Below are 57671 nucleotides of genomic sequence, written 5' to 3'. Positions count from 1 at the left end.
AACATTTCTTCTGTTCATATTTGAACAGTAGCAGTTCAAATATGAACAGCGCAAGCCCGCACGGTCCATATTTGAACCTTTTTTGCTAAAAACCGCGCTAAGATCGTCAACTATGGACAACTCCAAGGACTCAGTAATAAACCAGGCCACCGCCGCCGAGCTCCGAGGAGAGCGCGCAGCGGCCAACCTCACCCTGGAAGAACTCGTAGAAGCCACCGGGCTCAGCCTGTCCACGCTGCGCCGCATCTTCCGAGGCGACACCGACATCGACGTAACCCACCTCGTGACTCTCGCCGGCGCATTCGGCACCACTGCTGAGATCCTTTTTGCCCGCGCATCGTCGCGCGCCGCCGCCGTAATGTCACAGGCAGCCGATAGCAATGTCGTATCTTTCCCGGCCCGGCCAGACACGGCAGCCGAGATTGACAACTACGCAGGCCGCAAGGCCGCCTATCGAGACAACGAAGCAGACCACGACGAACACTACGACTAAGCCAAGGAGGGCAAGTGACCCGGTACAACCCACACAAGCACGCTGCCGAACTCGGGCTGGACATAATCCACCGCCCGATTCGCACAGCCAATGCCTTCTGGATGCCGGATCACAACCTCATCGTCGTGCGCTCCGGCCTCCGCGCCGTCATCGAAAGATCAGCACTGGCCCACGAGATCGGGCATGCTGAACTAGGGCATTTTGACGACAGCCCCAAACACGAAAAAGCGGCCGACCGCTATGCGGCCGACCGTCTTATTTCACCTGCAGAACTGCGAGCAGCTAGCCGGTGGGCTCCAAACCACGCGGTGCTTGCAAGCGAGCTCGGTGTGACGCAACGACTTCTGGACGCATACCTAGACCTGCAGGCGAGTCGCTGAACAAAGCCGACACGCTCTCCATCGCGCCGCGCAGCCGGGCGTCGTTGCCGCGGGATTTGTACGCTCGGGTCTGCACACGGTTCGCATGCCCAACAATCTCAACGATCAAGTCCTCGGGAACCTGCGCGAGGTACAGAAGATCAATCGCGGTGTGGCGCAAGTCATGCAGGCGCACGTCTTTCGCTATCTGGGATTTCGCCAGCACCTCACGCCACGCCTTGGAATCCTGGTCTGGGTCTATGGGCCGACCTCGACGCGTGAAAACCAGCCCCCAGGGGTTTGGTTCGGCGAAGTCCATGTGGGCGTGCAGGATCGAGTGCAGCGGCTCCACCAGGGGGATCACTCGCCACCCGGCCAGCGACTTGGGCCGAGTCAGGTAGAGGCCGTCGATAAGGTGGCGGTACTCAAAGTCGCGTGGAACCACAGGCTTACCCGTATCGGTGAGCTTGAGCCGCTGCAGCTGCCACGACAAATCAAGGCTATCGGTAACCCGATCACGCTCGAGCCCGATCAACTCACCGCGCCGAGCGGCAGTGAGCAGCGCGGCGATCCATCGGGCACCCATCTCCGAGTCGTTCTTCACGAAGTTGAAAATCTGTTTGGCCTCATCGCGGTCGAGGACTTCCAGCTCTACGACAGCCTTGCGCGGTGCACGCATCATCTTGGCTGGGTTGCGACTGATGTGCCCCTCGGTCAGTGCTTCCTCTAGCGCTACCGATAGCACTCGGTGTGCGTTGAGCGCGTAGGTGGATGAGAGCTTCTCGCCGTCCGGCTTATCCGCTTTCTTTGGGGTGCTGAGAATGCGGTCATGCATGCCGCGAATGTCCTCTGGCGTGATCTTGTCTAAGCGCTTGTGCCCAATCGCGGGGATCACATGGTTCTTGATTACCGACCGGTACCCGGCGAGCGTTTTCGGGCGTACGTGCTCGACGGCGATTACCGACATCCAGTGCTCGAGCCAGGCGGCGAGCTTCATGGTTGCCGTGGGGATGTTCCCACCGGAGTCTTCGACGCGGCGGCGGAGTGCGCGCAGCTTGGCCATAGCCTCGTCTCGGGTGGCGGCTCGAACTTTCCGACGCCGGCGCTTGCCGTCTGTGTTCGGAAGTTCGAGCGCGCCTTCCCAGTGTCCGTCTGCGGTCCTATATACCGTCCCGGCCCCATTGCGTCGTGCCACGTCTTCTCCTTGCCATAGTGACAGCCCATGCCTTTCCGTAAATGCTTGCGCTCTGCGCGGCGTCCGTGATTAGGGGTGCGCAGTTCGGTCTTCTTACGGCGAACGGGGTATTGTTCATGATGTCCTCTCCTGGTTGCTCAGGTGTTGGGCTTGGGCCTCAGTGTTACAGCACTGGGGCCCTTCTTATTTGGCTCCTTTGCGGAGCCGAACCACGGCCTCTGGCGAGCCCGTGCGGTTCATATTTGAACAATATCAGTCACTACGGGGCCGTGCAAGCTCGTATATGAGCAATCCGTTCGACTGAAAATCGAAAGGTCACCGGATCGATGCCGGTCGGAGCCACCAAAACCCCCACATCTCGCCGATCGTGGGGGTTTTTTGTTGCCCCGCATCTCTCCGATCGTGGGGCTTTTGTTGCCCCACAACCCACAACGCCTCCTGTTAACACGCCCATGATCCAGCCACCCGCCATCACCCGCCTCCGCGGCGTTCCCCGCACCGAGGCGTGGGTGGTGTGCCCACGCTGCGGCAACGCGGCACTGATTCGGGACTCGATAGCGCGCTGCATCCACTGCACCTGGTCCGCCTCCGGTGCACGCGCCGGCCACTGGTGTCAGTGCTGCACCCAGTGGGAGGGTGACGTATCGGCCCCCGTGGGTGATCACTATCTCGCCCAGGTCATCCTGGAGTGCCCTCGGTGCGGACGCTCGGTCACGGGCGAGCAGCGCACCATCCGCACCGGGCGGGCATTACCGGCCGAGCACTGCGCCTGCGGCGGCACCTACACGATCACCGAGCAGCGACCACTCATCCACCAGATAGACGGTGTCGATCCGCTCTACGGACTGCCCTACTTCCTCAGCGATCCCTGCGCGGGACACCAACTCTGGATCGCCAACCGTGAGCATGCCGACTATCTCCGAGCGGTCCTCACCGGCGCCCATAAACCCACCGATAACGAGCTGGGAAACAGGCTTCCCGGCTGGATGCTGCGCCGCCATAATCGCCCCGCCGTCCTTCGCTCACTGGACCGACTCCTCACCCGCGATCCCGGAACGCCCCCTCCGAACTAGGGGCACAACACGGCAGCAGCCCTCGTGTTGTGACGCGAGCCTCACCCATACACTGTGGGCATGACAGACGAGCCGACCACTCCCCGACTCTCCCGCGACGAAATCGAAGCGAAGTACGGAAGCGCTCCCAAAGCATCCAGGACAAACCCCTATTTGGTGGTGCTCCTGATGGCCTGGCTGCTCGCCGGAATCGTCGGTGTCACCCTGGCGGTGCAGGGCAGCGGCGGCGGCCTCGAGCGCGTGGGAAGCCTCACCGCGGCAGCCGGCTGGCTCGCCTTCGCCGCCCTCAGTTTCGTCGGCTGGCTCGTCACCAGCGCCCTGCGCTGGAAGGGCTAGCCCCCATCGCCGCCTTCGGCGTCAACGACACAGAACCCCGGTCAGAGACCGGCCATGTCCCCCGCACAGCGCACCATGACGCGAGTGGGGTCGGCGAAGTGAGTGAAGCCAAACTGTTCGTAAAGCCCCTGGGCGGTGACCGTGGTGAGAATCACCCGGCGCAGCCCCAGTGGTTCAAGGTCACGGATGACTCCGGCCATGAGCATCTTGCCCAGCCCGGCACCGCGCAGGGTGGAATCCACAAAGACGTCGCAGACCCAGCCAAACGTCGCCCCGTCGGTCAACACCCGCGCATATGCAACCTGGCGATCGGTCTCCTCCTCGTAGATCCCATAGTTTCGAGACGCGTCCATCGCGGTTTCCTGCGCCTCACGCGATCGGTCCTGCGCCCAATATGATTCATCCCGCAGCCACGCGTACACGCGGTCACGATCGATGCGGGCGGGGTCCGAGGAGAAGACAAAGTTGCTCATGCGGCCAGTCTAAGTATCGCCCGTTTAGCAAAGGGTAAAGAGGTTTCCTGCCGATCGCTTCTCGCGGATGCCCCCGATATGAAACGGACCGGCCGCCCCGCGCTATGCTCTTCTAGTGCCTCCGCGTTCCCCCCTTCCCCAGCGTCTGGGCCTTGATGCCGCATGGCTGCGCACCAATGACGGGGACCGCTCGGTGCCTCCGGCCTGGGCCACCATGCGCGAGTGGCTGCACTATCGGCTGCCCGAGAACGTCGAGGTGGACACGTTCCTCGATACCGGACGCTTTGTCTATGCCAACGGCGAGGCCGTGCGCGGGGAAGACGGCTACCGGTCCAACACGTTTATCTGGTTCCACCGCGACCTTCCGGTCGAGACCCCGGTGCCGGGCAGGATCCGGGTGATCCACCGAGACGAGCGGATCGTGGTGATCGACAAGCCGCCGTTCCTCTCCTCGATCCCGCGCGGCCGCCACGTCCGCGAGAGCGTCGTGGTGCGGATGCGTGAGGAGCTGGGGCTTCCCGAGCTCTCCCCCATGCACCGCCTCGATCGCGTCACCTCGGGGGTTTTGATGCTCGCCACCGAGCAGCGCTGGCGCGCGCCCTACCAAACCATGTTCATGCGCGGTGAGGTGCAGAAGGTGTACCGGGCACTCGCCGGGATCCGTGAGGATCTGGTGCTGCCCACCGTGGTGCGCAACCACCTCATCAAAGAGCGCGGCATCATGAACGCCGAGATTGTGCCCGGGGCCGAACCCAACTCCGAGTCGCTGGTCGAGCTGAAAGCCGAGATCGCCCCCGGACCCGACGGTGCCCGTCGCGGCATCTACAAGCTGAGTCCCCGCACCGGCAAGACACACCAGTTGCGCATGCACCTGTGGAGCCTGGGAATCCCGATCGCCGGCGACCCCCTCTATCCGGTCGCCCAGGATGTTGCCGTGGATGATTTCAGCACCCCGCTCCAGCTCCTCGCCCACACGCTGAGCTTCAGCGATCCGATCGACGGAACCGAACGTCGCTTCGAAAGCACCCGGCCATTCCCCCTCACGGCCGAGACCGACGCGCGCTAATCCAGGATGCGCTGGAACAGGACGTGGTCCTGCCACTCGCCGGCGATACGGAGGTAGCCCGGTGCCAGCCCGATTCGGGTAAAGCCGTTGCGCTCAAGGACCCGCTGCGAGGCGACATTGTGCACCAGCGTGCCCGCCTCAACGCGGTGCAGACCCAGATTCTCGCGCGCCAGTGTGAGCATGTGCGCAACCAGCGCGGTCGCGACACCGCGGCCGGTGAGGCGCTCGTCCACCCAGTATCCGAGCGCCGCATTCTGAAACACTCCACGGGTGATCCCGGTCAGCGCCGAACGACCCACAATCTCACTCCCCCGGGTCAGGACCACCGGATAGGTGGTTCCCGCCTCGCGGGTGGCAAGCTGACGGCGAATGTCCGCGCGGTGCAGGGCGGCGGCGTAGAAGTCTTCGCTGCGAGCCGGATCCCAGGGTTCCAGGTACGCACGATTGCGGACATAGGCGGCGGCGAGCGCCTCCTCATCCCCCGCGCGCAGATCGCGCAGCAGGATTCCGGCGGGCAACGGGAGGGGAGCGATCACCGCTTCACCGTACACGATTCCCCAAGCAACCCGGGCGTAGGATGTGCATCGGTGCCCTCGCACCCGCCAATCGTTAGCAATCCTAAATATCTCGCGCGAATCGACTATGCCTCACGAAATCACCCCGCTGCGCCGCCTCCTGGCGATGATCGCGCTCCTGCTCTGCCAGCTCACCGCAACCATCGACGCCTCGATCGTCAACGTCGCCCTCCCCGCCCTCTCGCGCTCACTGCATGCGGGCCCCTCGGAGACCGTGTGGGTGACCACCGCGTTCCTCCTGGCCGTGGCCTGCATGGTGCCGATGACCAGTGCCCTCGGCGACCAGATCGGCCAGCGCACGCTGTTCCTCGCCGGTGCGCCGCTGTTCACCCTCGCCTCGCTGGCATGCGCGCTCTCCCCCACGCTGGGATGGCTGATTGCCTTCCGGGTGGTTCAGGGCATCGGATCGGCGATGATTATCGCCGCGGTCATCCCGATGTTCCGCTACCTCTACCCTCCGCAGCGCATCGGCAGCGTGATGGGCATCAATGCGATGGTGGTCGCGATCGGCACCGCCGCCGGCCCCACCCTCGGCGGCCTGATCCTCGCCGGTCTCGACTGGCCCTGGCTGTTCCTGATCAACGTGCCCATCGGCATCATCTCGATTGTGCTCGGCGCGCTCTTCCTGCCGAAGACTCGGGCGCAGCGCGGGAACTTTGATTCCCGCGGATCCGTGCTGATCGCGCTGGCCATCGCCGCGTTCCTGCTGGGTGTGAATCAGCTGGTGGACCTCAGCACGATCTGGGTGCCGGGAATCCTGCTGGCCATCGGTGCCGCCTTCGCCCTGTGGTTTATTCGGCATGAGCGGGTTGCCACCCGCCCAATCATCCCGCCGCGGATCTGGAACGGGGTCTTCTCAATCGCGGTGCTCACCGCCTGGACCTCCTTCTTTGCCCAGGGCATCGCCTTTGTGGCGCTCCCCTTCCTCTTCCAGAGCGAGTTCGGTGCGACACCGCTGCAGTCGGCCCTGCTGTTCACGCCGTGGCCCGCGGTCATCATCCTGGTCGCCCCGATCTCCGGGCGCCTGGCCGACCGGATCCGGCCCGCCGTGCTTGCCCTGGTGGGCCTCGGGATCTACACCGTCGGCCTGCTGATGCTCGCGATTGCCGGACCCCACCCCTCGATCCTGCCGATCCTCATCGCCACCGCAATCTGCGGGCTCGGCTTTGGTACCTTCCAGAGTCCCAATAATCGCGACATGCTCTCATCCGCACCGCTTGAGCTCTCCTCCTCGGCCTCGGCGGTGCTCAACACCAACCGAACCATTGGGCAGTCGGCCGGTTCCGGCGCGGTCAGCATGGCCTTCGCCCTGTTTGGGGCCGAGGCCGCCTCGCTGGCGAAGCAGGCGGATGCCGCCGCGGGAGTGCTGTGGATCGCCGTGTTTGCCGCCCTCGCCTCGGTCATTCTCAGCGCCCTCAAGGTTCGTCGCCGCACACCGAGCGACTTAATTAGGTAGTTAGGTATATTTAAGCAACACTGGACAGATGGAATCACAGGGCCGAAATACCGGTGCGCGCCGCGGGGCCGCACGCGAACGTCTCCTCGACGCCGCCGCCCACCACTTTTATGTGGACGGAATCGCCGCCACCGGAATCGACGCGATCACCGCCTCCGCCGGGGTCGCAAAGATGAGCCTGTACAACAACTTCGCGTCCAAATCCGCCCTCGTCGAAGCCTATATCGCGCGACGGCACCAAGAGTGGCTTAACCTTTACAACATTCGACTTCTCGGAACCCACACCCCGCAGGAGCGTATTCTCGCGGTCTTTGACGCCTATGTTGACCATGCTGAAGACGCCTACGAACACGCATTCCGCGGCTGCGGCCTCCTCAATGCGGCGGCCGAGCTTCCAGCCGGTGATGCGGGCCGGGAGGCCGTGCGCCTGCATAAGGAGGAGGTCGAACGCATCCTTCATCGTGAACTCGTCCAACTCACCACGGCCGAACAGGCGGAGACGTTGGCGACCCACCTGTCATTCCTCCTGGAGGGATCGATGGCCCGGGCGGGCCTGGATGGCACCTCCACCCGGCTGCACACCGCGCGCACCCTCGCCGCACAGCTCCTGACCCGCACGTGACTCGGCACACCGCAGGGATCCTTGCGGTACTCGCGGCCGCGCTGCTCTGGGGCACCACCGGCACCGCGGCCAGCCTGGTTCCCGAGGTGGGCGCGCTGGCGATCGGATCCGCGGCGATGGGGATCGGCGGTCTCCTGCAGGCACTCATCGCACTGCCCAGCCTGCGCCGCTCGCGCCGCGCCCTGACCGCCCAGCGCGGCATGCTTATCCTCGGTGCCGTCTCGGTCGCCATCTATCCGCTGGCGTTCTACGGGTCGATGCGCCTGGGCGGTGTGGCCCTGGGAACGGTCATCTCGCTGGCCTCGGCCCCGCTGCTCGCGGCGGTGATGGAGGCGGCCCTGGATCACACCCGACTGCGTGCGCGCTGGTATGTGGCCGCGGCCCTGGGGATCATCGGCAGCATCCTGCTGTGTCTGCCGCAGGGTCCCGCTGCCCCGCCCGCGGGGCCCAACATTCCCCTCGGGGTGATCCTCGGCCTGATTGCCGGGGCCACCTACGCGGCCTACTCGTATGCCGTGCGCCGAATGATGCGGGATGGTATCGGGCGCTCGGCCTCGATGGGCGCGGTGTTTGGCGGCGGGGCACTGCTGTTGATTCCGGTGCTGCTGGCCACCGGCGCCCCGATCCTCACGGGCCCAGCCCCGCTCGCGGTCACCGCCTATATGGCCCTGATCCCGATGTTTCTGGGGTATGTGCTCTTCGGGTTTGGCCTGGCCCGAATCCCCGCGAGCACGGCCACGATGCTGACGCTCTCCGAACCGGCGATTGCCACGGTCCTCGCGGTCCTGATCGTCGGGGAACACATCGGCCCGGCGGGATGGCTCGGTCTGGCGATCATCGGCCTCAGCCTGCTGGCCGAGTTCGTTCCACGTCGATAGGCTACCGGCATGAGCACCACCGATCCGCTGCACGCCGCCCACACGCGTCTCGAAGGGTATCGTGGCAGCACTCGCGCCGCACTCCTCACCGTCCTGTGGGGAATCCTCGTGCTGGCGGCCGGTGCCACGCTCGCCTATGCCTTCAGCGGGTTGTTCAACATGGTCCGGGCATCCGCGCTGAACAGCATCTTCTCGGATACCCCGGACGGGCCCCTCGGCGAGAACTATTTTTGGTTCTTCCCGATCGGATTCATCGGGTCCTTTCTCGCCTTTGCCCTGCACCGGATGTGGGGCACTCGGTTTACCGGCACCCCGTTCACCCCGGTGCTGGGCACGCTGACCATCGCGCTGATCGGCTGGAGCCTCGCCGCCTGGTATGCGGCCTCGCGTTTTGTGCAGCCCGACCAGATCGGCATGGCAGTGGATCCGACCTTCGGCCGGGACGAAACCTGGGGAGTGTGGGCGTGGATCATGTTTGCCGGACGCTGGTGGTGGCCCGGAATCATCACCGCGCTGTGTGCAACCAGCCTGATCATCGGGGTGGTCTCCCGAGCCCACCGCCGACGCCGGGACGATATTCTCGGTGACCTACTCACCGGTGGACGCCGCACCTCGGGTGTGATCACTTCGGCCCCGACCCCCTCCCCCGACGCGGCCCGGGTCCTCGGGCGTCTCACCATTCAGTTCACCGACGCGGCGGGAACTCAGCGCTGGATTCAACCCACCGTGCGCCTGGAACGCGCGCTGATCCCGACGATCGGCTCGCCGGTGACCGTGCTCCTTGATCCGCTGAAGCCCGGGGACACCAGGCGTATTTTCTGGTCGTTTGGACCGGGAACCACACGCGAGGAATTTACCCAGCACACGGTCTAAGCCCTTCCTCATCACCGCGAGGCCTCCCGGGCTTCGCGCTAGGCTCAGGGGAACACTCCGGCAAAAAGAGGACCCGCATGAGCACCCCGAACGACCAGCCCACCGTCGAACCACCGCGTCCCACCTGGTGGGGCACCCTGCTGTGGGTCCTGCTGCCGGTCCTGGTGATCGTCTATGTCATCCTGCTCGCGCCCCTCGCCCTGCCCGCCGCCCTCGTCCTGGGGGCCCTGGGAATGTTCATCGGCCTGCGTCGTATTGCCAAGCAGGGCCCAACCGCCGGGCCGATCATCCTGGTTGTGGTGAATGCCCTGGTGGTGTCGATGAGTGTGCTCGCACTGATCAACCCGGCCTAGGCGACGACGCACTACCCGACGTCGTGGGTTTTCCCCGCCACTGCCGGGTATGCGCGCCCGGGCGCGTCACCCGGGCGAGGGACTTTCCCCAGGGTTCTCCACAGCTTCTCCCCGTTAACCACGGCGTTTTCCACCTCGGGTTGTGAGTTTCCCCCACATTACTCACAGAGTTATCCACAACCTGTGTGTAATTACATGTGTGTAACTCCTGGGCCGCCGGGCGCGGCGATCCGATGTCACCACACGGTGCGGTTACCGGCCGCCACCCCAAGCGGTTACGCGGTGAAAAGCCTCACCCTCGAGCCGACCTCACTCCCGAGGGTGATCCGCATCCCTCTCAGGGATTGATCTCCCTTTTCACAGCGATTACCGAACAGCGGGCGTACTAGTCTGGAGGCTGCATCACAATCATGCTCCCGGGATCCACCCGGAGTACCGGAAAGGCACCACGTGAAACAGTCGAGACTCGGGATCTTCTTTGGCATCATCTCGATCCTCACCGGAATGGTGCTGCCCGTCTTCACGCTGGCGATGTTCTACTCCGACGGCCTGGAGGGCACCTTCTGGGTTCCGGTGCTCTTCATCCTGCCGCCGGTGAACTTCATCCTGCTCGGCTGCCTGGTGATCAGCCTGGTCATGAGCATCCTGGCCATCGCTCGGCACCGAGTCGCGCGAGTCCTCGGCCTGATCGGGCTCTACCTCTGCGTCCTGCAGGTCTTCTGGTACGGGTCCCTGATCATCACCCAGCAGCTCGTGCGCTAACTCCGCCCACGCGACATCCCCCGGCTTGCGCACCAGAGGATCGCAATCGAAGTCGCCACCAGCTCACACCAGGCACCCAGTGCGGTTGCCACGTGAGCGAGCGCCAGCAGGCCACCCACGCCGGCGATAACCGCGACGCCGATAGCGGCACCCCAGGCGATCAGCCGACTGCGGCGATCCGCCCCGGCGACGGCCTGCGCGAGCATCGCGATCGCGACCAGGGCAAAACCGGCAATCGCCGCGGTGATGTGGATGGTATCGCGCATCGTGTGCAGCGGGTCGCCGGGAACCGGGCAGCGTGCCGTGCACGGATACACGGTGGAAACCAGGAAACCGATGCCCGCCAGGATCAGGCAGACTCCGCCCAGCAGCGCGGCACGTACGGCCCCGCGGCCCCCGCCCACCGGCACGCCAGGCAGACCCCCGCGCGCCTCATCCACCAGTGCGGCACGCACGGCCCCGTGCGCCTCACCCACCATCGGGGTGCGCAGCAGTTCCGCGACCCCCAGCAGCATGCCCGCGGCCGCGACCGTGCCCAGCGCCAGCGCAAACCACCCGGCGTCGGGGGCACCGTCCGCCCCCAGCTCGCTCACATAGGCGGGGGCCGCATAGCGAATCCGAATCACCCAGATTGCCAGCAGCGCCAGGACCGCAAGCAGCGCACCGACCCGGCCCAGGGTGACACCCAGCCGCGCGGACACCGCCCGAACCGGCACGGCACTCAGGCCGCGCGTCATCGCACCGCTCACGAACGCGGACCGGTCTGGGCGTGGACAAACGCCACGATCCGCGCAAGGGCTTCCTCGCCGTCGGCGTTACTCAGATCAAACTGATACTCGTGCTGAAGCGCGGGCTCATGATCCTTCGGATAGAACAGTGTCTCCACCTCGACCCCCAGACCCGTCAACCGGTCGGCCATCGCCTCGGACTGCGGGGCCAGGGAATCCGCGTTGCCCGCGGTGAAAAAGCTCGGCGGGAAGTTCTTATCCGCGTAGTTGAGGACCGAGGCCGTGCGGGTGCGCGGATCCGAGGCGTAGTCGCGGGTACCCGTGTAGGACCACAGAACGGTTTTCAGGAAGTCGCCGAACGGGCCCTCGACGTTGGCCAGCGAGAGATCATAGGCACCGCAGGCCAGCACCGTGCCGCGCAGTGCGGAGGCGGGGATCGACGCGTCGATCGCGACCTCTCGTGCGTACTCGGGATTGGTGATGATGGTCGCGACCTGAGCGGCGATCTGCGAACCGGCCGAGTCCCCCGCCAACACGATATTGGTGGGATCAATGCCAAGCTCCCGCGCATCATGCAGCAGGAATCCCAGCGCCGACATCGTCTGTACCACCGGGGTCGGATAGGTGGCCCCGGGCGCGATCGAGTAGTTGACCCCCACCACGGTGAAACCCTCAGCAGCGAGGATCTTGAGGTAGTTGGCAATCTGGCTCTTGTCGCCGGAGATCCAGCCGCCCCCGTGCACCCAGACGATGGTGGGCAGCGGCGTAGAGCCGGCGTTTTTGGGCCGGTAAACATCGAGCAGGGTGTCGCGCTCATCCCCGTAGTTCACATCCGAGGTCACCTGCACGGGCAGCGCATCCGCCCGCCCGTTCAGGGCCGCATTCATCTCCTCGCCGCCCCGGTCAAACATCGAACGCACCACGAGTGCCGAGGGCCAGGGACTCACCCTAAAGGCCGTCCAGGTGAGCGTGGCCAACCCCACAATAATCGCCAGGATGATGGCAATCACGCGGAGAAACGGATGGCGGCGTCCCCAGGACAGTTCGGTCATTCCCCCAGCATATTAGGCGGAATGTTAAATTCCGCCGAAGGGTCGGATTAGAGACGCTTGGTATCAAACGTGTTGCAGGCGGTGGCCCCGCCGCGGTAGCCCTCAAGGAACCAGCGCTGCCGCTGATCGCTCGACCCGTGCGTCCACGCCTCGGGGTGAACCGATCCGCCACCCAGCTCCTGAATCCGGTCGTCTCCCACCGCGGCGGCCGCATCGAGGGCGTCGCGAATCTGCGCGTCGGTCGGGGGTTCGATCAGGCGATTGCCGCCGCGGTCGCGGACGTTGGCGGCCGAGCCCACCCAGGATCCGGCGTAGCAGTCGGCCTGCAGCTCGATCCGCACGGTGCCCGAGGTCGGGCCGGTCTGGGTCCGATCCACGGTGTCGAAGGTTCCCTCAAGGTTCTGGATGTGGTGACCCCACTCGTGCGCCACGATGTACAGCTCGGCCAGCGGGCCGCCGTGCGCCCCGAACTGTGAACTCAGCTGATCGAAGAACGCGGTATCGATGTAGATGGTCTCGTCCCCGGGGCAGTAGAAGGGCCCGGTCGCGCTGGTGGCCGCGCCGCATCCGGTCGAGGTTGATCCGGAGAACAGCGTAAATTCGGGGGTGTGATAGCTCGCCCGGGCGCCCAGCGTGGTGAATGCCCCGGTCCAATACGGATCCAGCGAGGCCGCGGCCCCGGCCATCCGGCAGTCGACGCTGTTATTAGCATCCTGCCCGGTCTTGCACTCCTCGAGGCTCTGACCCACGATCGCGCCGGGCTGCTGCACCTCGGTGCCACCCAGGAATCCCGACAGGTCCACGCCGGTGAACTGCGCGATCAGAAAGATCGCGATCACCCCCAAACCACCACCGCCCAGGGCCAGGCCCGTGGTGCGGCCACGACCGGCGCGCTTGACGTTGGTGCCGCCGATATCCGAGTTGGGGTTGAATGTCACGCGAGAGCTCCTTGTCCTTGCACGCCACGATAGCGCACCCGGGCACCCCGGTTCATCCTCGCCGGACGCACACCACCCCGGGACGATTACTCGTCCCGGGGTGGTGTGGCGTGTGGAGCCTATCGGTTAGGCGTCACGCTTGAGCAGGGCGAATGCACCCAGAATCAGCGACACCAGGGTCCAACCGGCCATCAGCAGCGCGCTGGTCGCGAAGGTCCAGTCGTCTCCCATCATGCCGCTGGCCAGACGAGACCCGGCCGCATCCAGCAGGAACGGACGCAGGTTGTTGATCCACTCCACCGGCACCAGCGAGAGCACCACCGGCAGCACCAGGATCGTTCCCAGGGCACCGGCAATCGCTCCCGCACCACTGCGAATCAGGGTGCCCAGGCCAAGCGCAAACAGTGCCACGCTAGCCACGTAGAGTGCACCACCAAGAACATGCGGCAGGACGTCACCATCAAAGAGCGGAGCGCTCTGGCCGCGGCCCATCAGGATCAGTGCGACGGCCAGGTAGGAGGCGGCCGCGGCAACCAGTGCGACGACACCGGTGCTGATAAACAGCACCACGGCCTTAGCGATGAACGCGCCCAGACGCTTGGGGGCCGCGGTCAGCGTGGTGCGAATCATGCCGGTGGAGTACTCACCGGTGATGATCAGTGCACCGAGCACCGCGGCGATCAGCTGCCCGATCATGACGCTTCCGGAGGTAGCCGCCTGCACGACGCCAATCGGGGTCATCGCAAAATCGCCGGTGCCGGCGGTATCGACGGAGGAGGCCATGAGCAGGCCGAGGCCACCACTGAGCAGAATCATGATCGCGAACGACCACAGGGTCGAACGCAGGGTACGCAGCTTGATCCACTCGGAGTTCAGCAGTCCGCCGAAGCTCAGCCGGTAGCTCGCGCGGGGCGGAGCCTGAATGGTAGCGGTTGCGGTCATCGTTTCGTCTCCTCGAGGGTACCGCCGGTGCGGTATTCCACATCGTTTTCGGTGAGTTCCATATAGGCCTCTTCGAGCGAGGCACGGATGGGGGTCAGCTCGTGCAGCGGGATACCCAGCTCGGCGGCGGCATCGCCCACCCCGGCGGCGGTATATCCCGAAATCTGCAGCTGGTTGACCCCAACCGGGTCGATTCGCGCACTGGAACCGGGACCCGCGGCGTTCAACAGGGCCTGTGCCAGCTCGTTTGCGCGCGGGCTGGAGACCCGGACGGTTTCCCGGGAGGAACCGGAGATGAAGTCCTGCACCGGAGCATCGGCGATCAGGCGGCCCTTACCCAGCACGATGATGTGATCGGCGGTCTGCGCCATCTCGCTCATCAGGTGGCTGGAGAGCAGAACCGTGCGGCCCTGAGCGGCGAGCGAGCGGGTCAGCTGGCGCACCCAGCGCACACCCTCGGGGTCGAGGCCGTTTACCGGCTCGTCCAGGATCAGGGTCTGCGGGTCGCCCAGCAGGGCGGCGGCAATGCCGAGGCGCTGGCCCATGCCGAGGGAGAACCCACCCACCCGCTTGTGGGCGACGGCACCGAGACCGGTGAGTTCGATGACCTCGTGCACGCGGCGGACCGGAATTCCGTGGGTCGCGGCCAGGGCACGCAGGTGGTTAAAGGCGCTGCGGCCGGTGTGCACGGCCTTGGCATCCAGCAGCACACCCACCTCCTGCAGCGGAGCGGACAGATCGCGGTAGCGCTTGCCGTTGACGGTGACGGTGCCCGCGGTGGGCTTGTCGAGGCCCACGATCATGCGCATCGTGGTGGACTTACCGGCGCCGTTGGGACCGAGGAAGCCGGTCACCATTCCCGGCTTTACCGAAAAGGTCACCCCGTTGACGGCGGTCTTGGCCCCGTACTGTTTGGTGAGATTGCTTGCGTTGATCATGTTCTCACCCTATTTTCAGCACACCCGTGCTGGCATCCACCCCACGGGCCAAAACAGGCGTGTGGGGATCATCCGATCGGATGACCCCCACACGCGGGTTCCTCGGGGTAAGCCCCGAGCGCTAGGCCGAGGCTCGGGCCGCCTTCTTCTTCAGCTTCTTCTCCTCGATCGGTGCCTCACCGCTCGCCCGCTGGGTGCGGTAATACTGCCGGGCCTCTTCCTGACGCTCCTCCTCGGCACCGCTGGCGATCTTCGCGCGCAGGTGCTCGGGACCGTAACCGAATGCCTCAACCAGCCCCTGAGCCTGCGGACGCAGCCGCTCGACCAGGCGATCGATATAGGCGCTCACGGCCTGGGCCCGTGCCGGCGAGAGACGACCGTTGATCAGGTACCAGGCCGCATGCTTCTCGATCAGGCTCAGACCAAACAGGTCGCGCAGCCAGGTCAGCACGGTCTGGGTATCCCGATCCTCGATTTTCTCGATGGCCCGGGTGAAGGCCTCCCACTGGAGCAGCTCGGCGTGGGCGCGGGCGGCCTCGATCAGCTCATTCTGCTGCGAGTTGAATAGCGCCGCGGCTTCGGTTGCGCCGAGTTTACCGGCCGGGCGCAGACGGCCGGCGATCTCCCCGATCATGGTTTCCACGCGACCGGTCAGCAGGTCGCGCTGCTCGTCGGCGTCCCGCACATGCCCCACCGAACGCGCCACCTGACCGAGGTCGGCAACATTCTGGGTGAGCCGGCGCAACCCCGATCCGTGGAAGGCACGATCGGTGGCCTGCCCCACGGCAAAGCGGGCGAGGTCCCCGCCGCTGGCACCCTTGAATCGACGCGCGTAGTCGCCCAGCAGGCGCTTGCCCACGAGCTGCAGCAGCACGGTGTTATCGCCCTCGAAGGTCACATACACATCGAGGTCGGCGCGCAGCCCCACCAGGCGGTTCTCGGCCAGGAAGCCGGCGCCGCCACAGGCCTCGCGTGCCTCCTGAAGCACATCGAGCGCGTTCCAGGTGGACAGAGATTTGAGGGCGGCGGCCAGGGTCTCCAGATCCTGACGGTCCTCATCGGTGTCCTCGGCTCCGCTGAACACCGCATCAAACTTGGTGAGCAGCTCATCGTGAGCGAAGTTTTGGGCGAAGGTCTGGGCGAGCTTGGGGATCAGCCGACGCTGGTGGCGCTGATAGTCGAGCAGCACCTGCTCGTCATACTCGGAGGCCGCGTTGAACTGGCGGCGCTGGTTGGCGTAGGTGAGCGCGATCTGCAGGCCGATGGCGCTGGCCACGGTCGCCGCACCATCCAGCGAGACCCGCCCCTGCACCAGGGTCCCCAGCATCGTGAAGAAGCGACGCCCGGGGCTCTCGATCGGCGAGGTGTAGCTGCCATCGGCGGCCACATCGCCGTAGCGGTTGAGCAGGTTGGTGCGCGGGATACGCACGTCGGTGAAGTGCAGGCGACCGTTGTCGATACCGTTGAGTCCGCCCTTCAGTCCGTCATCCTCGCCGCCGATGCCGGGCAGGAAGTTGCCGTCCTTATCGCGCAGTTCGATGAAGAAGGCGTGCACGCCGTGGTTCACTCCGCCGGTGATCAGCTGGGCAAACAGCACCCCGGCGCGGCCGTGGATGGCCGCATTGCCGAGGTAGTCCTTCCAGGCACCGCGGAACGGGGTGTTGATCACAAACTCGTCGGTATCGGCGTCGAAGGTCGCGGTGGTCCCGATCGAGGCCACATCCGAGCCGTGTCCGGTCTCGGTCATCGCAAAGACCCCGGGGATCTCCAGGCTCATGATGCCCGGCAGCCAGCGCTTGTGATGCTCGGCGGTGCCCAGGTGCATCACCGCGGAACCGAACAGGCCCCACTGCACGCCGGCCTTGATCTGCAGCGAGGGATCCGCCGTAACCAGCTCCTCAAACCCCGCGATGTTCCCGCCGTGGTCCTCGCGTCCTCCCACCGTCTTGGGGAATGCAGCGTGCACCTGTCCGTCCGCAACCAGCAGTCCCAGCTGGCCGAGCACCCGCTCACGGTGCTCATCCATGCCGAGCAGTGGATCGCGCTGCATCTCGGGTTTGGCCGCGAGTTCGCGCGAGTGCAGCCGGGCCTCGGGCCAGCGGCCCAGGAGTGCCCGATGCAGGATCTCGTGGTTGAAGGTGGCGCCATTGCCGGAGGCGTTGGGTGAGGTGTTGGACATCGCTGGCCGTGCCTTTCCAAAATCGTGGATCGTCCTCCCACGCTAGGAGCACAACCCACACAACGGAAGCATCACGTGTGCGGAGCACAAATGCCAAGCCCGGCCACCGTCAAAACCTGTAGGACTTCCACTAACGCGGACGCCTTTCCTGGTGGAATAGGTACGGCTAGCGCCCGAGATAGGTGCGCACCACGTCGACCAGGTCCTCGCCATAGCGCTCAAGCTTCTTCTGACCGATCCCGGTGATGCCCGCGAGCCTGGACTCATCCAGCGGGCGGGCCTGAGCCACCTCACGCAGCGTGGCATCCCCGAAGATGATGTACGCGGGCACACCCTGCTCCTGCGCCTCGGAGGCACGCCAGGCGCGCAGCTCCTCGAACAACTCGAGCTCGCGCGGGGCCAGATCCGCCAGCGCGCTGCGCTTGGCCGAGGAGCTCCCGCGCGGAATCCGCGCCATCTCGGTGCGCAGCGGCACGGTTTGCGCCCCCTGCAACACCGCGGCGCTGGTCTGCGAGAGCGCGAGCGTGCCGTACTCGCCCTGGGTGATCAGCAGGCCGCGGGCCAGCAGCTGGCGGATCACCCCGCGCCACTGCGGCTCGGACAGGTCGTTGCCGATGCCCCAGGTCGCCAGGGTTTCATGGCTCCACTGCTGGGTGCGCGGGGTGGTCTTGCCCCGCAGAATGTCGATCAGTTGGCCGGCACCGAATGACTGGTTGCGCTCGCGCTGCAACCGCACGATCGTGCTCAGCAGCTTCTGGGCGGGGACCGTACCGTCCCACACCTGCGGCGGATTCAGGCACACATCACAGTTGCCACAGGCGGTGCCGCGCTCGCCGAAGTAGGCCAGCAGGTTGACCCGGCGGCACTCGACCGTCTCACACAGCGCGAGCATCGCGTCGAGGTGCTGGCCCAGGCGGCGACGGTGCGCCGCGTCTCCCGGGGACTCATCGATCATCCGGCGCTGCTGCACCACGTCCTGCAGACCGTAGGTGAGCCAGGCCACGCTGGGTTCGCCGTCGCGGCCCGCACGTCCGGTCTCCTGGTAATAGCCCTCGATGCTCTTGGGAAGGTCGATGTGGGCGACAAAACGGACATCGGGCTTATCGATCCCCATCCCGAACGCGATGGTCGCCACGATCACCATGCCGTCCTCGCGCAGGAAGCGTGCCTGCGTGTGTGCCCGCACCTCGGCGGGCAACCCCGCGTGATACGGCAGCGCGTTGATCCCGTTGGCCCGCAGGAACTCGGCGGTGGCCTCGACCGTCTTACGACTGAGCGCGTAGACGATGCCCACCTGGCCCTCGCCTTCGGAGCGGATGAACTCCAACAGCTGCTTGCGCGGCTCGGCCTTGTTCACGATCCGGTACTGGATGTTGGGACGGTCAAAGCTGGAGACGAAGTCGGCGGCATCCTCGAGGTGCAGGCGCTGACGGATCTCGCGGTGGGTGGCCTCGGTCGCGGTGGCCGTCAGCGCGATTCGGGGGACGTCCGGCCACAGCTCGGCCAGCTCACCCAGCGCCAGGTAGTCGGGGCGGAAGTCGTGACCCCACTGCGACACACAGTGCGCCTCATCGATCGCAAACAGCGAGACGTGGCCGTTGGCCAAGAAGCGCTTGGTCTGCGGGGAACTCAGCCGCTCGGGGGCGACGTACAGCAGATCGAGCTGGCCGGTGAGATACGCATTCTCGACCCGCTCGCGCTCCTCGAAGTCCTGGGTGGAATTAAGGAAGGCGGCGCGCACGCCCACCGAGAGCAGCGCATCCACCTGGTCCTGCATCAGCGCGATCAGCGGGGAGACCACGATCGCGGTACCCTCGCGCAGCAGTGCCGGCACCTGATAGCAGAGGCTCTTTCCGCCACCGGTGGGCATCAGCACCACCGCGTTGCCACCCGAGCGCACGGTCTCGACAATCGCCGCCTGGTCGCCCCGGAAGGACTCATACCCGAAGACCCGCTGCAGGATTTCCAGTGCGGTGGGGGCCTCGGGTGCTGTCTGCGTGCTCATCCTTCCCAGGCTACCCGCTGCGCGGCGCACCCTGACCCCCGGGTACGGCACGGCACCGAAAATCCGGACGACCCCGAAAGCTCCGGCGAACCACAAGAGCCCGGCCACGTGCACACGCTCGACACACGCAGACCCTCACAAAACCACAAGAGCCCGGCCACGCGGATGCGTGACCGGGCCCCTGATCGGAGAACCTACGGGTTCTGGCGCTTGGCCTTCTCGGCCTCCTCGCGGGCCACATCGCTGCGGCGACGCTGCACAAGCAGCAGCACCAGCAGGACCAGACCGCCGAAGAGGACCACGCCGATTGCCACCACGATCCAGCCGATGTCATCCATCGCCGCGGTGTGCGGGCGCACGTTCGGGCCCACCTCCTCGCCGGGGGCGGCGGAGGCGGCGTCCGAGCCGGTCTGCGGGGTGGCATCGGTCCCCTGCGTGGTGACCGTGCCCTCCCCCGGTTCGGCACTCGAGCACACCGGACGCTCGGTCTGACCGGTGCCCAGCTTCTGCCCGGCAGCGGGCTGCCAGTCGAAGGTGAAGTCCCCCGAGATCGGGTGACCATCGGTCGAGACAACCTGCCAGGTGACCGTGTAGGTTCCCGCCGGACCGAGTTCGGCCGGCATGGTCAGAGCGGGCCCGTTGACCACGCCACATCCGGAGGCATAGTGCTTACCATCCGGGCCCACCACGATCGCCGTGTTGACACCGATCGGGGTCAGATTATCGTTGGTGGTCACCACGATCTGTCCGGGCTGCTCGGTCACCGTGGACTTGGCGGCCGGGTACTCGGACACCACCGTGTTGTGTGCCTGCGCGGCGGGCGTGCTCAGCATCAGTCCGGCCAGCGCTAGGACGAGTCCCAGGATGACGATCAGTGCCGTGCGCACGGGAGCCTGCGGCAGCGCGATCAGACGGGCCCGGCTCACTTGCGGGCCGCCTTGGCGCGCAGGCCCAGGGTGCCGACGATGATGCCGACCACTCCGAGCGCCAGACCGGCGATACCCAGACCGCGCGCGAGCACGTCGGGCTCGGCCGCGGTGGTGTGGGTCTCGGCGGCGGTTTCGGTGGCCGCGGCGTCATGTCCGCCGTGGCCGCTGTCCTTGGCTGCGGCGGTCACCACGAGGCTCGGGGCCGGAGCCTTGAGGTCCTCCTCGTCCTGCCCCTTGGCGGGGATCTCGGACCAGTTGGTCGATCCGGTCTCGCAGGTCTGCAGTGTCGGGAAGGTGAGGGTCTTCCCGGCCTCAGCGGGCAGCTGCAGCTGGAGGACCAGGGCGTCGCGGTAGCCATCGGCCAGCGGCGTCTTGGCGGTGTAGGTCACCGAACCCACCCGCTGAGCGAGCGAGTTTCCGTGGGCATCCTTGATCGGGGTGGCCAGATCAACCATGTCCTTGGTCACGTCCCAGTTGGGGTTGACCGTGGGGGTGACCCCGTTGATTTCCTCGGGGATGGTGATCTTGATCGAGGTGGTCGGGCTTCCCTCGCAGCCGTGCGGCACCGAGAAGGTGAGCAGGCTGTAGGAACCGGCGGAGGTGTCCGAGGGCTTGACGCTCACGTGAGCGCTGGCGGCCAGCGGCACCGCAATCGCGAGAGCCGCTCCGGCCAGGACGGCACCGGAGATCGACAGGGTTTTTGTGTACTTCATGAAATTTGGGGGCTTTCTGGATCCGTGGGGATGCGCGAGGGACCTCGCGCACCGGCGTCTGGGCATCACGGCCAGCGCCCCCACATGGAGGGAGCTAGATGGATGCCCCGGCCAGAACCGGCGGCCCGCGGGTGCACCGGATCTCCAGATGGCGCTCGCGCAACGGCGTAATCGCCTCGGCGATGAGCACCCGGGCGCGGCTAAGCGGACGCTCGGTGAGGATCCCCAACAGAATGCGCACGCGGGCAAGCAGGCGCAGTTCCCGCAGCAGCGAGTAGAGCGCGGCTTCTCCGTGCAGGAGGAACAGCCAGGTGACCAGCGCCGCCACCGCGTGGGCAACCCACATGATCGGTCCCGCATGACCGGCATGGGTCAGCGGCTCAAGCGCGCTGATCACCACCGGCCCGCCGTGCACGTGAGCGGCACCCGCGGCCTGAGCCACGTGGGCCCCGCCCGCGGGCAGGAAGGCAAACAGCGCGTGGAAGAGCGACTGGGCGATCACCACCGAGAGGCCGATCCGCACCGGCGACAGCTTCTTCCCGGCAAGCGCGATACAGATGAAGACCGAGAGAATCAGCGCCCAGACGATCGCCGGGGCCGAGGGCCCGGACATTCCGGCCATTCCGTGGGAGAGGGCCGCGAAAAACGTGGCGACCACGGCGGCGGATACACCACGCAGCGCTAGCACGCGCCTGTTGGTTTCCACCACCGGAATCCTCCCTGAGTTCTCCCCCAGAATACTCGATACACAGGGCATTCGATGCTCGGGGAGGGGACCGGGGGTGACGCTCGATTGTGGACTTCCCACGGGGTCGACTAAATTGGAAGGTAATCCTCACTTTTTTCGGCGGGAGCACACCCACATGCATCGGACAAACACGCGTCTTCTGCTTACGTGCGCCGCCATCGGAGTGGGCAGCGGCATCCCGCTGGGCATCACCGGCTATCTGCATGTGGTGGTCCTGGCCACGATCCCGATTCTCTACGGCCTGCTGATCTCCGTCTACTTCCTGCCCGGCATTATCGCGCAGTGGTTGCTGCGCCGTCCGGGCGTCGCGGTGATCACCGGTTTTGTCGCCGGGCTCACCAGCTCGGCAATCGACCCCACCCAGTGGACCCGCCACATCGGCACCGGCCTGCTGATCGGCCTGATCCAGGAACTGCCGTTCCTCTTCACCCGATTCCGCTACTGGCCCGGCTGGCTCTACTATGTGGGCGCTCTCTTTGGCGGCGGGGCCCTGGCCGCGATCCTGGCGCTCGCCTTCAATATCTCCAAGTTTGATGTGGTCTCCCAGGTCATCTTTGTCGTCCTGTTTGTGCTGGGCCCGGTACTCTTCACCTGGCTGGCCCAGCTGCTCGCGGCCCGCATCTCCCGCACCGGGGTGATGCGCGGCCTGGAATATCCACGCGATCGCCGCGGAAGCAAAGCGACGGCCTAGTATCTCCGCACACCCACCCCTGACCCTGTCCGAGGTGAGCATCACCCACGAGGGCGGCGCTCGCCCCGGACCCGATGGTGTGAGCCTGGACCTGATTCCCGGCGAGGTGCTGCTGGTGCTTGGCCCCAGCGGCTCGGGGAAGTCCACGCTGGCCCTCACCCTCAACGGCCTGGTCCCGCACGCGATCCCGGCGACACTGACCGGGTCGGTCCGGGTCGCCGGAACCGAAACCGTCGGTGCCTCGGTCGCGACCCTCAGCGAAAGCGTCGCGATGGTCTTCCAGGATCCGGATTCCCAGATGATCACCGGTTCGGTGCTGGATGAGGTGTGCTTCGGACCGGAAAATCTGGGGCTACCGGTGGCCGAGGTCCTGGAGCGCGCCGAAACCGCGCTGCGCGAGGTTGATCTGTGGGAGCGCCGCACCGAAAATCCCGACCGGCTCTCCGGCGGCGGACGACAGCGTCTGGCGATCGCCTGTGCGCTGGCGATGCGCTCACCCGTGCTGGTGCTGGATGAGCCCACCGCAAACCTTGATCCCGCGGGTATCGAGGAGGTCTATCGGGTCCTGACCCGGGTGGTTGCCCGGAAGGATCGCTCGATTGTACTGATCGAGCACAACCTGGATCCGGCGATGGACCTGGTCAACCGGGTTCTGGTGCTGGATGCGCTGGGGCGCACCGCGTTCCTCGGGGACGCCCACTCGATTCTGCGTACCCACGCCACCGAGCTGCTCGAGCTGGGGGTCTGGCTGCCGGTGTCGCTGATGGCGGCACTGCGGCTGAGTGAGGCCGGCATTATCCTCGACCCGCTGCCGCTGACCCCGGACGAGTTGACCGCCGCGCTGGATCGACGCGAGCTCCCGGCCCTGGCAGATCCGCCGCCACCCGTCCCGGGCATCTGGGATACCCCGCAGCTGGAGGTAACCGGGCTGAGTCTCAGGCGCGGACGTCGCGAGGTGCTGCGCAATATCAACCTCACCCTGGACGCCGGTTCCTTCCTCGCGGTGATCGGGACCAACGGTGCCGGGAAAACCACGCTGGTGCAGGCCATCGCCGGGGTTATCCAACCACCACGCGGCACGGTGAGCCTGGGCGGTCTGGACCCGGCCCGCCTCGACGTGCGCACCCTGACCACCCGCATCGGGTTTGTGTTCCAGAACCCCGAGAACCAGTTTGTGACCTACACCGTGGCCGATGAGCTGGCCCACGGTCTGCGCCTGCGCGGGATCGATCAGGCTATTATCGATGCCCGGGTGGACGATCTACTCGAACGCTTCGCGCTGACCGAGGCCCGCGATCAGCACCCGTTCCTGCTCTCCGGCGGGCAGAAACGACGCCTCTCGGTGGGAACCGCCCTGGTGGCCGGGGCCTCGATGCTGGCCCTGGATGAACCGACCTTCGGCCAGGACCGCGCCCGCGCCGGCGAGCTGCTGGCGCTGCTGCATGAACTCAATGCCACCGGCACCACGATCATCGTGGTGAGCCACGATCTGCAGCTGGTGTCCGATTTCGCCACCCACGTGGCGGTCATGAAGGACGGTGAGCTCATGCGCATCGGCACCCGCGATGAGATTCTCGCCGATGAGGACCTGCTCCTCGAGGCGGGGCTGCGCATGCCGCCGCTGATCCGCGCGATGCGGGGACTGACCGCGCACCCCGGCTGGCGAACGGTCACCCGGCTCGCCGAACTCCCCGGCGGCGGAGGCATCCGATGAGCGCGAGACCTAGGAGCGCACCGGTGGCGTATCGCGCCGAGCTCCCCGGCGGCGGAGGGACCCGATGAGCGGCGGACGCGGCAGCGCGCTGGATGCGTATCGCGCCGATATTCAGGGACCCCTGGCCTCACCACGCGAGTATCTGTACGGGCTCAACCCGCTCGCCAAGATTTTTGGTCCGATTCCGGCGATGGTGCTGGTGCTGCTGTCGGGCACGATGTTCACTCCGCTGTGTTTTGTGATTCTCTGTGCCGTCCTGATGCTCACCGGTCTGCGCTGGCAGCGCTCCTCGCTGATCACGATGGTCATCGCGCTGCCGGCATTCATCGCGGTGTTCGGATTCAGCTTCACGCTGTGGGCCGACCAGCGTCGCGTCGCCCACACCCCGGTGGTGTTTGAACTGGGGTCCTTCCCGATCACCGCGGGGGCCCTGGAGATCGGGTTCACCACGGCCCTACGCCTGGCCGCCCTGTTTGGTTTGGCGCTGACCGGTGGCCTGAGCAGCACCGGGCCGGACCTGGTGCGCGCGAGCATTCAGCACCTGCGCCTGCCCTACCGGATCGGCTACACCGCCCTGGCCGCCACCCGCTTTGTGCCGCGTTTTGGCCATGAGCTGGAGACGATCAGGCAGGCCCATCGGGTGCGCGGAATGTCGCCCGGTCGCGGTCCGATCGCCAGCACCCGGCGCAGCTTCGGCTACGTGGTTCCGCTGCTCACCGGCGCGATCCGGCATGCCGGCCGGGTGTCGTTGGCGATGGATGCCCGCGCCTTCGGCGCTCACGATACGCGCACCGAACGCCATCAGATTCCCGTGCGCGCCCGCGACTGGGTGTTCATGGTGGGGTTCTGGATCGTGACCGCCGCGGTGTTCGTCACGGCTCTCTGGATCCGGTAACCCCGGCGGCTAGAACAGCCGGTACTCGATCTGTTCGCGGGGAATCTCGCTGTCTACATCCACCGGGTCGGGATGCTCGGCACGCACCGACCCCACCAGTTTCTCGACCGAGATGGCCGAGGGATCCGGGGCCGCGGTGCCGCCGGCAAAGGCGAAACGCTCGGCCGCCAGGAAGGCCAGCCGCACCGACTGCACCACGAGCACGCGGCGCAGCCCGTCGGACACCTCACCACGCTCATGCGCCACCGCCGCCAGCCGAGACACCGTCTCGGCGCGACGGGCGATGCGGATGTCCGGGTGCCCACGCTCGGCCCGCACCGCATCGGTCACCACCTGCCAGCGCAGCGAGGCCGGCAGGGTGACCCGCGGGGACACCGGCGGGATCTTCTCGTTCAGGATGGCCTTGAAACGCGACTTCTCGATCGCGTCGAGGTAGGCGGTGTACTCGTAGGCATCCAGGATGCGCCGGGACGCACGGTCCCGGCCGGAGACACCCTCGAGGTCCCAGAGCGGCCAGATCTCCACCTCGGCCACCTCGAAGACGTCGAGGATGCGCATCGCCACCGCGTCGGTGCGCTGCCCGGTCAGGTGACGGCGAATGCGGGTGCGCAGCTGCTCATTGGTTTGGCCCACATAGATGGGCTCGCCCTCGTAGTCATAAAACGCGTAGACGCCCCACTGTGCATCAGCCCAGGCACGACCCTGGTGGTCGCGTTCGGTCAGGAAGCGGGAGAGCTCGTCACGGAAGCGGCGCACCTCGGGGGCTGCCAGCTCACGCTTGGCGGGCTTGGCACCGTGAAGAAGCTCATCCTCACCATCAAAGCCCGGTAGCAGGGTCTCAAGGTCAGACACCGGCGGCTCGCACACTGGGGCGGGCGGTGCGCACCTTACGCACCACCGGCAGCAGGTAGTTCTCGGACAGCCAGCCCACCACCGGGGCAGCCACCGCGTCACCGAAGGCAAAGAAGGCCTGATTATCGCGGGCACCGCTCAGGTCGAAATCGCCGACCCCCATCAGCCGGGCGTACTCGCGCGGGGTCATCCAGCGCACCCGCAGCCGGCCGTTGCCCAACTGCACCACCGCCTGCTTGGAGGAACCCCCGCGGGCCGTGCGCAGGCAGCCGGAGATATCATCCGGACGGACCTCCCAGACCGCCTGCCCGTGCCGGGTTCGGCGATACGCGGTGCGGTGCTTCACACCCGCGGACCCACGCATCTCGGTGATTCGGCTCAGCTGCACCGGCGAGAGCGAGTCGATAAATTTCTGTGTGCGCGTCTCATCCCACCAGCGGGCGTCATCGGCCGGCATCGCCTCGGCCAGCTTGCCAAACCCCTCCACCAGAATGGCCGGAGCCTCGGGGAGTAGGGCCTGATGGGTGGTCAGGGTGGAGTCGCGGAAGAAGCCCTGCAGGTTTTCCGGACGCAGCTCTGGATTGGCACCGGGCACCGACTCGGGCGGGTTCTTGGCCCCCACCACAAACAGCCGCGGACGCGACTGCGGCACAAAGCGGCGCGCATCAATCATCAGGATGTCGATCGAATAGCCCAGCTGGTTGAAGGCACGAATGGCCGCGGTGAGGTCGTCCCCGCCGTTGGAGGTGGCCAGGCCGACCACGTTTTCCAGGACCACGGTGTCCGGAGCCTCGTCTGCGAGCTCCTCCAACAGCCGAATAAAGTGCCAAAACGCGCTCGACTGGGTACCGGCCAGACCGCGGCGGTTTCCGGCCAGCGAAAGATCGGTGCAGGGCGACGACGCCCAGGCCAACGCCGCACCTCGGGGGAGGTCCTCACCGGAGACGTTGCCCACGTCGCCGACCACGTAGGTGTGTGCACCGGTCTCGGCATCCTGCGGGAAGTTCTTGTTATACAGCGCCCACTTATCGGGCTCATAGTCATTGGACCAGGCCACCCGAAAACCGGCATGCTCGAGTCCCACTCGGGCCAGTCCGATGCCGGCAAAAAACTCCAGCACGGAGGGCGAGTGTGACGTGATGGGATGCACATTGGACACCCTCTCAGGGTATCCCGGCCCACCGTCATTTGCCTCGGGGCGCCCCGAGGATCGCGGCGATCGAGTAAACAATGGGTTTCTTTCGCCGCGTCCGGTTCCCCCACACGGGGGTGTTTGGGTAGGTTTGACCCACGGTTATTTCGGGGGGACAACAGCCGGTCATTCCCTTCCCCGGGGTGTGATGTTGGTCACCGCCACAGGCTGGTCCCGCACACGCACCCGTGTGTGCGGCCCCTCGTCCTTCGCACCAGGAGAACAATGTCGCTACTCCCGCGCCACCGGCGCACCCTCACCCTCGCCGCGCTCGCCGGCGTCCTGATGGCACCGCTTGCAGCGCTGCCCGCTCAGGCCGCCCCGGACACGGCCACCATCAACCTGATGAACATCAATGATTTCCACGGACGCATCAACGCGTCCCTGGCGTCGGGTGTTCCCACCGGCACCGTCAACTTTGCCGGCACCGTCGAATCGCTGCGCGCCGGGTTCGCCCCGGACCAGAGCATCCTGCTCTCCGCCGGTGACAACATCGGTGCCAGCGAGTTCGCGTCGGCCACCCAGAAGGATCAGCCCACCATCGATGTGCTGAACACGCTGGGCCTGTCGGCCTCGGCGCTGGGCAACCACGAGTTTGACCTGGGACTTGACGACCTCAAGAACCGCGTGATCAACGGTGGAAACAACGCCGCCTGGGACTACCTGGGCGCCAACGTCTACAAGAAGGGCACCACCGAGCCCGCCTTCGATGAGTACAAGATCATCGAGGCCGACGGTATGCGCGTCGCCGTGATCGGTGCCGTGACCGAGGAAACCCCGACCCTGGTCACCCCCGCGGGTATCAGCAGCCTGGAGTTCGGCGACCCGGTGGACGCCGTCAACCGCGTGGTCACCAAGCTCAAGGCCGACAACGCCGCCGACGTGTTTGTGGCCGAGTACCACGAGGGTGCCTCCGCCGGCACCCCGGATGGTGCCACCCTCGAGCAGGAGATCGCCGCCGGCGGCGTCTTCGCCAAGATTGTGACCCAGACCGATCCGGCCGTGGCCGCGATCTTCACCGGTCACACCCACAAGGAATACGCGTGGATGGCCCCGGTGCCCGGCACGGCCGGCAGCACCCGTCCGATCGTGCAGACCGGCAGCTACGGCGAGCGCATCGGCCAGGTTGTGCTGACCGTGAACCGCGAAACCGGTGCCGTCGAAAGCGCCGACGCCAAGAACGTCGCCCGGGTGAAGACCCCGACCGACGAGCTGATCGCCACCTATCCCCGCGTCGCGACCGTCAATCAGATCGTGACCGCGGCCGTGGCCAAGGCCAACGAGATCGGCAGCCAGGTGGTGGCCACCGCCGCAGCACCGATCACCCGGGCCTTCAACGGTCCGGTGGGCGATGACCGCTCGGCCGAGTCCTCGCTGGGCTCACTGGTCGCCAACTCCCTGCTGGCCTCGCTCTCGACCCCCGAGCGCGGTGCCGCCGAAATCGGCATCGTCAACCCCGGTGGCATGCGCACCGATATCGCCGCCGGCAACGTGACCTACGCGCAGGCCAACGGCGTGCTCCCCTTCGTCAACAACCTCTACACCACGACCCTCACCGGGGCGCAGGTAAAGAAGGTTCTGGAGGAGCAGTGGCAGCGCGATGCCGCGGGTAACGTTCCCTCGCGTCCCTACCTGCAGCTGAGCCTGAGCGACAACGTGCACTACACGTTTGATGCCAACCGCCCCGAGGGTGACCGGATCACCACCATCAGCGTGGCCGGTGCCCCGATCGACCCCGCCCGCGGCTACCGCGTGGGAACCTTCGGCTTCCTGATCACCGGTGGTGACAACTTCCGGGAGTTCAACAACGGCGTCGGTACCCGTGACTCGGGCCTGGTCGACCGCGATGCCTGGATCGACTACCTCCGCGCCCAGGGCACCCTGACCCCGAGCTTCGCCCGCACCGGCGTGCAGGCCCAGGGTCTGCCCACCGAGGCGGTAGAGGCCGGTAAGTCCTTCACCGTGAAGCTGGGCACCCTGGATCGCACCTCGACCGGGTCCCCTGTTTCCACCACCGTGGTGGCCTCGCTGGGCACCACCGCGCTGGGCACCTCGCCCGTCACCGGAACCGGTGGCGACGTGACCGTGGCCCTGCCCGCGGATACCGCCGAGGGCGTTCACACCGTGACCCTGACCTCGCTGGAGTCCAAGACCATGGTGCAGTTCCCGGTCACCGTGACCGCCGCCGCAGTTGTGGTCCCGAGCCCCGAGCCCACCGACCCGGGCACCACGCTTCCCTCGGTCACCCCGGTCGACCCGTCCGCGGTTCCGGTAGTCGCCGCTCCGGGATCGGGCCTGGCAAACACCGGTGCGCAGGTTTCGGCCGTGCTGCCGATCGCCGCGCTTGTGCTGCTGCTGGCCGGTGCCGGTGTGTTTGTGGCCTCGCGTCGTAAGCGCGCACTCGCCGCGGCCACCGCCGAGTCCACCGAATCCTCGGTGAACGACTAGTCGGTACCCCTCACGCCGCCCGTCACCGCTCGGTGGCGGGCGGCGTTTCGTATTCGCTCGGGGTGGGGGCGGGGAGCCAGTCGACCAGCTTGGGCGCGGGTTCGGGCTGCGCGCGTTCGGCCAATGCGGTGGCGGACTTCCGCGCGGCCCGGGGCGTGCGTGCGCTCGCCGTAGCCGAGGCCGCGTCTGCGTGCGCCGCCCCCGGGACGGGCATGCGCGGGGCAGGATCGACGCGGGCCTCCCCCGGGGCGAGCGAATGACGCTCCACCGAGAGCACCGCACCGATCGCCGCCCCCGCGGAGATCAGCGCCGATCCTCCCGTGGACATCAGCGGCAGCGGCACTCCCAACACCGGGAGCAGCCCGACCACCACCGAGATGTTGATGAAGGCCTGGGTGATCAGCCAGGTGAACACACCCCCGGCCACAACCCGACCGAAGGTCCCGCGGGCGCGCGCCAGGATCGCCAGCAGGGCGACCGCGAGCACACAGAACAGGAGCAGGACCAGCACGGTGCCCACCAGGCCGAGTTCCTCCCCCACCACCGCGAACAGGTAGTCGTTATCGGCGGCGGGGAGCCAGCCCCACTTCTCGATCGAGTTGCCCAGGCCGATCCCAAACACCCCGCCATCGGCCAGTGCCCACGTGCCGTGCAACGGCTGCCAGCACAGGCCCAAATACTCCGACTTATCGGTGCGGCAATCCACCTGGAAAAAGTGCACCAGTCGCATCACGCGGTTGGCCTTGATCGCGGTCATCAGCAGGGCCGCGACGATGCCGGACAGCGCCACGATTCCGATCGTGCGTAGGTTGACGTTGGCGAAGACCAGCACCCCGATCATCACGGTCGCCATGACCAGTACGGTGCCCAGGTCACCGCCGATCAGGTTGATGCCCATCGAGAGCGCCGCCACCGGCACCACGGGAATGACCGCGTGCTTCCATCCCTTGAGCAGCCGCTCTTTGGAACCGAGTACCGTGGCCGCCCAGATGATGAAGGCGAACTTCATCACCTCCGAGGGCTGCATCGAGATAAACCCCAGGTGGATCCAGTTGCGGTTACCGCCGGACTCGTAGCCGAGCGGTGTGTAGACGGCGAGCTGAAGCAGCAGCGCCCCGGCCAGACCGATCCAGGCGAACCGGTTCCAGAACCTCGGGGTTGCCCGGCTGGCCAGGAACATCGCGATCAGCGCGAGCGCCGCGACCCCGCCCTGACGCAGTGCCCCGGCAAAGGGATCCCCGGCATTTTCGGCGTCCCCCGGCTGGGAGGCCGACTGCACCATCACCACGCCAAACCCGATGAGGAACAGCACCACCGAGGTCAGCAGCAGTGCCCGGTTTGATACGCCGGCGATCCGGTTCCGCAGCGCCGTGTCGATGCTCAGCATCCGCGCCTGCAGGCGGGACGACGTCTTCACCGCGACGTCGCTTCGCTATACCCGAAGCTTTCGCCTCCGAATGCTCGTCTGTTGCGCTCGCGAACCCGCATGCGATGCCTCCCCTGTGGACCTGTATGTCACATTCCAGCGTAGGTTGGCCGCCCCGGCGACATGCCCGCCCTCAAGAGACTCCCAGTGAGGGATAACCCCTGTGAGGTACGCAAAACCGCCCGTCACCGTGAGGTGACGGGCGGTTGAGGATCGCGGACTACTCGGCGGTCTTGGCCTCGAGCTGGGCGGCTCGGCGGCGTCGACTACTCGGCGGTCTTGGCTTCGAGCTGGGCGCGGGTGGGGACCCGGCCGGCGATTTCATCGATGATGTCGTCGCCGGGGAAGGCGTCCACAAACTCGGCCGAGATCTCGGCGCGGGAGAGCAGTTCCTCCATGCGGCGGCGGCGCGAGCGCGGGATCAGGGTGACCACGGTGCCCTCACGACCGGCACGACCGGTACGGCCGGCACGGTGGGTGTAGGTCTTGTACTCGTCCGGGGCGTCGGCCTGGATCACCAGGTCGATGTCGTCCACGTGGATACCACGGGCGGCGACGTCGGTCGCCACCAGGACATCCACCCGGCCGCTGGTGAGCTGGTGCAGGTTGCGCGTGCGCTTGGCCTGGTTCAGGTCACCGTGCAGGGCGACGGCGAAGACACCGGCATCCTCCAGCTGCTCGGTCAGACGCTCGGCGTAGGCACGGGTCCGCGAGAAGATCACGGTCTTACCGTTGCGGCCGGCGAGCTGCTCCAGGATGCGGTCCTTGTCGCGGTGCTCAACCACCAGGACGCGGTGGTCGATGGTCGAGGATGCCTGGTCCTCACCGGCGACCTCGTGCACGGCCGGGTTCTCCAGGAACTCGTTGACCAGCGCGGCCACACCCTTGTCCAGGGTGGCCGAGAAGAGCAGCTTCTGGCTGTCATCGGCGGTGTTGCGGATGATGCGCTGCACGGGCTCCAGGAAGCCCAGGTCGCACATGTGGTCGGCCTCATCCAGCACCACCACGTTGACCTCGGACAGGTCCAGACGGCCCTGCTCGATCAGGTCCTCGATGCGGCCCGGGGTACCCACTACGATGTCGACGCCGCGCTGCAGCGCACCCACCTGACGGTGCTGGGGAACACCACCGTAAATCTGGGTGGTGAACAGTCCCACGGAGCGGGCGATCGGCTGCACGGTGCGGTCGATCTGGAGGGCCAGCTCACGGGTCGGGGCGAGGATCAGCGCGCGGGGCAGACGACCCGGACGACGGTTCTTTCCGCCACCGTTTTCCATCAGGCGCTCCACCAGGGGGGCACCGAAGGCGATGGTCTTACCGGATCCGGTGCGGCCACGGCCGAGGACGTCGCGGCCCTCGAGGACCACGGGGATGGTTGCGGCCTGGATCGGGAACGGTGCGGCGGCACCGAGCTCGGCCAGGGCGTTGACGATGTTGCCACCAAGACCCAGGTCACCGAAGGTCTTGCCCTCGACGTCCTCGGCCTGGATGGCCTCGGCCTCGAGACGCTCTAGTACGACGTCATCCTGCGGCTGGTAGCCGCCACGACGGGCACCACGGTCGCCGTGCGAGGGGCGCTCGGGACGGTCACCGCGGTCGAAGCGTGCGGGACGCTCGGAACGGTCACCGAACGCAGGACGGGCGGGACGCTCGTCACGGGTGAAACGGGGGCGCTCGTCGCGCTCGCCGCCTCGGGCGGGACGCTCGTCGCGGTTGAAACGCGGGGCACGATCGTCACGCTCGAAACGTGCCGGGCGGCCATCGCGGTCGCCACGACCGGCAGCCGGACGCTCGTCACGATCAAAGCGACGCGGGGCGCGCTCGTCACGGTCAAAACGTGCGGGACGCTCGTCACGGTTGAAACGCGGAGCGCGGTCATCACGCTCGAAACGTGCGGGACGGCCATCGCGGTCGCCACCGCGAGCGGGACGCTCATCGCGGTTGAAACGCGGGGCACGATCGTCACGGTCAAAACGGGCGGGGCGACCATCGCGGTCGCCACGACCGGCGGCCGGACGCTCGTCACGATCAAAGCGACGCGGGGCGCGCTCGTCACGGTCAAAACGTGCGGGACGCTCGTCACGGTTGAAACGGGGGCGCTCGTCACGGTCAAAGCGTGCCGGGCGGCCATCGCGGTCGCCACCGCGAGCGGGACGCTCGTCACGGTTGAAGCGCGGGGCACGATCGTCACGGTCAAAACGGGCGGGACGGCCATCGCGGTCGCCACGACCGGCAGCCGGACGCTCGTCACGGTTGAAACGCGGAGCGCGGTCATCGCGGTCAAAGCGGCGCGGGGCGCGCTCGTCACGGGCACCCGAGCGGGCGGCGCGATCGTCGGCATCCCAACGGTTCTTCTGGCGCGGGGCGTCCTCTACTTCGGGACGGAATCCGCGGTGTCCGGGGCTCCGGCTACCGGCCTTGGGGCCGCCCTTGGCGGGACGCTTGCCGTAGCTGGGATCGTAGTTCTTTGCGGGGCGCTTTCCGCCCACGTGGTTCTTTTTAGGCATAACAAAATTTCCGGGTATTTCAGGCATGAAACAGCGAAGGGCCGCGCGCAGCGGCGCTCTCTCCCCCGGACATCAGTGGGCCGGGGCCGTTCACAACGTGTGAATATGCACACGAGATCCGTGTGCAAAACCGGCCCACCAGACTGACAATTGCTTCGCGGTACCCACCGCGACGTCTAGAGCCGACTTCCTTACAATACGCTAGTTTTTCGGCTCTGTCACCCGTGGCTCGCCACCACGGCGGTTTCCACGGGGGATTCCCGGCCGGGGCTGGACCATTTAGATCACGAGCGTTAGCCTGTGTTCACGGTGTCGGGCCGCAAGGCTCCGACACATCGGAAAAACAGGAGGTACACCATGGGTTTCTTCGCTTTTCTACTTCTGGGGCTGATCGCGGGAGCAATCGCCAAGGCCATCCTGCCCGGTAAGCAAGGGGGCGGCTGGATCGCCACCCTCATCCTGGGTGTCATCGGCGCGATGGTGGGTGGATGGATCGGTTCGCTGCTCTTCAACGCCAAGATCGACGCATTCTGGGATCTGGGCAGCTGGGCACTCGCGATTGTTGGATCGATCGTTGTCCTCCTCATTTATGGCGCCATCACCGGCCGAAAAAAGGCCTAGTCCTCACGGCCCCGGGGTTTTCACCCCGGGGCTGTGATGTTTTGGAAACAATCATGCTTCACACTGGAAAGCATGGGACACAATGCCATTACGGTCTCCATCGAGCGCACGGTCGATCCCGCGCGACTCTCCGAGGCCACCGTCTGGATTCAGGCGGGAATTAATCTTGCAAACAAATATCCGGGTTTCCTCGGCTCCGGCTGGGTACGATCGGGCAGCAGCGAAACCAGCTGGCACATGCTCTATCGCTTCGCCGACGCCCAAACCCTCGACGCCTGGGAGAACTCCCCCGAGCGCCGCTGGTGGCTAGGCACCGGGAGCGAATTCGCTCAGGAGACCCGTACCGAGCGGCGCACCGGAATCGAGGGGTGGTTCGACACCCCGATCGATGCTACCGAGGCCATCCAGCCGGTCATCGTGCCACCGCGCTGGAAGCAGGCGACCAGTATCTGGCTCGGGTTCTTCCCGCTCAACCTGGCCTTCACCCTGATCGCCACGTACCTCATTCCCGGCTGGAATGAGTGGGATGTGTGGCTGCGCGTGCTGGTCAGCACCCTCGTACTCACCCCGATCATGGCCTACTGGGGCCTGCCCACGGTGACCCGCTGGCTGCGCCCCTGGCTTCAAAAGCCTCCGCGCCGCCGCTGATTCCGTTGCGGGACGCGCCCGCATGAGTGCACTCACGGTCTCAGGGTCATCTCATCCTGTGGGGTGACCCTGGATCATCCCGTCAGGGATGTTCTGATGTGGCATCAAAACGTATCGTGGAAGAGTCGAGTGCCCCCGCACTCGTCTCCCCGAACGAATGAGATGTCATGGAGTTTCTGACCGACGCGATCCTCACCATGGCGACGTCTCCGTGGATCTATCTGATCGTCCTGGCGATGGTCCTGATCGACGGATTCTTCCCGCCGGTGCCCGGTGAAGCCGTGCTCGTGGGTGCCACCGCGATTGCGATCAGTGCGGGTTCCCCCAACGTGTGGGTGCTCCTGGTGGCCGGCGCGATCGGCGCGGCCATCGGTGACAACATCGCCTTCCGGATCGGCCGCGCGGTCGGGGTGGAACGCTACGCCTGGATGCGCAAGCCCCGGGTGGTGGCGGCGCTGGACTTCGCCCGCCGCGGACTGGAAAAGCGCGGCACCCTGCTGGTGCTGGGGGGACGCTATATTCCCGTGGGGCGCATCGCGATCAACATGACCGCCGGGGCCACCGGGTTCCCGCCCCGACGCTTTGCCGTGCTCAGCGTGGTGGCCGGTTTTCTCTGGTCGATCCACGCGATCCTGATCGGTGCCCTCGCCGGACACCTGACCCAGGGCAACCCGCTGATCGGGGCGGTGCTGGGCATCGGATTCGCGATCCTGCTGGGCATCATCATCGACACCGTGGGCCGGATCCGCCGGGCGATCATCAAGCGTTCCGCCGCTCGGCGCGGCACCGCGGTGCCCGCACGCCCGATCACCGCGAGTGCCATCCGCGACCGTGAGATTGACGCGCTGACCTACCGCGACCAGGCGGCCGAGCCCACCGAGCCGCCCACCGCAGAGGCAACCCAGACCGAAACCACGGCACGCCCCGCGCGGCCGGGACGACGCGACACCGGAGACTTCACCCCGCTGCGCGGGACGGTATAGACCGCCCACGCACCGATAACCAAAACGCAGAAACGGCGACCCCGCTCGGGGTCGCCGTTTCTGCGTGGGTGGCCGGTGGGGCTAGCCTCGGGTGTCCCGACGACGCAGGATTGATCCGGCCAGGAGCAGCAGGCCCAGCATCAGGGTGCCGCCAATCAGCGGCAGGGCGGGTCCCGTGCCGGCGCCGGTGCGAGGCAGCGGAGCGGGGGCGGTCGGGGCGGTTACCGGGGTTGCCGGGGTGGCCGCACCGGTACCCGGAGTCGTGCCCGGCTGCGCGGCGATCTCGGTGGGCGAGGAGGACGGCGTCGCCGGGGACGAGGTGGCGTCGGTGGGTTCCGGCGAAGACGTGCTGCCCTCCGTCGGCTCCGGAGAGGAGGTGTTGCCCTCCGTGGGCTCGGGGGACGAAGTGTTACCGTCCGTCGGCTCCGGCGAAGAGGTTCCCCCCTCGGTGGGTTCCGGCGAAGACGTGCTGCCCTCCGTCGGCTCCGGCGACGAGGTCGGCCCCTCGGACTCCCCCGGGGTCGGCGTCGGGCTCGGAACTACCTCGTCACACGGGCCCAGCTCAAAGTCGTGCACAAAAACAGCGCGGGTGCCGGAGGGATCGGCAACCCATCCCGGGGTCAGCGTTCCCGTGAAACCGAAGCCGGGGTTGGCGGTGGCGATCAGGGTGTGGCGCTGAACACCGTCCGTCTCGGTGATCGGTCCGGTGGTAATCCGGGCCTCCATATCCTCGAACACCCAGTAATCCAGCCATCCGGTACTGAAGGTTCCATCCTCTTGACACACCGGGGCGGACGGTCTCGGGGTCGGCAGGATCCCGGCGGAGATCAGGCAGCTGGGAGCCTCGAAGGGCACCGTGAGGGTTGCGGTCCCCGCCTCGGCATCCACAACCCAGCCCGCGGTGATCTCACTCGGGAAGACAAAACCGGGCAGCAGGGTCGCGGTGACCGTCACGGTCCCACCGTTCAAGGGCGAACCGGTCTGCTCAAACGTCACGCCGCGCAAACCCTCGGTCGCCAGCTCGAAGCGCGGGACCGTGGGAATGCCCAGCGCCGAACATACGGCCTGGGTGATCGTGGGTGCGGGCAGCGCATCCGCCTCCGCGGTACAGGACACCGCCCCCTGGAAGGTGTGGGTGAACGACGCCTCGGTCGGGCTCAGGCGAACCCAACCCGCGGGGAGCTCCTCGGGGAAGGTGTATCCCTGCTGCAGGGTCGCGCGCACCGCGGCGGTCGCACCGGGCACGATTCGCGTGGGCACCGTATAGCGGACCCCGCTGCCGTTGGTCAGCGGCTCAAACTGCGGACCGGTGGACTCACCGGGGGCCGAACAGGCGAACTCGGTCGCCACCGGGGTCTTCAGCGTGGCCTCGCCCCCGGCCCCACCTCCGAAGTTCTGGGTGTAGGTCTGGCTCGCCTCGAAGCGACGCTCCCCGTTGGGGAAGGGCTGCACGGCGCTGGTGTACACGGCGGTGTTTTCGAAGGTCAGGTCGCCCTGCTCACTGAGCGGCTGGGTCGAGGTCGCAAAGAACACCAGGATCGGCACGCGCCCGGCCGGCACGTTGGTAAAGGTGGCCGAGATGGTGCCGTCGGCGCAGGTCACCGGGGCCACCACATCCGCCGCATTCTGGGCATTTTGGTCACGCAGCTGGGTGGCGATCGGCAGCTCACAGTTGATGACCCAGGGGGCACCGGCTCCGGCTTCGGGCGAGTGATCAGAGTCGCTCAGCGTGATCGAAGCAAACGGTCCCGGTCCACCCACCAGCAGGTACTGCACCCGCGGGACGCCCCCGAGATCCGAGGACCAGGCCTGCTTAGACGGACCGTCGATCCAGGTGGCATCGGGGTTGTGCACCTGCTTGACCGTGACCGAGTGGGTCGCGCGGATGGATCCGTTGACCTTCGTCACGATATCCGCATAGGTTCCCGCGGGCGTCATGATGTTGGCAAACTTCACACCCCAGGATGCCGACCCCGAGATATTGGACATCCCGTCCACCTCGTCGGTGAAGGTGAAGCGGGCGATCGGCCCGGTGCTACCCGAAGCCGGGGTTACGCTGACATCCAGCATCACCCGGTTGGTTTCCCGATTCGGGACCACATAGGTGCTGCGCAGCGACATCAGCCTCGGGTCGAGTTCCACATCGAAGTAGTCGCCCGCCTGGGCGGTGGGGGCGCTGAAACCCACCTGAAGTCGAAACTCAGAGTTGCCGTCGGTGACCGAGGAATCCATGGTCAGCGACTTCACCGCGCCGGGCAGCAGGACCGGTGCCGCCTGCGCACTCTGCGGGGCACCCGCGAAAACGCTCAGGGCACCGGCGACCAGCGCGGTGGCGGCGACGGCCGCAAGACGACGCGTCAGGCCGCCCCGGAGGGCACGAGACATACGGGTGGCCGGCGGGCGGCCAGAAATAAACATCGAGGGGAACTCCCGGGCGTTGATCGCACGGGTCACGGTTTGCCCACGCTGCTGACGGTTCTGGCGCCCCGTGTGGGCGCGCACCATCCAACAGTGTGGCGCACCCGATACCCGGGTGTATGTCCCCCGAACGCGGGTTTTTACGCACCCCGTTCGGGTGTCGCAGGCGCGCACACATCAGCCAATCGGACACGAGCGGCGCACACACTCGGGGCCCCGCACGGTGTGTGCGAGGCCCCGAGTGTGACGAGCGTGGTTAGCCGTTCTGGCCGGCCTTCGCCGCGTCCGCAATGGTCAAACCGGCTTCCGACTTGGCCACGGCCTTCGCCGCGCGCTTCTCGGCACGACGGTCCTTGGCACCCTCGACGAGGTTGTAGAGGCTCGGCAGCACGATCAGGGTCAGCACGGTCGAGGAGAGCAGACCACCAATCACCACGATCGCCAGCGGCTGCGAGATGAACCCGCCGTGCCCGGTGATGCCCAGTGCCATCGGGATCAGCGCGAAGATCGTCGCCAGTGCGGTCATCAGGATCGGACGCAGACGTCTGGCGGCACCGTGCTTGACCGCCTCGGGGACGCTGAGTCCCCGCTCGCGATACTGGTTGACCAGGTCGATCATCACGATCGCGTTGGTCACCACGATACCCACCAGCATCAGCACACCGATCAGCGAGGGCACACCCAGCGGGACGCCGGTTGCCACCTGCAGGCCGATGGCACCGGTGGCCGCGAACGGCACCGAAACCAGCAGCAACAGCGGCTGACGCAGCGAGCGGAAGGTGGCCACCATGACGATGTACACGATCAGGATCGCCGCGAGCATCGCCAGACCCAGCTGGCTAAATGCGGTGCTCTGATCCGAGGCGACACCACCGATCGAGGCGGTTACCCCGTCGGCCAGCTTGGTGTCGGCGAGGAGCTTGGTCACCTGAGAGCTGACGCCACCGATGTCCTCCCCCGCGGGGGTGATGTTGACCGAGGCCGAACGGTCGCCACGGATCGTGGTGATCGTGGCCGGACCATCCACCACCGAGACGGTGGCCAGAGCGTCCAGACGCTGGGGGCCGCCCAGGGTCGGGATGGTCAGGCCCTGCACCTCGGCGAGGGTCTGCGGCGGGTTCTCGCTGGCGAGGTAGATCTTCACGGTGGTTTCATCCAGCGCGATCTGACCGATCTGGCCCGGACGCACTGCCTGAGCCACGATGCTACCCAGCGCAACCTCGGAGAGGCCGACCTTGGCGGCGGCGTCGCGATCCACCTTTACCTGGATGAAGGGGCGCGCCTCGGAGATGGTGTCATCCACCTCGGCGACGCCATCGAGCTTGGCCGCCTTATCGTGCAGCACCTTGGTCGCCTCGGCCAAAGCCTTGGCGCTGGAAGCCTGCACGTCGATCTTGATCACGTTCGAGGCTCCGAAGCCGGAGCTGGCTGCCAGCTTGAGCGTGCCCACATCCTTGAGCTTGTCGAGTTCCTTGCGCACGGTGGCCTGCAGGGCGTCCTGGTCGGCGTTGGCATCGGTGGTGATCGAGTAGCTGATGCTGCCCGATCCGCCGCCGGAGAAGGCGTCGGACAGGGCGCTGCCGCTGGAACCGATCGAGACCTGCACGGTCTCGATGCCCTTGATCTCGCGCAGCTTCTTCTCCACCGTGGAGGCCGCGGTGTCCTGCGCCGAAAGGCTGGCACCCTGCTCCAGGGTCTGCGAGATGTTCAGGGTGTTCTGACCCGAGGATCCCAGGAAGCTGAGCTTCATCAGGGGGGCCAGCGCACCGGTACCGACGAGTACCAGGAGGGCGAGCAGCAGGGTCGTGACCGAGTGCTTGACCGTCCAGGAGATGATCGGCAGATAGCCACGCTGCAGCCAACTGGGGTTGTCCAGCTCGTCGGGCTCGATGCCCTCCCCGGAGGCCGCGCGGCGAGCCCGGCGAGTACGCGGAGCTCCCGGAACCACGGGAATCGACCCGGTTTCCGGCTCGGCATCCTGCTCGAGCGTCGCGGTGGTGGTGAGCGAGGGTTCCAGCACAACCCCGTCGGCCCCGGCATGGGCCGCGTGGGCGGCGTGCGGGACATGCGGCGTGTGTGCGGCCTGGGCCGCGACCGGGACCTCGGTCTCGGTCGCGGTCTCGGTCTCGGGGGGCGCGTTTTCGATAGAAACGGTCTCAACCGAAACATCCTCGGATACATCCGCCGCGACCGCCGAGGTTTCCCCCTCGGCGGCGGTGTGAACGATCGCGATCTCGGTGGTCGCGGGCTCATCACCCGGGTCAGCCTGCACCGCGGGCTCCACACTCGGGTCTGCCTGAACCACGGGCTCCACACCCGAGTCAGCCTGAACCACGGGCTCGGGCTCTTCGACAACGTCGGCGGCCGGAACCACACTCACGGGCGGGGCCGCGGGACCGGCCTCGATCGCCAGCGGGGGCGCGGCCGGGGCGGGAACGGGCTTGGCCTTCTTATCGGCCTTGGCCGGCTTCTCCTTCTTGACCCGGAGGAACCAGAACGCGAGCACCGGCACGATGGTCAGCGCAACCAGCAGCGAGGCCGCCAGTGCGATGGTCACCGTGAGCGCAAACGGTCGGAACAGCTCACCGGTCATGTCACCCACGAAGGCCAGCGGCAAGAACACCGCCACGGTGGTGATGGTCGAGGCGGTGATCGCCCCGGCCACCTCACGCACGGCCACGCCAATCGCACCCAGGCGCGCGGCCGGGGTTTGATCGGGGCTCAGCTGGAGGTGACGCTTAATGTTTTCGATGACCACAATCGAGTCATCCACCACGCGCCCAATCGCGATGGTGAGTGCACCCAGGGTCAGGATGTTCAGGGTGTAGCCGGTGGCCTGCAGCCCGATGAAGGTGATCAGCACCGAGGTGGGGATCGAGATCGCGGTCACCAGGGTCGCGCGCACGTCCATCAGGAACAGCAGGATCACCAGGACGGCAAACACCAGTCCCAGCAGGCCCTCGGTCGCCAGGGACTCGATCGACTGCTCAATGTAGGGGGCCTGGTCGAAGACCACCGAGAGCTTGACGTCGGTGCCCAGCTTCTTTTCCACATCGGGGATCAGGTCGCGTACGGCCTGGGAAACCGCAACCGTGTTGGCGTCCGGGGTCTTAGTGATCGCGATGGTGACGGCGGGTTCACCGTCCACCCGGGAAATCGAGGTCTGCGGGTCCTGGCCGAGCTCGACCTTGGCGACCGAACCGATCGTGTGCACCACACCCTCGGGACTCGGGGTCGCGCCCACCAGCGGGAGCGCGGCGATGTCATCGACACTGCCCAGCTGGGTTCCCGCCTGCACCGAATAGGTCTTATTTGCCTCGGTGATTTCACCGGCCGGGAGCAGCACACCGTTCTGCTTCAGGGTGTCCGAGATGGCGCTGGTGGATACTCCGGCGGCGGCCAGCTGGGCCACATCCGGGGTGATGGTGATGCGCTGGGTCGGGGCACCCACGAGGGAGGCGTCGCGCACACCCTCGACGTTGGTGAAGTCCGGCACGGCCTCGCGGCGCAGCGCGTCGGCGAGCTCGTTGATGTTGGACTTGCCGGTGGCCGCAATCTGGATGACCGGGAGGTCGTCGATGCTCGCCGAGATGACCTGCGGGTCGGTGTTATCCGGCAGGGTCGACTTGATCCGGTTGATCGCCTGGCCGATTTTCTGCTCGGCGGTGGCGAGATCGGTGCCGTACTTGAAGGTTGCCGTAACCAGGGAGGAGTTGGTACTCGATGTGGTGGCCGTGGATTCGAGTCCCGGCACCCCCTGAATCGCCGTTTCGATCGGCGTGGAGAGGTCATTATTGACCACCTCCGGTGCCGCACCGGGGTACGCGGTGAACACCACAAGCTGCGGGAACTGCACGCTGGGTGCGAGCTCCTGCTTGAGGCTGGTCATCGCGAGGCCGCCGAAAAGCGCAACCACCACGGTGATCAGCGCGATCAGCGCCCGGTTTTTCAGACTGAGGACGGCGAGCTTATGCACGTTACTCCCTGGGTGTCGGTGTGGGGCGCCCGATACCGGCCTGGTGTCGGTACGCCTCGCCGCCTATTCTCGCATGATCGCGGGCGTTTTCCGTGAACCCCGTCGTTGTCTGCAACACCATCCGCGCCCGAGATCTGGCATCGGGGAGAAAAATTGGTGGTGCCTAGTAGCGTCCGGGCGGCGGCAGTTCCAGATCCGGCGCGGCACGCAGTTCCTCCCAGCTGTCCACCAGGGCGGCCAGCGCGGTCTCGGTGGCCTCGCTGGGGCCCGTGATCGGGATGCGCAGGAAGCGTTCAAAAGCCCCATCCGCGCCGAACCGCGGACCCGCCGAGAGCAGCAGTCCGTGCTGGCGTGCGGTGAGGGTCAGCTTTGAGCTCACCGGGGTGCCCAGGTTGACCCAGAGCGCCAGCCCCCCGTGCACGTGCGGGATCTGCCATTCGGGCACCCGTGCCGCAAGGTAGGCGACGGTGACATCACGCGTGGCCCGAAGCTGGCGTTGGCGCAGCTCAAGGATCTGCGGCATCGCCTTGAAGGCCTCGAGTACGGTGAGCTGTTCGAGGATCGAGGTTCCCAGGTCGCTGCGGGTGCGCGAGGCCACCAGGCGGGTGATCGTGGAGGCTTCGGCGCGAATCCAGCCGAGCCGGATGCCCGCCCAGAGGGTTTTACCCACGGTGCCGACGGTGATGATTTCGGCCCCCGAACGGTTATCCACGGCGAAAGGATGTACCGGTCCGGGACGGTCGATGTCGAGGTCCGCGGTGGTCTCATCGATCAGCAGCACGGTGCCCTGCTTGGCTGCCACTCGGCACAGCCGCTCGCGTAGGTCGCGGGGCATGCTGGCACCGGTGGGATTGTGGAAGTCGGGCATCAGGTAGGCCAGCGCGGGGCTCGTGCGCTCGACCGTGTCGATCAACTCGTCGGCGTCCCAGCCGGTTTCCGCGGTCACCGGAACGGCGACCACCCGGGCACCCAGTGCGCGCATCGTGTCGTGGGCATAGGGATAGCTGGGATGCTCGATCAGGGCGCGATCCCCGCGGGCGAGGAACAGTCGGGTGACCAGGCCGATCGCGTGCTGAGCGCCCAGGGTCACCATGATCTGATCGGGCCGGGTGGGCAGCCCCTGGGCACTGTAGCGGGCGGCGATGGCCGCGCGCAGCTCGGGCAGACCCACCGGATCGGAGTCGGCATCCAGGTAGCGCGGCAGGGCCTCGGCGGCGGCCAGCGCGGCCTCGGGGAGCTGCGGGGCCGCGGGCAGCGAGGCGCGGGCGAGGTCGAGCAGGACCGGACGTCCCCCGGGTTCGCGGGCCAGGGATGCGGGATTGATCCGCGCCACACTCCCCGATCCACGCACCGAGTGCAGCACCGCGCGCTCGCGCAGATCCCGGTAAGCCGAGCTGATCGTCGCCCGGCTGAGCCCAAGCCGCTCGGCCAGGTCGCGTTCGGCGGGCAGCCGGGTGCCCGAGGGGATCCGGCCGTCCAGGATCAGCAGCCGGATGCGGTCGGCCAGGTTGCGATAGGTGGTGCCGGACCCGCGCCAATCCCCCAGCAGGACCACGAGGGTGCGGGCGGCGAGCGCGGGTTCGTTCATGCCCCCATCTTAGGCAGCCGGGGCCGGGTTCAGTCCCTATCCGCGCGGGCATAGGCGTGCGCGCGCTCGGAGACCGCCACCGCATAGTCGTGGGTGTTGTTATAGGCGGCGACCGCGCGACGCCACCCATCGGGATCGCGCAGGTTGGTGCCGGCCGCACACAGGTAGCGGCCCGCGGCGAGCGCCGCATCGTCGATCGAGTGGATGTTGCCCGTGCCATAGCGCCGCCAGGTGTCGGGGATGAACTGCATAGGCCCGACCGCGCGATCCCACACGGTATCCCCGTCCAGGGTGCCGCCGTCGGTATCCGGGATCGCCGCGAATCCGTTGCCATTGAGGGCCGGGCCGATGATCGCCGGGCTCGCGATGCCCGCGGCGGTCAGGCTCGCTCCGTGGATACGCCCGTGATCGCTCTCCACCGCGCCGATCCCCGCGAGGGTGTTCCAGCCCAGACCGCAGCGCGGAGACTCCTCGGCCACCCGTCTAGCCGCCTCGGTGTAGGCGACAAGCGCGCGTTCGGGGATGCCCGTGCGCTCGGAAATCGTGACGATCCAACGAGTGTCCGGCCCGCCGGTGCCCTCGACGGTCACGATCAGCGGTGCTTCTGTGGGTACCGCGGTCCCCACCGGAAGGCTGGTGGACGCGGGTACAGAGGTGGGCGCGGGGGCGTCTTCCTCGGCGCTCGCCGCCGGCCGGTCCCCCAGCGCAAGCGCGGCCATGATCAGGCATCCCACCCCCACGGCACCGATCAGGCTTGCCAGCACCGTGCGGGGTACTGCGGCGCGATGCATGTTCAGGCCCGATAGGTGTCGAGCCGGGCGTCGAGGTCGCGGACCGCGTTGTTGTTGAGGGTGTAGCCCAGGCGTACCTCGTCCTCGATCAGCAGGATCTCCGCCTCGGTGAGGTCCAGGCCGTCCAGCAGCACCCGGTAGCCGTCTTTAAAGGCGCGGGCATCGGGGATCTCGGGGAACAGGTAGAAGCGTCGACCGTCCTCGGTGTCCAGCCCGTAGGAGCGGGCGAAGCGGCGGCCGATCATCTGCCCGCCGGAGAGGTCCCCCAGATACCGGGTGTAGTGGTGGGCGATCAGGTGCGGCAGCGAGTCGGGGCACACGGCGTTGATCCGCGCAACGTATTCGGCGATGTACGGGGTTGCCTCCAGGTGATCGCGCCACCCGGGTCCGAACCAGTACGCCATATCCGCCCGCAGCGCCTCCATCCGACGCAGCTCGGGGAAATCGAAGGGGAAACCGGGGCCGTGCCGCCGCGCATGGGCATCGGTCGCGGCCTCGAGCGCCTCGTACATGAGGTAGTGCTGGGCGACCTGCGCGCCCACGCCGTGCGGGCTCAGCTCGCCATCAAGAAACGCGTCGTAGTAACTCGGTGCGGGATCGGCTATCGGTGCGGGCTGCTCGTGTCCGCCGAAGGACACCGCACGCAGCCGGGCGGACAGGGTGGGGGCGGGGGTGGGGATGGGATCGGTCATGATGCTCCTGAAAGGTGAGGGAAAACGCTGCACGGATCGGGACCCGGAAAACCCGAGCCCCGATCCGTTGGGAGGTGCGGCGCATCAGCAATAACGATGCGTCACACCGGTGTTACTGAGTGGCGTGACGACGACGCAGGAACAGTCCCGCACCGGCGGCCAGCAGCAGGGCCGAGGCGATGCCCGCACCCCAGATGCCGTGAGCACCGGTGTTGCTCAGTTCCTTGGCTCCGGCCGAGGAGCCCGGGGTAGCACCCGGGGTGCTCGGGTGTGCGGCACCGGCGGTCGGGTTGGCCGAGTTCCCCGGGGTGGCGGGGGTGCTCGGGGTGGAGGTGGGGTTCGACGGGTTCGGGCTGGCGGTCGGCTCGGGGCTGGTGGTGGGCTCCGGGCTCGTGGTCGGCTCGGGGCTGGTGGTCGGCTCCGGGTCCACGGCGGCGGCCACCGCGAAGCTCACCACGGTGCCGTGCACCACCGCATCGCCCTGGGTCGCGACCGAGCGGAACTGTGCGCCCTCGGCCACGTCATCGGCGGTCACGGTGATGGTTGCCGAGGCGTCCGCAGCGGCGGCGGCAAACGCGGCGACCCGGGCGGCGGGCTTCACCGGGAAGGCGTGCCAGGTCTTCCCGGCATCGGTGCTGCGCTCCCAGCTCACGACGGGGATCGGGAAGCCCTGGGCGGTCGCGGTCAGGGTGGCCGAGCCGTCCTTGGCGATCGAGTAGACGCCGGTCTTGGCATCGGCGGTGGCACCGGTGATCACCGGGGTCTTGTCCACGGTGACCGGCACCGCGGCACGCTCAAAGCTGACGCTCAGTGCGCGGGCGGCCTTGAACGGGTCGGCGCTGGATCCCGACTGATAGAAGAAGGACGAGATTCCCGGGTTGAGCTTGGACACAAACTCGTTCGGGAACGAACCGGTGTAGGCGCCGCTCCAGGTGCCGGCAACCGTCTGGCCCTCCCAGATCGGGGTGACCGAGAAGGAGGTGACACCATCGGTGTCGGTGGCCGGGGTCGCACCACGGAAGGTGGCGATGGTCAGCCGCTCGGCGGTGTAGTCGATCTGCTCGTCGATCTTGAAGTAGCCGGAGAACTCGGCGTCGATGTAGCCCTCGCCGGCCGCGTTGACGTGCACGCGCGGGTTGGCGAAGTTCCACTGGTTGGCCTCACCGGAGGTGATCCGTGCGGTACCGGTGTACTCGATCACCGTGTTGCCGGCGGGGTCGGTCTTGCCGGTGCCCTTGCTGAAGGTGAACTCACGGTTGGTGTTGTACTGGCGGTCCTCGGCGGTGGCCGGGGACTTGGTGGCCGGGACACTCACGTTGCCGTCTACCGCGATCTTGTCGAACCAGTAGCCAAACGAGTTGTACACGTTGGCGATCGGCCAGTTCAGGACCGCACCATCCAGCGCGATGGATCCGGCATCGGCGGCGGTGATGTCGCCGATCACGCGGGCGGTGTCGACCACCTTATAGGTCGTCGTGCGCTCGGTGGTCGAGGCGGTAAACGCCGCCGCGTCACTCGGGGTGAAGGTTGCGGTGATCGCCCGCGAACCCGCGGCCGCCCACTTCTTGGTGGTCAGGGTCGCGGTTCCGTCGGAAACCGGGGCGCTGCCGAGGCTCACGGTCCCGTCAAAGAACTCCACGGTTCCGGCGGCAGTTGCCGGGGTCACCGCGGCGGAAACCTGACCGTTGGTCCCCAGGAAGTAGCTGGCCGAGGCGTTGGGGTTGGTGACCGGCGGGTTCACGATGGTGGTGGTCGGCGCGGCGGGCACTACCTTCTGGGCGGCGAAGCTCACCGGGGTGAAGGACTCCACCCCCTTGTTGATCTGGCCGTGGGCTCCGATGGTGATGAAGCCGCACTGCACCTCATAGCAGTCGATGGTTTCCTTGCCCACCTGAGAGGTGAACACCGCGCCGGGGATCTGCTGGGTGCCCGACCAGGCACCGGTGGAATCCATCAGGCCCAGGGTTGCGCCGCTCGCGTCGGTGCCGGGGAAGCCCACCAGGCCCTGAAAGGTTCCCGCGCCCTCGGCGTAGTTGAGGGTCTTCCCGGTCGAGCCGCCGTTGCTCGGCGACCAGGAGGCGGGCTTGGTCGCATCCACGGGCTTGATGTAGCCAAACAGGACGTAGGCCCCACCAAACGGCGCGGTTCCGGTGTTGAAGCCGGCCCCACTCAGGGTCACGGTGGTGGGCTTATTGGGATCCAGGCCCTTCGCCGGGCTCACGGTGACCGTGTTGCCACTCTCACCGGTTCCGGTGGCGGTGCCGGTGGGGTTGACATCGGGGTTGCTGGGGATCGCGGCAAAGGCCGGGGTCGCCAGGCTCATACTGAGCAGGGTCGCGGCGGCCACCGAGGCGGTCGCGGTGAGCACACGACGGGGTGTGCGAGTTCTTTCTCGGGTCATCATCGTTCCTTAGTTGTGGGAGGTTGCTGTTTCGGGGGTGGTGCGTCGGAATCGGCGTGCCAGCACGATGCTGAACAGGGCGCCGGAGAGAATCAGGGCGGAGAGGAGCCAGAGCGGACGCTGGTTCTGGTCGAATCCGGTGCCGGCGAGGCCCTGGCCGTCGATGGCCTGGCCCTGCCCGCTCACGGTGTCGGGACGAGCGCCCGCGACCACCGCATTGTCGGCCTCACCGGTGAAGTACACGGGGGTGAACACCTCGACCCCGGCATTGCGCACGCCGTGGGCCCCGATCGTGATCACGCCGCACTGCACGCGGTAGCAGTCGATGGTCTTGCCAAACGCGGTGAACTGGGAGTCGGGGATGGTGAAGGTGCCCGACCAGTTCCCGGCGGCATCCATCCGGCCCTGACGCGCCGAATCGGTGCTGCCCGCGTTGGTGTTCCCGGGGTAGAGCACGAGCCCCTGGAACTCCTCCTCCTGGTGGTAGACGTACTCGAAGCCGGTGCGTCCGCCTCCGGCGGGGCCCCACTGGGTGCCCTTGGCTGGGTCGATCCAGCCGAAGAGAACGTAGGCACCGCCGAAGTCCTTGCTGGTGTCGTATCCCTTCCCGGTGAGGGTGACCTGCTGCTGCTTATCGCCGAGGCTCCAGGCCGGGGAGACGGCCAGGCTGGCACCGGTCGGATTCGTGCCGGTGCTGGTTCCGTAGGGGGCCGCCTTGCCCACCGGCGGGGTCACCAGATCGGGTACGGCGGGGGTGCTGGGCTGCGGGCTCGGGGTGGTCGGCGGGGTCGAGGGGGTCGTGATCGGCGGAACCACCACGGTGCCGCGCTCGGGCCAGCCGGTCTCGTCCTGCCCCTGGAAGTACAGCGGGGTGTAGGCCTCGTTGGCGGCGTTGATCATGCCGTGCGCGCCGAAGGAGAGCACACCACACTGGGCCTCGACGCAGTCCATGGTGGCGTTCGGGTCGAAGAAGGAGGCGAGGGTTTTACCGGGCAGCACGGTGCTGAAGGTCCAGTTGCCCTGCGCATCCATGACCGCGTCGGCCACCGCACCGTTGGCGGTGTTGTGGGCGGCCACGAAGCGCGGGGCACCGTAGTTGAAGTCGCGGCCCACGCCACTCACACCGCCCTTGCTACGCCGCCAGGACTCGGTGTCGGTGGGAGTGGCGAGCTGACCGAAGCCCACGTAGATTCCACCGGTTCCCTCACCGGGGGCGGCGGTGCCCGGATCAAATCCGGTGCCCTGCACGGTGATCGGGGTGTCCCCGTTGGCGTTCAGGGCATATCCCGGGGTGACCGTGATGCGAGCGGCCGATCCGGCGAGCGCCTTGCCCTGGCTCGCCCCGTACGGCCCGGTTTCCGGGGTCGTGGGCGGGGTCGAGGGGGTGGTCGGCGGGGTCGAGGGATCGGGGGTCGGCGGCGTGGACGGGTTCGTGGCGGGCTCGCCCACCTGCACCCGCACGCTTAGCGGATCCACAAAATCGTTGGGGGCCGCATAGGGCGACTCGGCGCCGAAGACCGGCAGGTTGGCCACGGCCTCGGTGGTGAACTTTCCGGGCAGCGCGCGGAGCTCCAGCACGCCGTTGGCGTCGGGCTTCGGGGGCTGAGCCAGCGGGAAGCGAGCGATCGCGAAGCCGGGCTGCGCGGTCTTGTTCTGGTAGGTCTCGCGCATGTTCACGCGCACCGTGGCGGTCTGATTCTCGATCACCAGGCGCACCTGGTCAAAGTGGAACCAGGCCTCGCCGAAGCCCTTCATGTTGAAGGCCCCGCCGAATTCGATATCGGCGGTTCCGGCGACCGCATCCACGGTGCCACTGGTCACGGGGAAGACCGCGGCCTCATCACCGGGCGCGTAGGTCGCCGGCGGACGGGCCTCGACCGAGCCGTTGGTGTGGCCGAAGTTTTCCAGATAGTTGCGGATCGAGGTGCGCACACCCCAGCTCAGGTTGCCCGAGGTCACCCGGTCGCTGGCGGCCGCGGGGGCCGCGGATGGGTTGTCGGGGGCGGGCAGCGCCTGCGCGGTGCCGGTGGCAAACGCGCCGGCGAGCAGGACCGTGCCCAGGGTCAGGGCGATCCCACGCGAGCCGAAGCTCGCTCGGGGGCGCCGGGTAGGACGTAGCATTAGCGTTCCTCCAGGTTGGGTTCTTCGGGTGCTGTGACGTGAGCCGTGCGGACGGCTCGGCGACGGAACCAGACGGTGAAACCGGCCCCGGCGAGGGCGAGCACGGAGGCCGCGAGCACCCCGATCACCAGGACGGATGCGCCATCGGCTCCGGAGTTCTGGGCCGCCGACTCGGGTCGGGGCGAGGCCGACGGGCTGGCGGCGGGGGCGGCAGCCGCGCTGGGCTCGGCCGAGGGTTCCTCGGCGGCAGGTACGGGGGCCTCGCTGGCACCCTCGATCGTGGAGACCGCGGGCACCTCGACCGGAGCGTCCGAGTACGAGACGGTGCCCTCGGCGAAGTTCACCGGGGTAAAGGTCTCGTTATTGGCGTTCCACTGGCCGTGCGCGCCGATCGTGATGATCCCGCACTGCACGGTCCCGCAGTCCACCTGGCGCACCACGTCGTTGCGGTCCTTGGCGGCGAACTTCAGCCCCGGGACGGTGATCGTGGCATTCCAGTTTCCGGCGGCGTCCATCTGGCCGTTGGCCTGGCTCGCCGAGGATCCGCCGGGGAAAGACACCAGCAGCTGTGCTCCCCCGGTCCCCGCGTAGTTATAGGTCACGCCGGTGCTGCCGCCCTGGCTGGGGGCCCACGCGTTGGATCCGGGGGTGGAGACCGCGCCGAAGAACACGTAGATGCCCCCGGGGGCATTGGGCAGCGACTGGAATCCGCGCCCACTCAGGCTCAGCTGGGTGGGCGATTCCAGGGCCGGGCGACCGGACACGCTCACCGAGGAGGCGGCGTGCGCGGGATCTGCGGATACCAGCCCGGCCAGCGCGATAAGTGCGCCGAGCAGCAGCACCGCGGTGCGGCGCAGGACGCGAGGGAACGGGGACACTGTGGTCACGGGGACACTTCCTGATTCGAGTGGGGAACGGATGGAGAAAGAGGGGTGGCACCGGCGGGCGAGCCGGCGCTGTGCCGCGGGCTCTCATCGGTGGGAGACTCGGCACCGTGCCGCGGGCCCTCGTCGGCAAAGCGCACGGGCAGCACGATCAGCTCCCCATCGGGTTCGCGGCTCACCCGGATCGGGTGCTCATAAACCTCACTCAGCAGCTCGGCAGTGAGCACCTCCTCCGGGGTCCCAAAGGCCCGGGAGCGCCCGTCCTGCAGCAGCAGGATGCGGTCGGTGTAGGCGGCGGCCGCGGCCAGATCGTGCAGCACGATCACCACCGCGTTCCCGCGTCGGGCGTACCAGCGCGCGAGCGCAAGCACCTGCTCCTGATAGTTGATGTCCAGGGCGGCGCTGGGCTCATCCAGCAGCAGGATTCCGGCCCGCTGCGCCATCGCCCGGGCCAGGGCCACGCGGGCGCGCTCGCCACCGGAGAGCGAGGTGAACACACGCTCGATAAAACGCATCGTGTCGGTGCGCACCAGCTCCTCGGCCACGATCCGGTTGTTGGTATCGGGATCCAGCATGCCGCGCCAGGGTGCGCGCCCCATCTTGACCACGTCGAGGACAGGGAAGGGGAAGCTCAGCGGATTGGACTGCCGCAGCACCGCGCGGCGCAGAGCCAGCGCCCGCCCACCCCAGGCACCCACCTCGCGTCCGGACACCGTGATCGCACCGCGATAGGTCAGGTCACCCGAGAGCGCCCCGAGCAGGGTGGATTTGCCCGCCCCGTTGGGACCGAGAATGCCCACCACCTCGCCCGCGCGCACGTCGATATCCACCCCGTGCAGGATGTCGTCCCCGCCGCGGCGCACGCTCACGTCCGCCCCGGCGAGCACCACGCTGCCGTATTCGGCGGGCTCGGGCAGACGCAGCTGTCGACCAAACATCATCACACCCACCCCCCGGTGCGACTGCGCGCGCTGCGCAGCAGGTAGAAGAAGAACGGCCCACCCACGAGGGCGGTGAGCATGCCCAGCGGCAGCTCGGCATAGGGGATCGCGGTGCGTGCAAAGGTATCGGCAACCACCAGCAGGAGCGCGCCACCGAGCGCGCTGGCCGGGACCAAGACCCGGTTTCCCGGGCCCATGATCATCCGGATCACGTGCGGCACCACGAGCCCCACAAAACCGACGATCCCGGCGAAGGCCACCGCGACGGCGGTCAAGATCGAGACCACGGCGATCGTGCCGATGCGCAGGCGTTCGATGTTGACCCCCAGGTGTCGGGCCGCATCGTCGCCGAGGGCCAGCAGGTCCAGTTGCGGGGCCAGCATGAACGCGCACAGCAGCCCCAGTACCGAGAGCGGCACGATGACCGCGACCTGCGGCCAGAGGGCCCCGGAGAGGGTACCCATCTGCCAAAACACGATCTGCTCGCGCTGATTGGTGGTCGCCGCGAAGGTCAAAAATGCCAGCACGGCTCCGGCAAACGCGTTGACGGCGATACCGGTCAGGATCAGTGTGATGACCTCCGAGCGTCCGCCCGAGCGCGAAATCGAGTAGACCAGCAGCGCGGTCAGCATCCCGGTGACAAAGGCACCCGCGGGGATCGCCCAGGCGTTGCCCGCCCCGAATCCCAGCACGATCACGGTGCTGGCACCGAGGGCCGCCCCCGCGGACACCCCGACCACCCCGGGATCGGCGAGCGGATTGCCAAACACCCCCTGCATTAGCGCACCGGCGGCGCTGAGCGCGGCCCCCACCAGCACGGCCAGCGCGACCCGAGGGAAGCGTACCTCCCAGAGCGCCGCGTCACCGTTGGGGTGTGCGGGCGGAACCCCGCAGCCGAGACCCATGCGGGCGCAGATTGAGCCGATGACCTCCACCAGCGGTACCTGGAGCTGCCCCAGCGCCGCGGCCACCAGAACCGCGATCAGCAGGCCCGCGCCCAGCGAGACAAACAGCGCCACCACCCGTCCGGCGCGCGGACGCGGCAGCTCGGCGGGTACCTGCGCGCTGGGCAGTAGGGTGCTCAGCACAAGCCCGGCGGCGGGATCGGTGAAGGCGACCGGCTTGTCCTGGATACTCATGCGTGATCCCCGGTGCGATAGATCGCGTGGGCCAGCGCCAGCAGTACCTCCGGGGTACGCGGACCCCAGGTGAACATCTCATAGTCGCTCATGTCGACCACGCGTTCGCGTGCCCCGGCGGGGGTCTGGGCCACACCGGGCACCTTCATCAGTCCCTCGATGCCACCCACGGATTCCAGGCCAAGGGTCAGCATCAGGATCAGGTCGGGCTCAAGTTTCATCAGCCCCTCGGCGGTGAGGGATCCGCTGGTCCAGTTGGCTTCGCGCGCCACATCGATCCCGCCCAGAGCCTCGATCAGGACCCCGGCGATGCCCATCGAGCCATCGGGATTATTGCCGTACATGTAGTACACGCCGGCCTTGCCACGCATGTACAAAAAGACCATCCGTACCCGATCGGCGGCGGCCTGCGGGGCCATCGCCTTGACCTCGGCCAGGGTGTCGGCGAGGCGGCGTTCAAAATCGGCGGTGTAGGTTGTGCCCAGCTCGGGCACACCCAGGGTTGTGGCCACGGCCTGGATCACCGAGCCGATATCGTCCATGTTTTCGGCGGCCTTGAAGAAGACCACGGGGATGCCCGCATTGCGGATCTGCATCTGCACGTCATACGGGCCCACGCTGTAATCGGTGAGGATCAGGGTGGGGTTGAGGTCGAGAATCGACTCGGCATTGAGCGTGTGCTTGTCCATCACCAGCGGCAGGTGCTTGGCCGAGTCAAACCCGGTGGTGATGTCTCGTCCCACCACGTTTTTGCCAAAGCCGAGCCCAAAGACAACCGAGGCCAGGCTGCCGGTGCCGTCGATGGCGATAATCCGGCTGACATCGGTGATCCGCACCTCGACATCGTCCAAACCGGTCACGGTAACCGGCAGCTGCGGTTTCGGATCGGTGGTGATCGGGGTGATGTCACTCGAGGCGAGCAGCGCGGTGTCGGGCCCCTCGAAGAGGCGCGGGCTCTGCGCGGATGCGGCGGAGGTGTGGGCGACATCGGGAGTGTCGCCCACAATAAGCGAGCACGCCGAAAGAGCAAGAATTAGACCGCTAGCCAGCGCAATTCTGAGGATTCGGCCCGCTCCGGGTAGGGAGTTGAGGGGCATGAAAGTTAGGTTAGCGTGACCTTACTGAATTAAACAAGATTTAGTTAAGGCTTACCTAATTAATTCTTCAATCATGCGCTATGGTTATCGCGTTGCCTTCGGTTTCCCGACACCCGACCGAGCACCCTTCCCACCAATCCCTGAGAGAGTCATGCCCCTGCACCGATCGAATCCACCGGCCGCATCGACGCGCGCCGAAACCGCCGCGTTCCGCCGGAGCATCGCGGTGAAACGGGCCCGGTCGCGTCCGGCCGCACTCGGCGTGACCGCGCTCGCCCTGGTGGCCGCGGGGGCGCTGGCCGCGCCGTTTGCGTTCGCACAGGGGCTGGGGCCCGGGTCCGCTCAGGCCGGTGCCCAGAACGGGCGAATCACGGATCTCACGGCAACCACGAAACTCACGGGCTCCCCGGAGTACTCGGCCCCCTCCGATGGCTCGGACCAGCCCGCTGCGATCGCGCCCGAGCTCCTGGCCGGCACCCAGTCGTCGAAAACGAGCGGCACCGCCGACACCATCGAAATCCTGATCACCCTGACCGAAGCCGAACTCCCCGATGCCGCGCTCGGCGATCCGGCCCGCACTAGCGCAGCACTCGAACGCACGGCCACCGCCGATCAGGCACGCGCCGAGAAGGCCCTCGCGGCACTCTCGGGCGAGGGAGTGCGGGTGCTGAACCGGTTCTGGATCAATAATTCGATCCTGGTCCAGGCCCCCAATACCCCGGAGATCCTCGCCCGGCTTGCCGCACTGCCCGGCGCCACCAGCGTGGTCCCCAATTTTGAGGTTTCCCCCTCCGAGTCGTTTACCGCGACCGAGGCCGAGGCACCGGGAATTCCCGCCGTCGCGCCCGCCGGAGCATCAACCGAGACCCCGGGGATCGCGGAGGAATCCGCCCCGGTCACCTACGGCATCAGCCAGATCGAGGCGGACCGGGTCTGGAAGGACTTCGGGGTGACCGGTGCCGGCGTGCGCGTCGCGGTCCTCGACACCGGCGTGGATGCCACCCACCCGGACATCGCCGGCAAGCTCGCCGGCGGCAACCTCAACGACCCCACCTTCCCCGGCGGATGGATCGCCTATGATCGCTCCGGCACGCCCATCCGCACGGTCCCCTCGGATCCCGGATCCCACGGCACCCACGTCTCGGGAACCGTCGTGGGCGGGGCCGCCTCACGCACCCAGATCGGCGTGGCCCCGGGCGCAACCCTGATGGTTGGCAACGTGCTGAGCGGGGCCGGCGGTGGCTCGTTTGCCAAGATCCTGGCCGGCATGCAGTGGGCGATGGCCCCCTACGACGGCGACGGGAAACCCGCGGGCCGCGCCGCCGACGTGGTGAACATGTCGCTGGGATCAAACGGATACGATGCCTCGTTTATCGCCCCGGTGCAGGCACTGCGCAAGGCCGGGATCTTCCCGGCCATCGCGATCGGCAACGCCCCCTGCGGGGCGACCGGAACCTCCTCCCCCGGGAACATCTTCGAGACCTTCGCGGTGGGCATGACCGGACCCGACAACGTCGTGGATCCCGGCTCCTGCGGGGCCGTGACCGACTGGCCTGCCGAGATCACCGCCGCCCAGGGCTGGCCCCAGGCGTTTGTGAAGCCCAACGCCTCGGCACCGGGAACCCGCGTGTTTTCGGCGATGCCCGGCGGCAAGTGGGGCGATTCCACCGGCACCTCGATGGCGACCCCGCACGTGGCCGGAGCCGTTGCCCTGCTGCGCTCGGCCCAGGCCGGGCTGAGCGTGGACCAGATCGCCGCCGCGCTGGAAAACACCTCCTACTTTGACGACCGCTACGGCAGTGCGCGTCCGAATCCCCGGTTCGGTGCCGGACGGATCAACGTGTTTGCGGCCCTCAATGCGCTGCGCCAGTCCTCCGGGGTAAACGGGGTGGTCACCTCCGAGAAGGGCGTCCCGATCGAGGGTGCCACGGTCTCCCACGGGGAGCGCGGCGAAACCTGGACCACCGACGCCCAGGGCCGGTTCACCGCGCACCTGGTGCCGGGCACCTACACCCTGACCGCCACCAAGCTGGGCCACACCCCGGCGAGTAAAACGGTGACCGTGACCGCGCAGTCCATGCAGAACCTGACCCTCGCGCTGCCCACCATCACCGTGGGCGAGCTGCGCGGGACGGTGCTCTCCCACATGGATGGCACACCGATCGTCGGGGCCAGCGTCGGAGTACGCGGCATCCCGCAGCACACGCAGACCGATGCCCGCGGTACCTTCGCCTTCGCCGGGCTGCCGCCGGGTGAGTATCAGGTGCAGGTTCAGGCCGAGGGTTTTGCCGGGGTGCTCTCCCCCGCCGCGGCAGTAAGTGCGGCCTCACGCACCACCATCGACTTTCGGCTGGCACCGCTCCCGCGCGTCCTGGTCCTCGGCGATAGCGGTGGACAGACCACGGCGATGCTTTCGGCCGGTGACCTCATGGCCACCCGCGCCACCGCGCTCCCCACAGATTTCGATGCCACCCGCTATGACGTGGTGGTGTGGGACGCCCCCGAGGCCGTGGATGCCACAAGACTCACCGCGTTCATCACCCAAACCGATGCGGCCGGGACCGGCGTGCTCTGGCTGGATAACGGTTCCAGCCCGCAGGCGGGCATCAACCAGCTGAGCACCCTGCGCGGCAATCCGGCGGTGCGCGAGCGCGCCGACGACGAGGCGCTGGCGAGCACCGGCTATCGACTGCTGGCCGATCACCCGATCTTCACCACCAACTTTGCCGCGGGCGAGGCACCGGGCGTGGGTTCGGTAGTGGTGCATGATTCCACCTCGACCTATAAGGATCACGCCTGGTTCGAAGGCTTCACCGGCACCCGGGTGAGCATCCTGGCCGAGACCGTGACCACGGTCGGGACCGGGAAGGATGCGGTCACGACCGCACGCGGCACGGGGATCGCCGTGGATGAACGCGCCCACAACCGACACGTGCTGATGGCACTCAACGGCACCTCCGCGGGCCTGGACAGCCGCAACTGGTCGGGCAGCGATACCCGGATCTTCCGCAACGCGGTGTCCTGGGCCGCACCGGCGGGCGCGCAGGCACCCGCGCCCGCGATCACCGGGCCGGTACGGATCGAGGAGCCCGGCGGACCCGGCACCCCCGAGGGACCGGGCACCCCCGGAACTCCGGGGACTCCGGGCCAGCCTGGCACTCCGGGCACTCCGGGGCAGCCGGGTGGTTCCGGGACCCCCGACAGCTCCGGTCCCGAAACCGCGCCGTCCGCCCTCGCTCCGCGCGCGGTCGCCGCTCCCCCACAGAAGAGTGCCCCCAAGCCCGAGCGCGCACCGGAGGCACCGGCCGCACCGCTGGATGAGTCCAACCGCGGCGGGCTCGAAGCCACCCTGACCGACGGAGTCCTGGCGATCACCGTGCCCGGTGCCAAGCCGGGTGACTGGTACTTCCTCTACGTGTACCCCTCGGCCACCGCGGTGGACTGGGTCCGCGTGGGTGATGCAGGCACGCTCGGGCTCAATCTCAGCCGCCTGCCCGGCGGCGAGTATCGGTTTGCGGTACTGAATACCGCCGGGGCGCTGGTGGGCTGGGTTCCGGTATCGATCCCCAAGGCTTTGGCCGCGGCCCCCGATGCCGCCCCGGCTCCCGTCCAGACCGAGGATCCCGATGTGGTCACCCTGGGCGAAAACCTGACCCCGATTACCCCGGGCTTCAGCCTGAGCCCGCTTGAACAACTCCTTTTGCTCGGCGCCGGTGGACTCCTCCTCGCCACCGCCGCCCTGCTTATTTTCGGTCCACGTCGACGCGCAATTGCTCCCGCGGACGTGCCGAACGTTCCCGCCGCCTAGGCAGGCTGGGAACCGCGGTGGGGGGGGGGGGGGGGGGGCCCCCCCCCCCCCCCCCGGGGCCCCCCCCGGGGCGGCCCCCCCCCGTTTGGGCGGTTTGAGGGCCCCCCCCCGCGCGGCGGACCCCCCCCGGGGGCCCCCCAAAAACCCCCCCC

Annotated in this window: 48 protein-coding genes (1 of these 48 running past the window's edge); 19 read left to right on the top strand and 29 right to left on the bottom strand. The window is 67.3% G+C overall.

Annotated features, from left to right (window positions below; all coding sequences use genetic code 11):
* On the bottom strand, positions 1–18 hold the beginning of the coding sequence (locus tag M2390_RS15505; protein ID WP_259180070.1) for a hypothetical protein. 195 nt of this gene lie to the left of the window's left edge; 18 of the gene's 213 nt are visible here — the first part of the coding sequence; it begins with the start codon at positions 16–18; its stop codon lies beyond the left edge, outside the window.
* A 94-nt stretch (positions 19–112) separates the two neighbouring features.
* On the opposite strand from M2390_RS15505, the gene M2390_RS15500 reads away from it, so the two are divergent.
* Positions 113–493 carry a helix-turn-helix domain-containing protein gene (locus M2390_RS15500; protein WP_259180069.1) on the top strand — a complete coding sequence of 127 codons (381 nt, stop codon included), beginning with the start codon at positions 113–115 and terminating at the stop codon, positions 491–493.
* Positions 494–594: 101 nt separating this feature from the next.
* Positions 595–873: an ImmA/IrrE family metallo-endopeptidase gene (locus M2390_RS16215; RefSeq protein ID WP_396823234.1), complete on the top strand. Its 279-nt coding sequence runs from the start codon at positions 595–597 to the stop codon at positions 871–873.
* Here M2390_RS16215 and M2390_RS15495 read toward each other — a convergent pair.
* Positions 776–1915 (bottom strand): site-specific integrase, encoded by a 1140-nt coding sequence (locus M2390_RS15495; protein WP_259180067.1) that lies wholly within the window; start codon positions 1913–1915, stop codon positions 776–778. The two genes, M2390_RS16215 and M2390_RS15495, sit on opposite strands and share 98 nt — an antisense overlap.
* Positions 1916–2499: 584 nt before the next feature.
* Here M2390_RS15495 and M2390_RS15490 point away from each other — a divergent pair.
* A complete protein-coding gene (locus M2390_RS15490) occupies positions 2500–3120 on the top strand; it encodes a hypothetical protein (RefSeq protein ID WP_259180066.1) in 621 nt (206 codons plus the stop codon).
* 60 nt (positions 3121–3180) lie between these two features.
* Positions 3181–3456, top strand: a complete 276-nt coding sequence (locus tag M2390_RS15485) for a hypothetical protein (protein WP_259180064.1) — start codon at positions 3181–3183, stop codon at positions 3454–3456.
* 41 nt (positions 3457–3497) lie between these two features.
* Here the strand turns inward: M2390_RS15485 and M2390_RS15480 are convergent, their stop codons facing one another.
* A complete protein-coding gene (locus M2390_RS15480) occupies positions 3498–3929 on the bottom strand; it encodes a GNAT family N-acetyltransferase (protein WP_259180062.1) in 432 nt (143 codons plus the stop codon).
* Between the two features lie 115 nt (positions 3930–4044).
* On the opposite strand from M2390_RS15480, the gene M2390_RS15475 reads away from it, so the two are divergent.
* Positions 4045–4995, top strand: coding sequence for a pseudouridine synthase (locus tag M2390_RS15475; RefSeq protein ID WP_259180061.1), 951 nt, complete (start codon positions 4045–4047; stop codon positions 4993–4995).
* On the opposite strand, the gene M2390_RS15470 is transcribed toward M2390_RS15475, so the two are convergent.
* Entirely contained in the window at positions 4992–5531 is a 540-nt protein-coding gene (locus M2390_RS15470; RefSeq protein ID WP_259180060.1) for a GNAT family N-acetyltransferase, read from the bottom strand. The two genes, M2390_RS15475 and M2390_RS15470, sit on opposite strands and share 4 nt — an antisense overlap.
* A 106-nt stretch (positions 5532–5637) precedes the next feature.
* Between M2390_RS15470 and M2390_RS15465 the strand changes: the two genes are divergently transcribed.
* From M2390_RS15465 to M2390_RS15440, 6 genes are all read left to right on the top strand, one after another.
* On the top strand, positions 5638–7026 hold the full coding sequence (locus M2390_RS15465) for a DHA2 family efflux MFS transporter permease subunit (RefSeq protein WP_259180059.1): 1389 nt from the start codon (positions 5638–5640) through the stop codon (positions 7024–7026).
* 28 nt (positions 7027–7054) lie between these two features.
* Positions 7055–7648, top strand: coding sequence for a TetR/AcrR family transcriptional regulator (locus M2390_RS15460; protein ID WP_259180058.1), 594 nt, complete (start codon positions 7055–7057; stop codon positions 7646–7648).
* Positions 7645–8526, top strand: a complete 882-nt coding sequence (locus M2390_RS15455; RefSeq protein ID WP_259180057.1) for a DMT family transporter — start codon at positions 7645–7647, stop codon at positions 8524–8526. The genes M2390_RS15460 and M2390_RS15455 overlap by 4 nt, the downstream gene beginning before the upstream one ends.
* Before the next feature lie 9 nt (positions 8527–8535).
* Positions 8536–9399, top strand: a complete 864-nt coding sequence (locus tag M2390_RS15450; protein ID WP_259180056.1) for a hypothetical protein — start codon at positions 8536–8538, stop codon at positions 9397–9399.
* A gap of 77 nt (positions 9400–9476) precedes the next feature.
* Complete coding sequence (locus M2390_RS15445; protein WP_259180055.1) at positions 9477–9752, top strand: hypothetical protein; 276 nt, start codon at positions 9477–9479, stop codon at positions 9750–9752.
* 450 nt (positions 9753–10202) lie between these two features.
* Positions 10203–10514, top strand: a complete 312-nt coding sequence (locus tag M2390_RS15440) for a hypothetical protein (RefSeq protein ID WP_121687571.1) — start codon at positions 10203–10205, stop codon at positions 10512–10514.
* Here the strand turns inward: M2390_RS15440 and M2390_RS15435 are convergent.
* The 10 genes from M2390_RS15435 to M2390_RS15390 form a co-directional block, all read right to left on the bottom strand.
* The gene (locus M2390_RS15435; RefSeq protein WP_259180054.1) at positions 10511–11251 is read right to left on the bottom strand and encodes a DUF998 domain-containing protein; all 741 of its coding nucleotides are present in this window, start codon (positions 11249–11251) and stop codon (positions 10511–10513) included. The genes M2390_RS15440 and M2390_RS15435 overlap by 4 nt on opposite strands.
* 8 nt (positions 11252–11259) lie before the next feature.
* Positions 11260–12294, bottom strand: coding sequence for an alpha/beta hydrolase (locus tag M2390_RS15430; protein ID WP_259180053.1), 1035 nt, complete (start codon positions 12292–12294; stop codon positions 11260–11262).
* A 47-nt stretch (positions 12295–12341) separates the two neighbouring features.
* The gene (locus M2390_RS15425; protein WP_259180100.1) at positions 12342–13319 is read right to left on the bottom strand and encodes a neutral zinc metallopeptidase; all 978 of its coding nucleotides are present in this window, start codon (positions 13317–13319) and stop codon (positions 12342–12344) included.
* Between the two features lie 39 nt (positions 13320–13358).
* The gene (locus M2390_RS15420) at positions 13359–14174 is read right to left on the bottom strand and encodes an ABC transporter permease subunit (protein WP_259180052.1); all 816 of its coding nucleotides are present in this window, start codon (positions 14172–14174) and stop codon (positions 13359–13361) included.
* Positions 14171–15112: an ABC transporter ATP-binding protein gene (locus M2390_RS15415; protein ID WP_259180050.1), complete on the bottom strand. Its 942-nt coding sequence runs from the start codon at positions 15110–15112 to the stop codon at positions 14171–14173. Before M2390_RS15415 ends, M2390_RS15420 begins: the two co-directional genes overlap by 4 nt.
* 121 nt (positions 15113–15233) lie before the next feature.
* Entirely contained in the window at positions 15234–17291 is a 2058-nt protein-coding gene (locus M2390_RS15410; protein ID WP_259180049.1) for an acyl-CoA dehydrogenase, read from the bottom strand.
* A gap of 166 nt (positions 17292–17457) precedes the next feature.
* The gene (recQ, locus tag M2390_RS15405; RefSeq protein ID WP_259180047.1) at positions 17458–19296 is read right to left on the bottom strand and encodes a DNA helicase RecQ; all 1839 of its coding nucleotides are present in this window, start codon (positions 19294–19296) and stop codon (positions 17458–17460) included.
* 194 nt (positions 19297–19490) lie between these two features.
* Positions 19491–20222, bottom strand: a complete 732-nt coding sequence (locus M2390_RS15400; protein WP_259180044.1) for a copper resistance CopC family protein — start codon at positions 20220–20222, stop codon at positions 19491–19493.
* Complete coding sequence (locus tag M2390_RS15395; protein WP_259180043.1) at positions 20219–20938, bottom strand: YcnI family protein; 720 nt, start codon at positions 20936–20938, stop codon at positions 20219–20221. Before M2390_RS15395 ends, M2390_RS15400 begins: the two co-directional genes overlap by 4 nt.
* A gap of 94 nt (positions 20939–21032) precedes the next feature.
* The gene (locus tag M2390_RS15390; protein ID WP_259180041.1) at positions 21033–21644 is read right to left on the bottom strand and encodes a hypothetical protein; all 612 of its coding nucleotides are present in this window, start codon (positions 21642–21644) and stop codon (positions 21033–21035) included.
* Positions 21645–21801: 157 nt separating this feature from the next.
* On the opposite strand from M2390_RS15390, the gene M2390_RS15385 reads away from it, so the two are divergent.
* From M2390_RS15385 to M2390_RS15375, 3 genes are all read left to right on the top strand, one after another.
* Entirely contained in the window at positions 21802–22377 is a 576-nt protein-coding gene (locus M2390_RS15385) for an ECF transporter S component (RefSeq protein WP_259180039.1), read from the top strand.
* 34 nt (positions 22378–22411) lie between these two features.
* Complete coding sequence (locus M2390_RS15380) at positions 22412–24091, top strand: ABC transporter ATP-binding protein (RefSeq protein ID WP_259180037.1); 1680 nt, start codon at positions 22412–22414, stop codon at positions 24089–24091.
* Between the two features lie 64 nt (positions 24092–24155).
* Positions 24156–24986, top strand: coding sequence for an energy-coupling factor transporter transmembrane component T (locus M2390_RS15375; RefSeq protein ID WP_259180035.1), 831 nt, complete (start codon positions 24156–24158; stop codon positions 24984–24986).
* Between the two features lie 9 nt (positions 24987–24995).
* Here the strand turns inward: M2390_RS15375 and M2390_RS15370 are convergent, their stop codons facing one another.
* Together M2390_RS15370 and M2390_RS15365 are read right to left on the bottom strand one after the other, a co-directional pair.
* Positions 24996–25838 (bottom strand): GIY-YIG nuclease family protein, encoded by an 843-nt coding sequence (locus tag M2390_RS15370; RefSeq protein ID WP_259180032.1) that lies wholly within the window; start codon positions 25836–25838, stop codon positions 24996–24998.
* Positions 25831–26958 (bottom strand): DNA cytosine methyltransferase, encoded by a 1128-nt coding sequence (locus M2390_RS15365; RefSeq protein ID WP_259180031.1) that lies wholly within the window; start codon positions 26956–26958, stop codon positions 25831–25833. The genes M2390_RS15370 and M2390_RS15365 overlap by 8 nt, the downstream gene beginning before the upstream one ends.
* A 297-nt stretch (positions 26959–27255) precedes the next feature.
* On the opposite strand from M2390_RS15365, the gene M2390_RS15360 reads away from it, so the two are divergent.
* A complete protein-coding gene (locus M2390_RS15360) occupies positions 27256–29478 on the top strand; it encodes a bifunctional UDP-sugar hydrolase/5'-nucleotidase (RefSeq protein ID WP_259180029.1) in 2223 nt (740 codons plus the stop codon).
* A 22-nt stretch (positions 29479–29500) separates the two neighbouring features.
* On the opposite strand, the gene M2390_RS15355 is transcribed toward M2390_RS15360, so the two are convergent.
* Complete coding sequence (locus M2390_RS15355) at positions 29501–30895, bottom strand: putative peptidoglycan glycosyltransferase FtsW (RefSeq protein WP_259180027.1); 1395 nt, start codon at positions 30893–30895, stop codon at positions 29501–29503.
* A 275-nt stretch (positions 30896–31170) separates the two neighbouring features.
* Positions 31171–33411 (bottom strand): DEAD/DEAH box helicase, encoded by a 2241-nt coding sequence (locus M2390_RS15350; protein WP_259180025.1) that lies wholly within the window; start codon positions 33409–33411, stop codon positions 31171–31173.
* A gap of 357 nt (positions 33412–33768) precedes the next feature.
* On the opposite strand from M2390_RS15350, the gene M2390_RS15345 reads away from it, so the two are divergent.
* From M2390_RS15345 to M2390_RS15335, 3 genes are all read left to right on the top strand, one after another.
* Positions 33769–34032, top strand: coding sequence for a GlsB/YeaQ/YmgE family stress response membrane protein (locus tag M2390_RS15345; protein WP_030147891.1), 264 nt, complete (start codon positions 33769–33771; stop codon positions 34030–34032).
* Positions 34033–34104: 72 nt separating this feature from the next.
* Entirely contained in the window at positions 34105–34680 is a 576-nt protein-coding gene (locus M2390_RS15340) for an antibiotic biosynthesis monooxygenase (protein WP_259180023.1), read from the top strand.
* Between the two features lie 167 nt (positions 34681–34847).
* Positions 34848–35663 carry a DedA family protein gene (locus M2390_RS15335; RefSeq protein WP_259180022.1) on the top strand — a complete coding sequence of 272 codons (816 nt, stop codon included), beginning with the start codon at positions 34848–34850 and terminating at the stop codon, positions 35661–35663.
* 81 nt (positions 35664–35744) lie between these two features.
* Here the strand turns inward: M2390_RS15335 and M2390_RS15330 are convergent, their stop codons facing one another.
* The 11 genes from M2390_RS15330 to M2390_RS15280 all read right to left on the bottom strand — a co-directional run bounded on the left by M2390_RS15330 (position 35745) and on the right by M2390_RS15280 (position 53711).
* Positions 35745–38168: an Ig-like domain-containing protein gene (locus tag M2390_RS15330; RefSeq protein ID WP_259180021.1), complete on the bottom strand. Its 2424-nt coding sequence runs from the start codon at positions 38166–38168 to the stop codon at positions 35745–35747.
* 169 nt (positions 38169–38337) lie between these two features.
* Positions 38338–42057 (bottom strand): efflux RND transporter permease subunit, encoded by a 3720-nt coding sequence (locus tag M2390_RS15325; protein ID WP_259180020.1) that lies wholly within the window; start codon positions 42055–42057, stop codon positions 38338–38340.
* A 163-nt stretch (positions 42058–42220) separates the two neighbouring features.
* Complete coding sequence (locus M2390_RS15320) at positions 42221–43645, bottom strand: PLP-dependent aminotransferase family protein (protein WP_259180019.1); 1425 nt, start codon at positions 43643–43645, stop codon at positions 42221–42223.
* A gap of 29 nt (positions 43646–43674) precedes the next feature.
* Positions 43675–44436 (bottom strand): lytic transglycosylase domain-containing protein, encoded by a 762-nt coding sequence (locus M2390_RS15315; RefSeq protein ID WP_259180018.1) that lies wholly within the window; start codon positions 44434–44436, stop codon positions 43675–43677.
* Between the two features lie 2 nt (positions 44437–44438).
* Positions 44439–45128 carry a heme oxygenase (biliverdin-producing) gene (locus tag M2390_RS15310; protein WP_259180016.1) on the bottom strand — a complete coding sequence of 230 codons (690 nt, stop codon included), beginning with the start codon at positions 45126–45128 and terminating at the stop codon, positions 44439–44441.
* Between the two features lie 112 nt (positions 45129–45240).
* Entirely contained in the window at positions 45241–47529 is a 2289-nt protein-coding gene (locus M2390_RS15305) for a procyclic acidic repetitive family protein (RefSeq protein ID WP_259180015.1), read from the bottom strand.
* Positions 47530–47538: 9 nt separating this feature from the next.
* Positions 47539–49650 carry an HtaA domain-containing protein gene (locus M2390_RS15300; RefSeq protein ID WP_259180014.1) on the bottom strand — a complete coding sequence of 704 codons (2112 nt, stop codon included), beginning with the start codon at positions 49648–49650 and terminating at the stop codon, positions 47539–47541.
* Positions 49650–50537 carry a hypothetical protein gene (locus tag M2390_RS15295; RefSeq protein ID WP_259180013.1) on the bottom strand — a complete coding sequence of 296 codons (888 nt, stop codon included), beginning with the start codon at positions 50535–50537 and terminating at the stop codon, positions 49650–49652. Before M2390_RS15295 ends, M2390_RS15300 begins: the two co-directional genes overlap by 1 nt.
* Entirely contained in the window at positions 50534–51475 is a 942-nt protein-coding gene (locus tag M2390_RS15290; protein WP_259180012.1) for a heme ABC transporter ATP-binding protein, read from the bottom strand. The genes M2390_RS15295 and M2390_RS15290 overlap by 4 nt, the downstream gene beginning before the upstream one ends.
* Positions 51475–52614 (bottom strand): iron ABC transporter permease, encoded by a 1140-nt coding sequence (locus M2390_RS15285; protein WP_259180011.1) that lies wholly within the window; start codon positions 52612–52614, stop codon positions 51475–51477. Before M2390_RS15285 ends, M2390_RS15290 begins: the two co-directional genes overlap by 1 nt.
* Entirely contained in the window at positions 52611–53711 is a 1101-nt protein-coding gene (locus M2390_RS15280; protein ID WP_259180010.1) for a hemin ABC transporter substrate-binding protein, read from the bottom strand. Before M2390_RS15280 ends, M2390_RS15285 begins: the two co-directional genes overlap by 4 nt.
* A gap of 226 nt (positions 53712–53937) precedes the next feature.
* On the opposite strand from M2390_RS15280, the gene M2390_RS15275 reads away from it, so the two are divergent.
* Entirely contained in the window at positions 53938–57519 is a 3582-nt protein-coding gene (locus tag M2390_RS15275; RefSeq protein ID WP_259180009.1) for a S8 family serine peptidase, read from the top strand.
* Positions 57520–57671: the final 152 nt, after the last annotated feature.

It is taken from the genome of Mycetocola sp. BIGb0189 (assembly GCF_024810155.1).
In the GTDB taxonomy this organism is placed as follows: domain Bacteria; phylum Actinomycetota; class Actinomycetes; order Actinomycetales; family Microbacteriaceae; genus Mycetocola; species Mycetocola lacteus.
Note: the sequence above shows the minus strand (reverse complement) of the source record. Positions and strands in the feature narration are given on the sequence as shown.

Coding starts and splice junctions, on each gene's coding strand:
- M2390_RS15500 (WP_259180069.1), top strand. CDS start 113: ATGGACAACTCCAAGGACTCAGTAATAAACCAGGCCACCGCCGCCGAG.
- M2390_RS16215 (WP_396823234.1), top strand. CDS start 595: ATGCCGGATCACAACCTCATCGTCGTGCGCTCCGGCCTCCGCGCCGTC.
- M2390_RS15495 (WP_259180067.1), bottom strand. CDS start 1,915: ATGGCCAAGCTGCGCGCACTCCGCCGCCGCGTCGAAGACTCCGGTGGG.
- M2390_RS15490 (WP_259180066.1), top strand. CDS start 2,500: ATGATCCAGCCACCCGCCATCACCCGCCTCCGCGGCGTTCCCCGCACC.
- M2390_RS15485 (WP_259180064.1), top strand. CDS start 3,181: ATGACAGACGAGCCGACCACTCCCCGACTCTCCCGCGACGAAATCGAA.
- M2390_RS15480 (WP_259180062.1), bottom strand. CDS start 3,929: ATGAGCAACTTTGTCTTCTCCTCGGACCCCGCCCGCATCGATCGTGAC.
- M2390_RS15465 (WP_259180059.1), top strand. CDS start 5,638: ATGCCTCACGAAATCACCCCGCTGCGCCGCCTCCTGGCGATGATCGCG.
- M2390_RS15460 (WP_259180058.1), top strand. CDS start 7,055: ATGGAATCACAGGGCCGAAATACCGGTGCGCGCCGCGGGGCCGCACGC.
- M2390_RS15450 (WP_259180056.1), top strand. CDS start 8,536: ATGAGCACCACCGATCCGCTGCACGCCGCCCACACGCGTCTCGAAGGG.
- M2390_RS15445 (WP_259180055.1), top strand. CDS start 9,477: ATGAGCACCCCGAACGACCAGCCCACCGTCGAACCACCGCGTCCCACC.
- M2390_RS15435 (WP_259180054.1), bottom strand. CDS start 11,251: ATGACGCGCGGCCTGAGTGCCGTGCCGGTTCGGGCGGTGTCCGCGCGG.
- M2390_RS15430 (WP_259180053.1), bottom strand. CDS start 12,294: ATGACCGAACTGTCCTGGGGACGCCGCCATCCGTTTCTCCGCGTGATT.
- M2390_RS15420 (WP_259180052.1), bottom strand. CDS start 14,174: ATGACCGCAACCGCTACCATTCAGGCTCCGCCCCGCGCGAGCTACCGG.
- M2390_RS15415 (WP_259180050.1), bottom strand. CDS start 15,112: ATGATCAACGCAAGCAATCTCACCAAACAGTACGGGGCCAAGACCGCC.
- M2390_RS15410 (WP_259180049.1), bottom strand. CDS start 17,291: ATGTCCAACACCTCACCCAACGCCTCCGGCAATGGCGCCACCTTCAAC.
- recQ (WP_259180047.1), bottom strand. CDS start 19,296: ATGAGCACGCAGACAGCACCCGAGGCCCCCACCGCACTGGAAATCCTG.
- M2390_RS15395 (WP_259180043.1), bottom strand. CDS start 20,938: ATGAAGTACACAAAAACCCTGTCGATCTCCGGTGCCGTCCTGGCCGGA.
- M2390_RS15385 (WP_259180039.1), top strand. CDS start 21,802: ATGCATCGGACAAACACGCGTCTTCTGCTTACGTGCGCCGCCATCGGA.
- M2390_RS15375 (WP_259180035.1), top strand. CDS start 24,156: ATGAGCGGCGGACGCGGCAGCGCGCTGGATGCGTATCGCGCCGATATT.
- M2390_RS15360 (WP_259180029.1), top strand. CDS start 27,256: ATGTCGCTACTCCCGCGCCACCGGCGCACCCTCACCCTCGCCGCGCTC.
- M2390_RS15350 (WP_259180025.1), bottom strand. CDS start 33,411: ATGCCTAAAAAGAACCACGTGGGCGGAAAGCGCCCCGCAAAGAACTAC.
- M2390_RS15345 (WP_030147891.1), top strand. CDS start 33,769: ATGGGTTTCTTCGCTTTTCTACTTCTGGGGCTGATCGCGGGAGCAATC.
- M2390_RS15340 (WP_259180023.1), top strand. CDS start 34,105: ATGGGACACAATGCCATTACGGTCTCCATCGAGCGCACGGTCGATCCC.
- M2390_RS15335 (WP_259180022.1), top strand. CDS start 34,848: ATGGAGTTTCTGACCGACGCGATCCTCACCATGGCGACGTCTCCGTGG.
- M2390_RS15330 (WP_259180021.1), bottom strand. CDS start 38,168: ATGGTGCGCGCCCACACGGGGCGCCAGAACCGTCAGCAGCGTGGGCAA.
- M2390_RS15320 (WP_259180019.1), bottom strand. CDS start 43,645: ATGAACGAACCCGCGCTCGCCGCCCGCACCCTCGTGGTCCTGCTGGGG.
- M2390_RS15315 (WP_259180018.1), bottom strand. CDS start 44,436: ATGCATCGCGCCGCAGTACCCCGCACGGTGCTGGCAAGCCTGATCGGT.
- M2390_RS15310 (WP_259180016.1), bottom strand. CDS start 45,128: ATGACCGATCCCATCCCCACCCCCGCCCCCACCCTGTCCGCCCGGCTG.
- M2390_RS15305 (WP_259180015.1), bottom strand. CDS start 47,529: ATGACCCGAGAAAGAACTCGCACACCCCGTCGTGTGCTCACCGCGACC.
- M2390_RS15300 (WP_259180014.1), bottom strand. CDS start 49,650: ATGCTACGTCCTACCCGGCGCCCCCGAGCGAGCTTCGGCTCGCGTGGG.
- M2390_RS15290 (WP_259180012.1), bottom strand. CDS start 51,475: ATGATGTTTGGTCGACAGCTGCGTCTGCCCGAGCCCGCCGAATACGGC.
- M2390_RS15285 (WP_259180011.1), bottom strand. CDS start 52,614: ATGAGTATCCAGGACAAGCCGGTCGCCTTCACCGATCCCGCCGCCGGG.
- M2390_RS15280 (WP_259180010.1), bottom strand. CDS start 53,711: ATGCCCCTCAACTCCCTACCCGGAGCGGGCCGAATCCTCAGAATTGCG.